The following is a 45,132-nucleotide window of genomic DNA, read 5'->3' on the forward strand; positions in this document are numbered from 1 at the left end:
ATGTACGACTTCAAACGTCCATGACTCGACCTCGAAGCGATCTCCTCCAACAAATGTTTTGACATTCATCCCGTATTGGTTGGAGTCACTGGTCTGAAGAAATGATAGTAATTCTTTCTGGGGCGACGTTGGTACTCCCCATTCTCTGAATCGCTTTTTGTATATATGTGACATTTGTTTAAAAGCACTCGATGAGTGAGAAACAAGTGCTGCATCTTCCTCGTGAATATAAATTTCTGCACCACTTTCTTTTTGAATATTTTTCGCTAATCCAATGTGATCTTGATGCCAATGAGTGAGGAATATACGTTCAATGTCTGAAAGCTCCAACCCGAACTCCGTTAGTGATCTCACTAACGTCGCTTCAACTTCCCTGGATGCGACACCTGTGTCAATTAGAGTGGGTGACTCCTCGATGTCAAAAAGATAGATGTTATTATTGCCCTCAAATTCGTCATTTTCAAGGTTGATCTGCTCCATTACCCCGTCTTTGTGTTTTGGACGCATAATCATATGGGGCGACATTATGGCCGTTGTTCGTTTAGAGAGTTCCATCAGAGAGAGAAGCTTGTGTTGGCTCTCTGACCGCATTTTCGTATAAGTTGGTTTACTGGATACAATCAATCCTACTTTACTTCATAGTACGTTCGACATTTAACCGCTGGAAGAAGTCAAGCTTAGTCTACGCGGTATTGAGCGACTGCGTCTCTGTCAAGAGTCACTCCAAGTCCGGCAGTATCGGGTACAGTAAACGTCCCGGTCTCCGGTGTCCATTGTGCCTGCTCTTGGACGAGAGTATCGGTAGCATGGACGTGGAGTGCGCCTGTGGGATAGGTGATGTTGGGACAAGAAGCAGCGAAATGTGCGTTTGCGGCAGCACCGACGCCGAGTTCGAGCATACCGCCCATGAAACAGGGAAGTCCATGGGCATCAGCTACTGTCGCAACGTCACTAGCACGACTGAACCCTCCCGCCTTCCCGAGTTTGACATTCACGATATCGCAGGCGTCCGCGCGAGCGAGGGTCGCAACACTTCGAGGACCGAAACAGGCCTCGTCGGCGAGGATTGGCGGGGAAACACTTCCCCGGAGACGGGCCATCCCGGCGATGTTATCATAGTCAATCGGCTGTTCGACCAACACGAGACCGCCAGCAGCGTCGTCGAGAATCGGAATACGGCGGAGTGCTTCGGGGACTGTCCAACCTTGATTCGCATCGATTCGGATTCGGGTGTCGGGTGCTGCCTCAGCGATCGCGGTAATCGCCTCGCGTTCAATCGCGAAATCGGGGCCGCCAACTTTTATTTTGATTGCCGAGTAGCCCGCATCAGTCGCCTTTTTAACATCGCTCCGGACTTTCCTCGGTTCTTTGATGCCGATTGTATAGTGGAGGTCTATCGAGGGTCTCTCGTTCGCTGGCCCACCAAGGAGATCATATACAGGGAGGTCACGTGCCTTTCCCAGTGCGTCCCAGAGTGCCATATCGATGCCACAGAGGGGGAACGGTTCACCAGGAAGAGCCTGCCAGCAATCGTCGATGATGCGAGGGATGTTCTCAAGTCGTCGTCCTTCGACGACTGGTGCGAGCGTCTCTTCAATGAGTGAATTGACAGCTCCTTGTGAAAGACCGTGCGGCCATGAGGAGAGTGGAGCGGATTCACCAAGTCCAGTTACACCAGCGTCGGTTTCGATCTGGACAAGAACGTGTTCGAATTTATGTTCGGCTTCGGATGCGAGTGAGAGGCTAGTCTTGTATGCCGTTTCAGCGGGAACAGAGACTGGGATGGTCTTGACAGCTGTGACTTTCATATCGACACCAATTTCTCGAACTGCGGTTTGACAATGCCGTTGGGAAAACTGTAGTGGGTTCTCGTTCGAAAACGACTTTGGGATTTCACACCTTAATGGTAGCAGGTTCAGTCTAAAAATACCCCCTCACAAGGGTGGACCTGAGACGAGGCCGATATAGATTGGAATGATCGAATTGATGGACGTCACAATGAAAAACAGGGCCTCATCGATCGGACACAATAAATAAGTGAGGAGAGATAACTGAATCGATGTAATCAGTTGGAGTACCTCGATTACATATCCCTGTTTTGTGGTAAGGTACGGTGAATCGCGTATTCTGAGCCACAAATTGGGCTGGAGTCGGATAATCAGCACAGGGTGTGCGGCGATCTGTGGACCGGGCCGAACCCGCATCGTCGACGTGGTCGAATGGCAGCACGGGACCGCGTCTGGAAGCGTGCTGCAGTTACACTCCTCCGTCGCAGAATTCCACGTACACCATCGCTGACCCTGCTCCATCGCCTGTCGCGACGGTGACGTCGAGGTTTCGTTACGGCCGATTTTGGGCTAAACGACCTAGTGGATTCATCCGTCCCGGCTCCCGCTAACGCGTGTCCTTGCGTTCTCCGTCTCTGGAACTACGCTCACAGTGTCAACGACCCGCTTTAGGATAATGTTGTATAATGTTAGTAGATATCCGGGCCAACTGTGTATCTCGATAACCAATCGACTGAACACATAACAAATAGTCTTAATATATGTAAATTTTATATTATCTAGTTAAGGGCCTCGGCGGCTGGCGGTCATCTCACCGAGTGTTTCAATCGGTTTTTGATGCTTATAGTATTGTGAAAAATATAAAAATTCTGTGTGCGCTTGTCCGACTACAATCCAAGAAAGATGGGACCACCAGATCAGAAATTTAGAGGTGAGAAGTCAATTTTCGATGAGATTGTGTCCGGGCAACCCAATTTAACTCTCAACTCCCCTAAAATGGTCTACTACGCCCTAATACCTATAATGTGGTCAAGGGAAATGCCACCTTGGAGAGACCGTTTCTCTCGGAGTTGCTGCAGGAAGGTAGCTGGTGGATCGGTGCTGTGATGGCCGAATGATTGGGCGTCCATACTCAACTTTGCACTCGAATATATTGTTGTATATCATCAATACTATTGCCGGTGATTCTGATTGCAGTCGAGCTTAAATACTCAACTAGCTATGAGCCGTTGTTCCCCTTTGAATACTTGATCAGTGGATGGAAACGGCAGCAACGGCCGCAACGGCCGCAACGGCGTCACCGTCTTTTTTCTCCAAATCTTCATCAAAACCGGTGTTGGGGATCTCCCTGAACATGTCTGCGAGCATTTGACCAAATCAACTCAACGCCCCGCCCACTCCCCAATCTGACTTATCTATACAGTGCCGGGCAATCAATGATAAATCTGATAAATAACTAAAACAGTAATATTCTATACTATATCAATCGAACTGGGTTTGGACAACCGAAACAGGGTTGCAAATCATGGTTTTATGAGGCTGATCGTCCAAATTGAATATCGCCGTCCTCAGAACCGTAGGATAAAGTATTGTCTTTGTGTAGCCACCTATAACATGGTACCACCGAACCGATCGGGATCGTCCGCTTCGGGGCGTCGATTGAAAGTCGTACGACTGATTGACGAGTACGATCTATACGGGGTGGGTGACACGCTGGAAGAACAGTGGACCGCTGAGGAAAACCGCTTGAGTCTTCGGAAGCTAGCTGACTATTTCAATGAGGAACTGATACGAAGCGAATTGGAGCGGGCTGACACCCAGCTGCTCAACGGCGAGGTCGAAAACATCTATAGGCTACTCACGGACGATACGGTGAGCAGCGCGGAGCGGACGCGGGGACGGCGACGGTTAGAACAGGCAGGCGTCGATGTCGACGAGCTAGAGAGCGACTTTGTTACCTATCAGGCGATCCGGACGTACCTCTTGGAACACAGGGAGGCAGCCTACGAACGCAGAGACGTGGATCCAATTGAACGCGAGGTGACGAACCTCCAACAACTTCGGGGTCGTGTCGTCTCAGTCGCCGATGGGAAAGTCAAGAAGCTCCGCGACAACGGAGAGCTCACGCTGGGAGAGTTCAAGACGATGGTAAACATCCAGATCCTCTGTGAGGAGTGCAACGCCCGGTTCGACGTGTTCGAACTACTCGAACGCGGTGGTTGCCGCTGTGAGGAAGAATAAGCGTCGTTGAGGCCATCTAACCAGTGAGATTCTCATAATCGGCATGGCTGCCATCGAGTAGTGCTCCGGCAATGTATTCGAACCACTTTTACTAGCAAGAGACTGTAACGATAATCGCAGCACTCGAAAAACTCTGCCGTATTCCGTTCAATTACGACCAGTGCTGTTCTATCGACGCTGGTGTCCTCGATTCGGAATTATACGTCCGCGATGTAGGAAGGCACTTCTAACCATGATGGCGCTTGCTGCCGGGGGTACAACTGCTCCCCACTCCTCGCTCGATTGAGAGGAGAGAACAGATATAACAGTATTAATTTTGTTATGGCAGTTGATCCCTGGATTAGGATAACAAAATTAATGCTGTTAGTGTACCGCGTGGCACCACAGTGTTAATGTAGGGTCTGGGAGAGAGGGGAGTATGATGACTGAACACGTCCAATCTGACGTGAAGTTAAAAATCAGAAACATTGGCGGAATCGACTCGGCGGAGTTCACTTTCGAGCCGGGTGTCACTGTACTGGCGGGACGCAACGCGACGAACCGGACTTCTCTGCTCCAGGCTATTATGGCCGCCAACGGGAGTGAAAATTTCTCGATCAAGGCAAACGCTGATCGAGCGTCCGTCGAAATGACGATAGACAGTGAAACATACGAGCGGACGCTAGTCCGGAAGAACGGAACGATTCGCACCTCTGGCAACCCTTACCTCTCGGATGCGACGCTCGCGGACCTATTCGCGTTTCTCTTGGAGTCAAATCCAGCACGGAGGGCGATCGTCACGGAGGCCGACCTCCGGGAAATCATCATGCGCCCAGTCGACACTGAGGAGATCCAACAGGAGATTGACCGTCTACTGGAGAGGCGGCGCGAGGTCTCTCAACAGCTCGATGATCTCGACGATCTCAAGAGGCGACTCCCATCACTCGAACAGGAGCGAACGGAGCTCCAAGAACAGATTGAGGAAACGAAAGCGGAGCTACAGGAGGTTGAGGCGGAGATTCAGAACCACGACGCCACTGTTGAGGAAAGTCGCGGGGAGACAAATGAAGTCGAACAGCGGTTAGAAGCTCTCCGCGAGAAGCGATCGTCGCTCGAAGACGTCCGGTACGAGCTGGAAACTGAACAGAATAGCCTCGGCTCACTCCGGCGTGAAAAGCAGGAGGTACAGCGAGAACTGGAGGAGCTCCCTGAGGCGTCATCCGAGTCGGTGACCGACCTCGAATCGAGGATTAGTGCCCTACGATCGGAAAAGCAGGATTTAGAAGCCGAACTGAACAAAGTTCAGAGTGCGATTGGCTTTAACGAGGAACGGTTGAAAGACGGGAACGAGTCCTCCTTACAGGCAGTCCTTGATGACGATGAAGACGGGGGGACCGTCACGGACGAACTGCTCCCCGACAGTACGATTACATGCTGGACCTGCGGGAGCGAGGTCGAGAAGAGCCAGATTGAGACGACCGTCGAGACGCTACAAGAAGTCAGTCAGGACCTGGTTGCACGGACCAGCGACTTCGACGATGAAATCGCCAAACTCTCTGACCGAAAGAACGAACTCCAGAAGCAGAAGCGGCGGAGAGAACGACTGACTGAACGGTTGAAGGAACTCGATACTGAAATCGACGAGACCCAAAGCCGAATCGAGACGCTCACCGAGCGGCGAGAGACGCTTCAGGAGGCAGTTGAGGCACTCGAATCGGAGGTCACAGAGCTTGAAAACGAAGCGTACGAGGAGGTGCTCGACCTTCACAAAGAGGCCAACCAGCTGGAGTACGACCTCGGACAGCTCGAGACCGACCTCGAGCGCGTAACCGACAACGTCAGCAGCATTGAGGAGCGTCTAGGACGAGAAGAAGATCTACAAAAGCAGCATGAGGAGCTAAACGGGGACATCAAAGATCTGCGAACGCGAATCGACAGGATTGAACGACAGGCGATCGAGCAGTTCAACGAACACATGGAAGAGATTCTAAAGCTCTTGGAGTACAATAACTTGGACCGCATCTGGCTCAAGCGACGTGAGACCGAGGTCCGAGAGGGCCGCCAGAAGGTAACCAAAACTGTGTTCGACCTGCACGTCGTTCGACAGACCGAAAACGGTACCAGCTACGAGGATACGGTTGAGAATCTGAGCGAGAGCGAACGGGAAGTGACTGGTCTGATATTCGCCCTCTCAGGGTACTTCGCCCACGACGTGTACGAGACGGTCCCGTTCATGTTACTGGACTCAGTCGAGGCGATCGACGCAGACCGGATCGCGACGCTCGTTGAATATCTCGACGGGTACAGTGAGTGCCTCGTCGTTGCGTTGTTGCCCGAAGACGCTGCCGCACTCGACGAGTACCCTCACCTGACCCCTGCCGACAGGTAGCGCCTTAGCGGAGAGACCCGATTGCAGTGAGGATTGGAACAGATCGTCGGGAGACTGGAACCCTTCCTCGAGGAGCCACGATTATCGCTGGTCGCTTTCGAACAGGGGGCCCTTGTCGGGATGTGCGCGGATATTGATCTCGAGTTCGTTCGCCGCTCCGAGGACCTTCTGTTTCAGATCTGTCTGGAGCCTTTCTTTGGAAAGCCGGTGTGCCGGGCCAGAGACGCTGATAGCCCCGAGTATCCTGTTTTCACCTTGGATGGGGGCACTGATTGCGTGCAGACCCTCGACTGACTCCTCTAGGTTGAACGCAACGCCGCGCTCCCGAACCTCTTCCAGTTCTGACTTTAACTCGGCCTGGTCAGTGATTGTGTATTGCGTGTATTGAGGCAGCCCTTCCGATTCGACAATCTCTTCGACCCGCCCGGCTGGCAACTGTGAAAGGATCGCCTTTCCTGCAGCGAGATGATGGAGATGGGTCCGGTGACCGATGCTCGTGTAAGTCTTGATGGATCGGTCACCCTGGGAACCGTACACGTACACTGCTTGTCTGTTCTCTTCGACGATTCCCCAAGTTTTTTCGTCGGTCTCAGCCGCTAACTCGTCAATCACACCTTTTCCGAAGGCGTACAACTCCTGCTGTCGTTGTGCCTCAGTCCCGTACTCGAGGAACTTCAACCCCAGATGATACCCATCTTGTGTTTTCCGCGCGTACCCAGCCTGTTCGAGCGTGACCAGGTGTGAATGGACCGAACTGTTTGCAAGGTCAACTTTTTCAGCTATTTCGGTGATCCGTATACCGTTGTTCTCTCGGAGGATCGCCATGATCTCGAACAGCCTTTCGTCCGATTGTACCGTTCGCCCTTCTTTTGTCATCCCTATAGGGTCTATTGTAGATGACTATATATGACAATTTCGGTGTGACCGAATGGAGTACTGGGAGTCCCGCGGGAAAATAATCGTTAAGCAAATTAATTCACGAAGAAACCACTTGTCTAAACAGAATAATGGCTTTCTCAGGGGCTCTAACCGATCTTATGGTGGTTTAAGCACTAGACTTCGTCCATGGGGAATATTAACAATCGACTAGCTCTCTCTGAGAAAAGTTTAAACACAAGTAAACATCATAGGCATTTCCTTGATTCGTGGCTGTCAGTGCAGACCATGATAGCTGTTCACATAATGCACTTCTGGGCTAATCTTCCGGATTTGTTCGGCAGTACCAACGAACTGTGGTATCTATGCTGCAGATTCGTGGTGTAATTAATCTGTTGTCTACGAGGAGAGAGGTAGTTATCCGAGCTGTTCCTTGTCTCTGCCCCCGGAAATACTCCACCTCGTATGAAGCATGATAGATGACGTGGGATTGTCTGAGGGTAGTTGTAAACCGGGTCAGACACTTGACCACGGAAACCATTATTACGTGCGGGATTAATTACCAAGTCGCATGGCAAGTGAGATTGACTACAGCGTCCTCCCGAACCAGCAGGCATACAAAGTAAAAGCGGAGGACTGCCCGGTGATCGGCGAGCCCGGATCGGTTTCGAACGAGGAGAACAGCCAAGAGATACGGGAAACAGTCATCACGAACGATTTCCACGTAACTTTCACTACCGGCGAGCCAGGAGACATCATTCCCTGGCACACGCACATGCCGAGCCTCTACCAGGTCCTATTCACGATGGAGGGAGAGTGTATCTGGCACTACAAGGATAACGAGGGGAATGAGCAGTCGATTAGAGCGGGACCGGGCGACGTTGTGTACCTCCCGGGAGGCGCGCAGAATAAGGTTGAAGTCGTCGGTGACGAGTCCCACACGCACATGGGTATCTATCCGAAGGTGCCGATCCCGCGCGTAGAACAACTCGTGGGCGAGGCTGAGAATACCTACGACCCCTGGGAACTGTCGGAGTCCCATGTCGGCTTGCGGATTGACACGGACAACGATGAGGTTCGCCACATGGACGATGATGCTGTCTCAACCGAGTAACTCCCGAAGCTGTTCGGAGTCTGCCAACCGTGCGCTCCACCTCTTGCAGGGGTCGGCGAACGGCTTGGAAACGTAGAGACACTCGAAACACGCGTAACTGCCAGCACTGTCCGCACTGCCCAACAGGCGGCCACTTAGATTCATCTAACCAATTTATTTCCGCCTCCAACCAATAGAATTATATACTTCTGAAGCAGTACGATTTATTGTAATGGCTCAAATAGACTACTCTGCGCTGCCTAAGCAGAAAGCGTATCGAATCAACGTCGATGAGGCACCGATAATCGACGAGTCAGGCGACATGGACGAGGACGACGAAGGTGCAGCCGCGATACGGACCCCGATCCTCACCAACGACAACATCATCACGTGGACGACGGGGCAACCCGGCGACGTCATCCCGTGGCACACGCACAGCCCGGAGATGTACCAGATTCTGATTAACATCGAAGGGCGCTGCGTCTGGCACTACAAGGACAACGACGGAAACGAACAGTCCATCGAGGGTGGACCTGGTGACATCATCTATCTTCCTGCCGGCGCTGAGAACAAGGTCGAAGTCGTCGGTGACGAACCTCACACCCACATCGGTGTACTCCGCCGGCCGCGGGTCCCGCGAATCGAGCAACTCCTCGGGGAGACCGAAGGCGTGTATGACCACCGTGAGTTCCCCGCGGCGTTCGTCTACGACGACATGAACGACAAGGTCGTCCGCATGGACGAAAACGCGGTCTCCGAGTAACCCGAAACAAACGCTGGCTACTGTCACCCACTCAGACTGACGGCGGCGGATACATCTGTGCGGTTCCGCCGTAGTCTCACATCCACATTCTATTGCATGTTACGGCACTTGGACGGACGTCAGCGCCGGCGAACAAAGTCCCCCGGGAGTGAGCTCAGTCGGTCACTCATGGAGGCCGCCACTCATTGATCGATAGAAGGAGGACTGCAGTCCGTCGTCGCCGAAGACATCGTGCTCGCCCTCGATGCGGACGTCCAGGACAGTCGCAACGTCGCTTGCCATGGCATCTTCCAGTGCAGGTTCGAGTTCGGACGGCTCCGTGATTGAGACGCCGTTCGCGCCGAATGATTTGACCGTCTCGGCGTACTCAATCCGGTTGAAACGCACACCATGAATGCTGCCTCGCTGGGTCTCGAAGTCACGGACCGAGCCGAGTGCGGCGTCATTGAGCACGAGGAATGTCGGCGCAACATCCAGTTCGACAGCGGTCTCGACAGCAGTCATCGTCATTGCGAATCCCCCATCACCGGAAACGCTTACCACGTCGTTTTCGGTGGTCAGTGCCAGCGCAACCGCTGCTGGTGCGGACCAGCCCATAACGCCAAGACCGCCCGGACCGAAGAAGGTCCGTGGCGACTTCGACTTGAAGTAGTTGAACAGCCACATCCGGTTATTGCCGGCATCGGAGCAAACGTACGTATCTTCGTCAACCACTGATTCAATGGCTTTTACAGCGGTCGTCGGCACGAGCTCGTCCACGTTGTCGATGTTCGGTTCGAATGATGCCTTTGCCTCTGTCGCACGCTCGCTAGCATCGTCATCTGTTCGTTCTCCAAGAGCAACGAGTTCGCGAAGGGATTCGGCGGCATCACCGATCAGCCCGACATCGGCTGGGTACACCCAGCCCGCATTCCGAGAGTCGATGTCTGCGTGAATAATCGTCTGTTCTTCCGGACGGATGAACGAAGGTGCACCCCAGTTGACGTCATTAGGGTTGAGGCGACAACCGACGACAAGAAGTACGTCAGCGTCGCTGACGAGCTGGTTCGCCCCCTCCTGTCCGAACGCGCCGATGACGCCGCCAGCAAGGTCATGAGTCTCCGCAATGGTCGATTTACCGAGAAAAGACGTCGTTACGGCGCAGTCGTAGGCCTCGGCAACGGCGGCAAGCTCCTCGTGTGCGCCGCTGGCGTGAACGCCGTTCCCCGCGATAATGACTGGTCGATCAGCAGTTTCGAGCGCGGATACAGCGGCGTCAAGGTCACTTTTGAGCGGGCGTGAGCGCCAGTTCCGCGTCTGGCTCGCTGGATCCCACAGCTGCGGTATCGAATCCTCCGGCAGATCGGCACCGACGGCGGAGCCATCGAGTATCACTGCCGTTGGTCCTGGTCGCCCGGCTGTCGCGTGTTTGTATGCAAGTTGGGTACACCGAATCGCGTCGGCCCCTGAGTTTGCGTACCACCACTCTTTCGTGAATGAATCGAAGATCTTTGGCAGGGACATTCCACCGTAATCTCCTCGCGACTGTTGGTATGGGGATAGCGGTGCGTAGTCACCTCGCTCCGACGCATCCGTGATTATCAGGAGTGGCGAGGAGCCGAAGTGCGCCTCCATCGCTCCCTGAGCACCGGTCGAACCAATCCAAGGTCCTTGCCCAGTCAGAACAGCCGGCTTTCCGTGAATGCGACCATACGCCTCCGCCATGAAACTTGCTTCGCGTTCGTCTCTTGCCCGAACGAATGTGATCTCTGAAGAAGAGAGCTCTTCTATGAATTCGATGACTCGTCCTCCAGGGAATCCGAACGCGTACTCGATTCCCATTTTTTCGAGGTCCGATACGAGCCTCTCGATAACATCGGTCATCGTTCATTCCTCCGCGGTCCAGACCTGTGAACTGCGAGACTATCACGGAGTACGGTTGGTTCTACCATCGGCTGCTGGCCGAAATTCTGCACCTTCATTTGCCATGTGTGAACATACCGTGATGTTAGAAAACTGTTTCGCAATGTCATCTGACATACCGGGCCGTAGATGGACGCGAACCTACGTTTACAAACCGCGCATTGTCTCAGAAACCGAGTAAATCCTGAGGATTCTCGTAGACGACGTTTCGGATGTCTGAATGGGAGACCCCAAGCCGGGAAAGGTCCAAGATAAGGCGCTTCATTGTGTAGGGATCGTGTTTCATCGCACCGAGCATGTCGGTGTCGACGATAATCCGCTCGGAGCCGTATTCCTCAATGACGCTGGCGACAAGGTTCGCGTCTACACCTCTGAACCAGGGGGAACCGACGCTAAATCCGAGATAGCAGTTGGTCCCTTCGAGGACGTCAGCAACAATCGTCTCGTCGGCGTGGTCTATGAGCACTCGCTCTTCAGAGATCCCGACCTCGTCGACGAGTTCGAGGTCGATCCCGAGCGCTGCGCGCTTTGCAGTCTCCGGCTCGAAGTGCGCTGCCGGAAAGTCCGCGTCAAGTTCCTCGTAGTAGTCTGTGTACTGATCGCTAACGGTGTCTTTTCCACCTGGTGTGTGAACGATGACGGGAAGTCCGGCGTCGTCGGCGATACTGAACTGTTCTCTGACGACTGCGCGTTGTTCATCTAGATCCCACTGGAGGGTGTGCTGGGAGGAATCAATCCCTGTCTCACCGACGGCGACGACAGCGTCTAGGTCACAGTAATCAGGGAGGTGAGCGAGCGCGGACTCCGGGTTGGTGACGCGTGACCAAGTGTGGATACCAATTGCGAGGTATTGCTCGTAGAAGTGCGAGTCGTTGAATCGGGCCGCCCGGCGGATTGCGTCGTCCCAGAGAAAGCGGACATCTTCGGCGGAGACGGGACGGTATGGTGACCAGTAGTAACTTGCCGCAATCATCACTGTGGCACGACAGCCGCTGATGTCGAACGCTTCCCTCTCATTCCAGGTGAGCGACTGCGTGTGCTGATGGACGTCGATCCAGGGGATTGTGGTACTTGAGCACACCGAGTCGTCCGATTCCGATACAGGATATACGCCGATAGGCTCCTTCGTTGGCGGGGTCCCGTCCATGCTAGCATATCTCGAAGTCTGTATTTAATATTATCCCGCGTTGGCGGGGCATCGGTATACAATCAAGCCGCGTTTAATCTGAGCGCACTTGATAACCGATTCAGCCAATAAACCCGCCAACCCAGGGGAAAGATTATTATAGAGTGATAGTATCTATCGTGGTATGGTCCAACAGACAACGGATCGTCGATCGTTGCTCAAGTACGGTGGACTGGTCGGCTCAGTGATGGTTGCCGGCTGTTCTGGTGGTGGCGACGACAATGGTGACGATAATGGCAACGACGATGGGAATGGTAACGGCAATGGTGACGACAATGGAAATAACGACGGCAACGGAGGGGGTCAAGAGACCTTCTACTACACCTCCGAGGCGACGCTCGAGACACTCGATCCTCGGGACATCACCCAGACGACGGGACACGCTTGGAAGTTCCTCTCGTATAATTCACTCCTGAAGGTCGCGTGGGATTCTGAAGAGGAGCAGGAGTACATCACGGGCGACCTTGCGGAGGACTGGGAGTGGCTTGAGCAGGATGGTGAGACAATTGTCCAGTTCCAAATTCGCGACGGAATCGAGTTCCAGAACGGCGACGCGGTTGACGCACAGCTCCTTGCAGACGAGGTGAACTACTGGCTGGATCCCGAAACAGAGTCTGCTCAGGGCCAACAGACGTTCGTCGCGGGCGGTTTGGAGCGAGCGTCAGTCGACAATGATTCGACGCTCAACTTCCACCTCGAGGACATATGGGCTCCTCTCGAGCAGTACGTCGCATATTACATGCCGCTTGCGAACCCTAACGTACGGGAGGAAGTCGGCCCCGACAGTTTTGGAACGGAGGGGCACCCGGGCGGCAGCGGACCCTACGAGATCGTCGAGTGGAGCGAAGGTGATCAACTGGTCCTCGAACGGTACGACAACTACCACGAGGAGGGTCTTCCCAACTTTGAGCGCGTCGAGGTCGATATCCTCCCCGAAGCGAGTACGCGGTCGGCCCGCCTCGAGACCGGTGAGCTTCACCTCGACCCGTTCATCAATGCAGCGACACTGGTCAACCTTGAGGATACCGATGGCGTCGTGACTGATACCCGCGCGTCGCCGATGTTCCTGTTCTCGGCGTTGGACCACAGCGTTGAGCCGTTGGGCGACAACCGTGTGCGGCGCGCCCTTCGGAAGGCCGTCGACGCAGAGGCGCTGATTCAGACGGCATACGAAGGATTCGGGTCGCCAACGTCGACTGTCGGACGACCGGGTTCGTGGTACTACTATGAGGATATCGACCAGATGAACCGCTACGACCCGGAAGGTGCCCAGCAGCTCCTTGAGGAGGCTGGGTACGGCGATGGGTTCGAACTCACGATGCACGCCGCGACACTCCAAACCTACGAGACCATGGCTCAGGTCGTCCAATCAATGTGGGGTGAGATCGGTGTAGACCTCTCGCTGCAAAGCACCGAGTACTCCGCCATGTATGGTGACATCGCGGAGGGTAACTTCACTTCAAACATTGGCGAGTATCGTAACGACGACGACCCAGACAACATGGCTTGGCAGTCGATCCATGAGAACGGTCGGTGGGCAAACTTCAGCCGTGGATGGGAGGAACAGGATCCGGAATCGTATAACGCCTACATCGAGAGTATGGTTGAGGGCCGGTCTGTCGCCGACCCCCAGGAGCGTCGCGAAAATTACCGCGAAGCGTACCAAATCTTCGCCGAGGAGATGCCAATGCTCGTGTACGGTGTCGTCGACAGTATGATGGCCTACCGCGCGGAGCTGGGTGATGTTTGGCACCATCCGCGCGCCCAGAACCCCGGCGAAGCGCTCAGAGAGCTCAGCTGGCAGGGATAATCGACTCTCCGAGTCGTCGGCGCGGCTTTCCGTTGGTGGGGTTTATATTGTTTCGGCATGTTCAGTGGATATGGTTGCAACTGAAGCGACGCCACTGTTTCTCGCAGGGGATGACATCGCAGAGTACCTTGAGCCGGAACGTTGCATTGAGGCCACGATCGACGCGTTCGAAGACAGGGGCCGGGGCGGTGATGCAGCACCACGACTCTCGCTTCGTCGAGACGACCCCGTCGGGAAGCTGGACAGCTATTTCGCGCTCCTTCCGCGAGAGGGCGTTATGGGTGGGTACGTGTATGCCGCCGGGTTCACCTCAGGGGGCCCCTGGTTTCTTACTCCGCTGTTTGACGCCGAGAGCGGGAAACCTCTCGCGTTGATCGACGGAGCGGCGATGAATCCACCGAAGACCGCCGCTGCTGGTGCGGTTGGCATTGATGCGCTCGCTCGCGAGGATGCGAACACGCTCGCGATATTTGGCTCCGGGGGGCAGGCTGCCGCACAGCTCAGGGCCGCCGCGCATGTCCGGGACCTCGACGCGGTGAGAGTGTACTCGCCGACGCCCGAGAACCGCGCTACGTTCGCCTCGGAGTTCGACGAGGCGTTGGACGCGGCTGTCGAGGCTGTCGAATCACCCGCAGCGGCGTTGGACGCGGCCGACATCGTCATTACGGCAACGCGTTCGCCCGACCCAGTGTTCGATGGGGCGCTCCTCGAACCTGGGACCCACGTCACGGCGATGGGTCAGTACTCCCCGTACAGTCGCGAACTCGACTCCGAGACTATCGCCCGCTCCCGGTATGTGCCCGACCTGCGTGCACGGGCATTCCAAGACGCCGGCTCTTTCCTCGCCGCAAAGGATGCTGGTGTCGTCACTGACGCGCACGTCCACGCTGAGATCGGTGAGGTCATCGCCGGGAAGGTGCCTGGCAGGACGGATTCCGAACAAATCACCGTCTTTGACAGCGGTGGCACCGGCATTGAGACCGTCGCTGTCGCGAACATGTTGTACCAGCGCGCAGAGGAGGCTGGAGCCGGCCAACGGCTCTCTTTCGAACCGCTCAGCTACTGACTACCAGGCCGCTTCGAGAATCTTGACGACGTCTGCGGTGGTCGGCTCGAACCCGGTCGGGCCATTCTGAAGACCGACGTCCTGCGTAATTGCGTTGGCGATCTCGGGTAAAGCGGCCCGTTCGACCCCCTCGACGGGTTTGAGGCCGTCGGGCAAGTCGAGCGCGTCGCGGATAGCCCTGACACGCTCGACGACGGCAGCGGCCGGATTCGTCGCGTCGGTCACGCCGAACGCTCTGGCAAGCGGCGTCACTTCGACGATGTCACGAGTGAATAGGTGCCGGAGAACATGTGGGGCGACGATTCCGTGGACGGCGCCTTGCTGGATCGGGTACCGTCGGGAGATGATGTGCCCGAACGCGTGAATAATGTTGTATTTGTTGGCATTTGCAACCGGGTCAATCAACCCGTAGGAGGTTAGGTATACGCCGACAGCGGCTGCACCCAGCGTATCGTGGTCGGCGTCCGCGAGTCGTGGTAGCGTGTTGTCGAGAATGCGTAGTCCATGAATTGCGACGGCGTCGGTAAGTGGATTCGCGTGCCTGGAGTACAACATCTCGATTCCGTGGTCCATCCCGTTCATAGCCGAGGCGGTTAGGATGCGTTCCGGCGTGCTCGCGAGGAGCTCCGGATCGTAAAATAGTGCTTGTGGAACGACTTTCGGGTCATAGATTGGTCCTTCACGAACCCCCCCGTCATCATCTGTGGCGGGGTAGTTCACCCCCGCGGCACTGGTTAGTTCGGCACCCGAGTACGTTGTCGGGACCGCGAATACGGGTGGTTTCGGTTCGTCGAGTGTGGGGAACTCAACGGTCCCGTCCGCGCCGACCTGCGCGTGGAAAGACCGCGGCTCGCCGTCTTCTGCAGCGACGACACTCATCGCGCGGGCTACGTCCATACTGCTGCCGCCGCCCAGTGTGAGGAGGCCATCGGCGTCGACTGCCTCCATCCGCTTAACGCCTGCCAGCACGGTGTCGATTGACTTCTCCGGCGTCGTCTCTGCGAAGACGCCCGCGAGACGGTCACCGGCACCTTCGGTGACGGGGTCGATCACAGCGGGCGTCTTACCGACCGTTTTCCCAGTAACGACCAGTGCCCGCTCGACGTCCGCACGAGCGAGCACGGTCTCGATACTTTCGACACAGCCAGCACCGTACCGGACAGTACTCGGTCCGTACGCGTACTCGAACTCTTTGGGTACATTAATCTCAAGAGGCGTCGTCATGTACACGAGAGAACGGGTAGGAAGTATTTATATACTGCCACGGGCCGCGACGTCGAACTACTCGGGAAAGAAGTTCGTGGGCTCGCCGGCCACTACAACGAGAATTCTCAGAGTGAAGCTTTTTGACTCATCCTGCTGAATAACACCTATGAAAGCGGTTAGGTACCACAAGTACGGAGACGAGTCGGTAATGGCGCTCGAGACTGTCGAGCGACCGACGACGGACGAGGACGATGTACTGGTCGAGATCGAAGCAATCGGGGTGAACCCGGTCGACGCGAAGCTGCGGGAGGGGGCATTACCGCAGAAGCAGCCGTTGCCACAAACGATGGGGACCGACCTGGCTGGGCGCGTCGTCAGCGTCGGCGGGAACGTCGATTCGTTCGACCTCGATGACAGGGTGTACGGCACCGGATTCGGTTGGGGTGACTCCGGTACGTACGCCGAGTTCGCTGCCGTTCCAGCGGATCGGCTGGCAGCACTCCCGGACGGTGTCACGTTTACTGATGCAGCGGCGTCGGCTCTCGTCGGTGCGACTGCCTGGCAGACACTCATCAATCAAGGGAACCTCACCGTCGGGGATGCCTGTGTGATTCACGGTGGAACCGGCGGGGTCGGACACATCGCCGTCCAGATTGCAGTCGCCGCGGGCTGTCACGTCGTCGCGACGGCTAGGGGCGGGGAGCCGATCGAAACCGTAGAGCAGTTCGGCGCGGTCGGTGTCGACTACCGGTCCAACAGCCTAGGAGAAGATCTTCAGGATGCTCTCGGCGGGCGGGCAGCCGATGTTGTGCTGGAGACGAACGCTGACGCGAACCTGGCTGCGGACCTTCGTGTCGTCGGGCGAGACAGCACGATCGCCGTCATCGGGACCGGGGGGTCGGTCGTGTTGTCGGCGACAGAGGCCCTCGATGCGATGCTCGACCGCGTCGATCTCCGCTTCTCGTCGATAATGTCCTCGTCGAATATTCACCGGCGTGCGCTCACCCGCCTCGCGACGTTGCTGGACGCTGGTGACGTGAGCCCGATCGTCGCAAAATCGTACCCGCTCGAAGACGCAGAATCTGCGCTCGCGCACGCACAGGCCGCGAATGTCATCGGGAAAGTGGTTATCGACGTGTAGACAGTCTCAAACGAGTTGAAACGCGGGACCCGGGTCGTCACTCCTCCGGCGGTCTCTGTCGGCGAAATGTATAAGTTCCCAGTGAACGCCGGTGGATGTATGCGGATCGAGACACTCTTGCAGCGACGGATAGACAAAACACCAGACGCGACGTTTCTTACCTTCTCCGACTCGGAGTACACATACCGGGAGGTCGGGGTTCGCGCACGACGATACGCCAGTGCCCTCTCGTCGTACGGCATTGAGGCCGACGACAGGATTGGCGTGTTTCTGCCCAATGGCCCGTCGTTTCTGTTCACCTTCTTCGGGGCGTGCTACCTCGATGCGGTCGTCGCACCGTCGAACCCGGAGTACACGGTGCGCGAACTCGAACATTCCATCAACTTGTCGAACCCGCGGGTGCTTGTGACGACGAGCGGCCTGTTGGATGTGGTTGAATCGGCAGCGAGCGATTCGAGCGTCGAGCGCATCCTTGTTGTCGACGACGAGAGCGAGCACGATTCCCTGCCAGCCCAGGCGTCGAGCTGCGAGCCGATCAAGTTCGATCCCGATTCTGGCGCGTCGTCGTCGGTCGCCGTCCACGTCTACACTTCCGGAACTACTGGGCCACCGAAGGCGGTTGAGGGAACCCACAACGGGTGGACCACGAGTGCCATCGACTTCCAGAAGCGGATGGGATTGACACACAAGGATACGCTGCTGACGTCACTGCCGTTGTTCCACGCAAACGCACAAGTCTACACGACCCTGGGTGCGGCCGCTGCCGGAGCTGAAGCAGTAATCCGCGAGAAATTCTCCACCTCGCGCTGGTGGAAGTGGTGTCGGGAACACGGTGCGACGGAATTCAATGCTATGGGGAGCATGCTGAAGATGCTCGACAACTTGCCCGAAGCGGAAGACGACACAAATAATCCAGTCGAGTTGGTGTTTTCAGCCGGCACCCCACCAGAGCTAATCGAGCCATTCGAGGAACGGTTCGACCTGCGTGTCGTTGAGGGGTACTCCCTGAGCGAGGACCCGCTGCTGACGTTGAACCCGACTGACCCAGCGAAGCGACGGGTCGGGAGCGTCGGATTGCCACCGGCGGAGAAAGCGATTCGCGTCGTTGATGAGGACGGCAACGAGCAATCAATCGGGGAGAAAGGGGAGATAATCATGCGCTCGCCAGGATTGATGAATGGCTATCACAGCCAGCCCGAGCGGACGGCGGAGGCGATCCGCGACGGCTGGCTTTACACGGGCGATTACGGCCGGGTCGACGAAGATGGATTCGTTTACTTCCTCGATAGGAAGAAAGACATCGTTCGTCGTGGCGGCGAGAACATCTCTTCCCACGAGGTGGAGGGTGTGATCAAGTCGCTCGACGGAGTCGATGAAGTGGCGATTATCCCGACGCCCGACGAGTTCTACGGAGAAGTGGTGAAGGCACTCGTGAGAAAGACACCGGACGCGGACCTCGCTCCGGCGGATGTCGTGGCCGCCGTTGAGGGCGAACTCTCCTCGTTCAAAGTCCCCGAGTACGTGGAATTCGTTGAGGAGTTCCCGTACACGCCGACGGGGAAGATACAGAAGGAGAAACTCCGTGAACGCGAGCAAACGAATGAGGTCTCCCACTGGGAGCGACCGTTCGATACCTCATAGTCGTCGACAGCTGAGTGTTCACCCACCAGTGCTTTTATATCGGCCTGTGTTCAGTAGTGTAGTAATGCGATCGTTAAGGGTCGAGAACATCTCCGTGAGGTATGCTACCGAACGAGGCCCGCTGCTCGCGGTGGACGACGTCTCCTTTGATATCGAGTCGGGAGAAATGTACGGTCTCGTTGGCGAATCGGGTGCAGGAAAGAGCACCGTCGGCCGCGCGATTATGCGAATGATCGAGGACCCGGGCTCGATCACGAGCGGACGGGTTGTGTACGAGGATCGTGACATCCTCTCAGTCCCCGAAAAAGAGATGCGGACGATACGTGGGAGCGAGATATCGATGATATTCCAAGACCCACAGGCCGCGCTGAACCCAGTGTTGACCGTCGGGCAACAGCTCCGTCGGGTTCTGCGGAGCCATACTGATGAGGAGTACTCAAAGGCGGAGGAGACTGAGGAGATCGTCAACGCCCTGGAGCGGGTCGATATTCCGGATCCAAAGTCCCGGCTCGACAGTTACCCAGTCGAGTTCAGCGGCGGGATGAGTCAGCGAGTGATGATTGCCATGGCGCTGATCAGCGACCCATCGGTTCTAATCGCCGACGAGCCGACATCAAATCTGGACGTCACGATCGAGGCGAACATTCTCGATTTACTCGAGGACCTACAGGAGCGCGAAGATCTAACGATTTTACTAATCACTCACAACATGGGAGTCGTTGCCCAGCACTGCGACCGGATCGGTGTCATGTACTCAGGGAAACTAGTCGAGGAAGGGGACGTAACCGACGTATTCGAGCACCCTGGACACCCCTATACGCGGGACCTTGTCGGATGTGTACCGCGACCCGATAAGGCGGGTCGTGGCCAGCTCCCGACGATTGAGGGGACAATGCCGACACCTATCGATTTGCCGGACGCGTGTTACTTCGCCCCCCGCTGTTCGTTCGCCGACGAACAATGCTGGAAGGAAGCCCCCGGAACAGAGACTGTTCTAGACGATCAGACGCATCAGAGTGCATGCCACTTTCGCGAGGAGGTGACCAATGTCGAAAACAACGCTTGAATCAGACCAGAGAGCGGTGCTGGAGGTCGAGAACCTCCAGAAGTACTTCACGAGCGGCGGTCGCATTGATCGCATCTTCGGTGAGCAAAAGACTATCCAGGCAGTCGAGGATGTGTCATTTCATCTCGGGAAGAATGAGACGCTGGCCCTTATCGGCGAGAGCGGCTGTGGCAAGAGCACCGTCGCGAAGACGCTGATTGGTATCCATGAGCCGACCGAAGGGGAAATCAGATTTAAAGGAGAACTGATGACCCCTGAGAAGGTCAGGACGAGTCCGATTCAGTTGATCTTCCAGGATGCTTCTGAGTCGCTGAATCAGAAGAAGACGGTCGGGAGTATTCTGGCGACACCGCTGAAACTGAACGGCAACAACAATACGAACGAAAGAATCAATGAACTACTGACAAAGGTCGGGCTTGATCCAAGCGTAAAGAACCGCCATCCCGGAACGTTTAGCGGAGGACAGAAACAGCGTATCGCCATCGCGCGAGCACTTGCAAGCGATCCTGAGCTACTCATCGCTGACGAACCAGTCAGCGGTCTAGACGTGAGTGTTCAAGCGAAGATCATCAATCTACTTGATAAATTGACTAGCGAGATGGGTGTCTCGCTTCTGGTTATCTCTCATAATCTAGGTGTTGTTCGCACGATCTCTGACCGAGTCCATATCATGTACATGGGAGAGATTGTTGAAAAAGGAGATACAGAAGACGTGTTCGAGCGCCCGGCACACCCATACACGAGGGCACTGCTGTCGTCGATCCATGTCCCTGATCCGAGCATCCAAATGGAACGTGTCGAACTCCCTGGAGAACTGCCTGACCCAAGTGACCCGCCTGAAGGCTGTCGGTTCAGCACTCGTTGTCCACAGTATATCGGGAGTGTCTGTGACGAGGTTAATCCGGAACTCACCGAGAGTAGTTCGAACTCGGAGTGGCCGATTCAGGGTAACGACCACTGTTCAGCGTGCCACAAACATGATGAGTAAAATGACCGAAAACTACATATCGATAGCGAGAGTCGGTATCAACGACCCCAATAAAGCAGACAACTCCACGAGGTAAAAGTATGGCACGTAGTCTCAAAGCACTCTTAATTCGGCGGCTATTGCTCACGATCCCCATACTGTTTGGGGTGTCAGTACTGGCTTTCATCTTCGTTGCGTTTGCCCCGCAGTCACCGGCAATCGCCAGGCTCCAGACGACAAATCCTGAGGCGATTGCGCAGCTGGAGGAATCTATGGGGCTGAACCGCCCGTTGCATGTACAGTACGTCGACTGGTTGACGAGCGTACTCACTGGGGACCTAGGCCAGTCCCTTGTCAAGGATCAACAGGTAAGCACCCTGCTGTATGACCGCATAGTGATTTCAGGCCAGCTCGCCATCTTTGCTGTCGTGTGGATGGTTATTTTGGCCGGGTCCCTCGGGTTTATTTCCGCATTCAACCGGAATAAAATCCAGGACCATATTGCTCGCGTGTACGCAGTGTTGGGAATCTCAGTTCCTGATTTCGTTGTAGGCATCCTCCTGCTTCTGATTTTCGCCGTCCATCTTGAGTGGCTGCCGGCCGGCGGATTCGTCCCATTGAGCGAAGGCGTTGGAACGTATCTTAAACATATGATATTGCCGTCTTATACGGTTGGATTCCTGTTCACGGCGATCGTCATGCGGATGTTCAGAGGCGATCTCCTCGAGATGATGAACAAAGAACACGTGAAAGCTGCGAAGGCGATGGGAGTCCCCAGATACAAGGTCGTGCTTCAAGATATCACGAAGCCTGCGGTAATCCCAACTCTGACCACGATCGGCATGTCGATCTCGATTCTGATCTCTGGCGTCGTCATCACTGAGATAGTGTTCGCAATCCCAGGACTGGGACGGCTTCTCGTGAATGCCGTCTTCGATGGTGACTTCACTATTATTCAGGGGGCAGTCCTAATCATCGCGCTAGTCTTCGTCACTGCGAACCTCGTAGTGGACGTCCTGTACTACTATCTCGATCCGCGCATTCGAATGAGAGGTGACTGATATGAGTACCAAAGACAACACTGAGCGAGATTTCGTCCAGAAACGGAGGGAACAGTTCGAATCCGAAACTGAGGAGTACAGGAGTGAATTACAGACGCTCCTGCACCACTTCCGGCACGATTTGCTCGGTGTGGGTGCGCTTGTATTACTGGGGGTTGTCCTATTAGTGACAATAATCGGTCCGTTTCTGCTCCCCCGGGGAGCGATTGAGCAGAATTATGGCTCAATCCGCGCACCGCCAGGGGCGGAGTTTCTTCTCGGTGCGGACCAGCTTGGACGGTCTGTGCTGTCGCGGGTAGTCGTCGGTGGCCGTTACTCGATTGCTATCGGCATCCTATCTGTGCTGTTCGCAGGGACGCTCGGGACTGCGATTGGAGGCGTCGCCGGCTACACCGATCGCGAGTGGCTGGACGAGGTGTTCATGCGCAGCATGGACGTCATCATGTCGTTTCCCGCCATCGTAATGGGAATTGCCGTAATGGGAATCTTCGGGAACGACGCAATCTCGATCGGTCCCGTAGAGTTGACGAACTTTTGGAAGCTAATCCTGATTATCGGCGTGATCTACATGCCCAGGTTCGCCCGTATTACGCGGGGTGCGGTGCTTCAGGAGAAGGGGAAGAGCTACGTTTTACTCTCCCGGATTGAAGGAGCATCCCATGCCCACGTATTCCTCCGTGAACTCTTGCCAAATGTTCTCTCCCCGCTTCTAGTGATGTTCACATATCGGATTGGGTCAGCGATGATTCTCGCAGCTGCGCTGAGCTTCCTCGGGATTGGCATACAGCCTCCGACGCCAAGTTGGGGCAATATGCTCGCCGCCAGCCGTGATCTCATCTTCATCGACGTCTGGTGGGTGACGGTCTTCCCCGCGCTCGCCCTCGCGACGACGATTATCTGTTTCAACATCCTCGGCGACTCGGTCCGTGATGCGCTTGACCCCGATGTGGACATTCCCGAAGAATAACCTGATACCACTACCACCACCGAATGGACTATTTTTCTCGGTTGGCGGTCCTGTTTGGGAAGGATTACGACATCATCGCAAATCGTGACTTTCAACTAGTTCTACTGGCGAACCTTGCAGCCCCCCTCGGGACAGCCCTGCTCTCACCGCTACTTGACTCACTTACTGCACCATTCCGTGTTTCGTCAACTGAAATCGGACTGCTCATCACCGTATTCACCGCACCGGGTATCTTCATTATCCCACTCACAGGGGCCCTCTCAGATCGATACGGACGGAAACCTATCCTGGTGTTTGGACTCGTTCTGTTTGGAGTCACCGGGTCCAGTATAGCTCTGACTGCTGATTTCCATGTCGCGCTCGCACTTCGGTTCTTCCAGGGGGCAGGTCTTGCTTGCATTACCCCGGTCCTCATCACGAGTATCGGCGACATGTACGAGGGTGGACAGGAGACCACCGGCCAGGGTCTTCGGTTTGGGGTCTCCGGTCTTACAGCAACGGTGTTCCCCGTCCTCGCAGGGGTGCTCGTGGTGATTGCGTGGCAGTATCCGTTTTTGATTTATAGCATCGCCATCCCGATCGCAGTCGTCGTATTCCTCTGGTTCGAGGAGCCATTAGCATCGAGTGACCGCCCGATTGCGGCGCGTACGAACAACTCTGACGATCAGTACTTGTGGAAGATTCTCAAACTCCTAACCCAAGTGAAGGTCGGGGCTTTCCTCCTCGCTCGCGTTATTCCTGTGTGCATCTACATCGGATTCCTCACGTACAACTCGGTTCTCACAGTCCAGCTCCGGAGTGGAACACCGCTTCAGGCAGGAATCCTGGTAGGCGTGACAAGCATGACGTACGCACTCGTAGCGACCCAAGCCGGACGAATCAGGGACGCGCTCGACGGGATGGAAATGTCGCTCATCGCTGGAAATGCCTGTCTCGGCTTCGGTCTTATTATAGTAACTCTAACGCAAGAGTTCAGGACCGGGGTACTTGGGGCTACTCTTCTTGGTACTGGATTTGGTATTACGCTCGCCCAGTATCGAAGCACAGCCACTAAAATGGCTCCTGAGGCGTACCGTGGTGGGCTGGTCAGTATCGCTGAGAGTATTGGCCGCATCGGGGCCACACTCACTCCTGTGGGGATTGGGGTAGTTGTCTCAGTGTTTAATCCCATACTTGGATTCCAGACTGCAGTTCAGTGGACCATGACGAGTCTCGGACTCGGCGGTGCAATACTCGGAATCACGAGTGTTCTCGTCATGTCCAACACAGTAGTTACAGAGGTTTGATTAATAAACAGATACACCACTGTCCAGTTAACCACCTTCGCTGTCATTTGGCAGTCAAGAGATTGACACGAGAATTGAACTTATAGTGATAAACAATCAATGCTCAAAACCCAGTCAGAGACCCGTGCTCTCGGTTACAGTCGGTTCTACGTGCCGAGTGATCTCGTAAGCGAAGGTGGCAGGCAGGATAGGTATCACTGCCGATGACGCCTGTAGGGAACGGCGGCTCACCCCGGTGAGAGCGTCGGCTGTATGACCGTTTCGAACGCGACGCTACGCGAACTCGGAAACGACTTCGTCGAGGAACAGCTCAAGCGATGTCTCGGCAGCATCGTCGGCAAGTCCGGGCCACTGAGTTCGCACAAGGAGGTGGTCGGTCCCGAACCGCTCGCGGTAGGTCTCGAGGTCGGCGATCACCTCGTCGGGGGTCCCGACGAGGAACCGGCCCTCGTGATAGGCTTCGAATCGCTCCTCGACGGAGTTGTCATCGTGTTGTCCGGATTCTTGATGCCAGCTCGAATAGCTATCGTACTTCCCAACGAGAGACTCCCTCGCACGCTCAACCGCGCGCTCATGGTCGCGGTCGATGAAGACTTCACGCCAGAGAGGACGCGTCGACGGTTCATCGTCGAATGCCTCTTCGTAGACCGCGTAACACTGTTCGAGATCATCGACCGTGTAGCTCGGAGCCGGCAACCAGGCGTCACCCAGTTGGGCAGCGCGTTTGAGAGATGCCCGACTCTTCCCGCCGAGCCAGATCGGGGGACCCCCGTCCTGGAGGGGTTTGGGGTTCACTGTAACTGACTCGAACGAAAACTCTTCGCCATCGTAGGCACTGTCGTCCTCGGACCAGCACTGCTCCAAGAGGTCGAGGGTTTCGAGTAACCTTGGGACGCGCCGTGACCTGTCGACTCCGAGCACGTCGAACTCCTGTTTGCGATAGCCGAGTCCGAGCCCTAGGATCGTTCGGCCGTCACTCTGCACGTCGAGATTCGCAACCCGTTCGGCGAGTCGAACCGGATTATAAAGGGGTGCGAGACAGACTGACGTTCCGAGAGTGACCCGCTCTGTGATGCTCGCGAGAAACGAGAGAGTCTGGAAGTTGTCGAAGTATAGATTATCGACGAAGTGGTGTTCGCCCACCCACAGCGAGTCCAGCCCCCCGGTGTCAGCGAGCTCCGCCTGTCGTTCGATTGTCTCCCAAGCAGCTGAGGCGTCGTGACTCGCGCCCCGCTCCGTCGGGAGGACGAGGCCGAATTGCATATCTCTACGTGTGGTTGAGGCGACGTATAGCTCTTCCCCTGGGTATACCTTATTGGCTAATTGAATTCTTCTTCCAGTATCTCTCTTCGAGCCAACTCTCCGGTCTTGTCTGAATTGATTCTGTCCCCAGAATGGACCGTTGTAGTCAGCGCGCGACGGAAAATAGCTCATCGTGTGAATTTTTAAATTAACTGAGCTTCGGTGCCCTACGGAGGGGCGTACGCCAATCGACAAACGTATCTAGTCGCTCATTTTGGAAAGTTGGTCCAGAACATGTACCGTGGTCTTGACCCCGTTCTCGAAACATCGTACTGAGAGGTTTTCGTCTGGACTGTGGTTATTCTCGTCGCTGTTAGCGTAGGGGACGATGAAACATGGGAGATCAAGCGCCCGAGCGAACACGTCATCAGGACCAGAGGCACCAAGAGAGGGCTTGAGAATCGGTTCTACGCCCCATCCCAACTGAACACCACGGAGGATAGGCTCGGTGAACTCCGAATCCACTGGAGTCTGGTGAGCGGCGGTAGAGCTGAGTCTCGAAACATCGACTGTAACGGCGTTCGAGCAATGCTCGTTGACGTGGTCAGTGAACTGCTGGAAGATCGTGTCGGGATCCTGATTCGGAACGAGTCGCATATCGATTTTTATCTGCGCCGTCGAAGGAATGATAGTCTTCTTTCCCTCCCCGCCATAGCCGCTCGTCAGTCCCGCAACGTTCAGCGTTGGATGGTACATCAGTTTTTCCCAGTAGGATTCGCCCGGACCAGCTGCAAATTTTCGAATACCGAGGTCTTGCTTTACTGCCTCGGAATCAAAGGGGATTTCGTTGAGGCGCCCACGATCAGCCATGGTCACGTCACGTACATCCGCGTAAAACCCGTCGATATTGACCCAACCATTAGTGTCTCTCATCGATGAGAGTAGGTGGACGGCTTCCCATGCGGGGTTCGGGACCGGCCCCCCGAAGTTACCGGAGTGGAGGTCACGATCCGGTCCACGGATATCGACTTGGAGGTAAACCATTCCTCGGGACCCGAGAAATACGTGCGGCCGATTGGACGGGTCGATTGGCCCATCAGCCATGTAAAATACGTCCGCAGCCAAGAGATCACTGGCTTGCTGGACGACCTGTTCGATGTTCGGGCTACCGCTTTCCTCTTCACCCTCGAGGAGAAGCGTGACATTGACAGGTGGTGTCCCGGTCTCAAGATACGCGAGAATGGCACAGAGATGGGTAAACCACTGTCCTTTGTTGTCCCCAGCTCCTCGAGCGTAGATTCGAGGCTTCCCATCCGGACCCTCTCTGAGCACTGGTTCGAACGGTGGCGTTGTCCATTCATCAGCCGACGCTGGCTGGACATCGTAGTGACCATACATTAGAATGGTAGGTCGAGACAGGCTACTCGTTTCGTCGGGGTGCCAGTGGGCGATGATAGACGGATGTCCGTCTGTCTCGATGATGTGTGAGGAGGTGCAACCATACTGGGAAAGAACGTCAGTGATGAGCCTGAGACACGCATCGATTCCAGTATCTGTCGTGCTAATCGATGGCTGGGACAGCAATTCGAATAGATCATCGAGGAAGCGGTCACGGTTCGCAGTGACGAATTCGAGAGCTCGTTCTAGTTGAGTGTCTTCCATACTGAGGCTGTATCAGCCCAGTGTCTTAGAAGTATTTCCTGACCGCCGGATCGTGTCCAGATTAACTGATTCCATGAGAAGGTGAATGGTTTAGCCACTGGTCAGTAGTTTCTGCACTGCAGGAACAAAATAGTTCTAGAAACCGTTAGTACTGTCTTCCTCTATAGAATATAATATTTATAGCTGGTTCGGTTCACGTGTTTCTCGTAGTGGAAATAGAGGTCGTGACGGTTACAGACGTCTTTCAGCGGCGTGGAGCCGTCGTATTTCTTGAGTAGTCCCGTGAAGAACGCGTAGGAGTGCATGTTTGTCCTGACCGACTCAAGTTTCGTATACAGTAATTCGTTGGTTTTTGGATCCGGTGATTGCTCGTCCTCGGGCGGTTCGTTCTGTCTTGTGAACCCAGTTGTGAACAGTGGGCTTGACGCGGCCAACACCAATTAGTACGAAAATAAAAAAGTATTTGAAAACGAGAGGAATTAAAATATGGACAAATAGAGGTCCTATAAACAGCTTTAGTGTTTTCTCCGCTTCACAAAACCGAACTCAATCTCATCTAAAGAGTCGTTGAGGCTGATATTTTTTGGTATTGTGACTTGAAATCCGCTCCGCCTCGCCCTTTAATCCTTATTTGAACACTGCCGCTGAGACAGTTCGGCATGTGACGGATTGCATTTCACTTCGGATTCACTCGGTATTATGCGACCGGTTGTGCAGTCCTATCGGGGTGTGGCTACTTCGCATAGGCCATGGTATCGAAGGCACCAGTGATATTGTTTGAACGTAAGTAAGTCAAGATGGACAGATAGGGGGTCTGTCCGGTTGAAGCAACCCAGACCCATTTCCAACCACAGTCGTCACCTTGGGTTGCTCCACCTTCTACTCGCGAACAGTTCCAATCTTACCGGTGGCCCTGAAGATCACGGCTTGCTTTCTCGATAGCGTCTCGTCGATACGCTTTGTCACCGTCAGTTCGGATTCGCATGGTCGTCTCGTACACACGACCCCCAGAATCCAAGTTTTTTTTCGAGTGACTGGAACCCCTATATCGGCGTGAATCGCCCGGTTCTTGTCGCCCAGTCGAACGGAGTGGCGGGTCGAGGCGACGATGGTCGGGGCTGTGTACACACGGCGATCTCCAGTTCGTGTGCATATTCGGGGAACCGGATTTGTCGAAGTGTGACTCTAGGAAGTCAGACTTAGAAGGGGGGTTGGGTTCCTTTGCAGTAAACCTAGGTAGTATCCTCATCAATTAACCGGACTGTGGTATGTCATCGCCCTAACTTTTAATATCAATGTAATCGGTTCAACAATATGGCTAGAGAACACGACACACCAACGTGTCATCGACGTCGTCTGCTCCTCGGTGCCGCGGGACTCTCTGCTCTTGCGGGATGTAGCAGAACAAATAATGAAAGCCCAGGTACCAAAACCACAGGACCAAATGAAACTTCTAACACGAACAATAATCGGGGTGGAAATGCCGAACGATCATCTTCAGACTCCGGGGCAGAGTTCGAGATCAATGATCCGAGCGTCAATGTGGACCGACCTGATATCGCCGAATCAATTCTAGTTGGAGAACCCGTTGAAATACAGTTCGAAATCACGAACAACGGCGATGAGGCTGGTTCTGAGTCTGTACAGTTGCTTGTAGACGAGCTAGTACAAGCGACAAGGGACGTCGAATTAGAACCCAGTGAAAGTGTGGAAATCTCTTTCACCTACGAATTCGACCAAGAAGGCGACAGAGAATTATCAATAAACCACGTGCCAGTTGGGCAGGTCACGGTTGTCGAATCGTTGGATCATGGTCGACTCGTTGGGGCACAGTACTATTCGTGGTACTACGGTGATGAAGGGTGGGCCGGACAAAACAATCCCGTCGAAAATGAAGGCTGGCTCTCGGATATAGCCCATTCGCCGTTGTTAGGTGCCTATGACTCTCGAGACGTCGAAATTATTAATCAACATATGAAATGGTCTTTGGAGCACGGCATCAACTGGTGGCGGCTCAACAATGGTGCACCTGATACTCGAATCGACCGAATTATAAGAAACGTTGTGTTTGACGCGGATTTGGCAGATCAGATGAACTTCACGATCCTTTTTGGATTCGCACCTAGCCAACAAAATGAAAATGGGAAATATGACTTTAATGATCCCGAAATTCGCAGCAATTTGGTTTCCCGTTTTCAGCACTGGGAAGATACCAAGGTTGGCCACGACAGCTATTTGCATATCGACAACCGTCCAACGATGTATTTCTGGGATGCGAATATTTATACTGGTGATATTTCTGGAGCGTTTGCCGAAGCAAAGGCGGCAGTCGATGTCGACCCATATATCATGTCCGGCGTGAGTTATACTAGGCAACCGGCGATACAGCGACATCAGATTGAGCCATTTGACGCAGTACTCGATTACAATTCTATATCCACGGATGAGGAGTACATGGAGCGGTTCCACGAACTTACAGTAGCAAACCAACGCCGGTGGGCGATGGCAGCAGATGCGCTTGATATAGATTTTATTCCGTCGATATCTCCTGGACGAGATGCTAGTGTTTCTCAAGGAAATAATTCTCGCGTTCCGCCAGTAGAGCGAGACTTAGGTTCGTTCGAAAACCAGTGTACCACACTGCGAAAATTCGGGGCTCGAGGTATGGCAATGGTAACCTCGTTTAATGAGTGGATGGAAAACACACAAATAGAACCGAGTGAAGAGGACGGCAAGGCGTACCTGAATTCCGTCACTGATAATTTAGCAGAACCCGACTGGGGAGAACCAGAGTTTTCCTATCAATCAATCTTAATAACATTTGATCGCGCAATCTCACTAGAAGACGGCCAACCAAGGTCCTTCCTCACCAGTGAGATACACCTCCAATCAGACACTGGGGAATTCATTGAAGATGTGGGTTCTCTTGACGAGGAGCTCGTTTATTTGAGTGGGTGCAACGGAAGAACTGAACGAGAAGGGGTCATGCTACGCTTCTTCGGGCCCCGCCGTGGAGAACAAGCTCAAACGACGCTACTCACTGAGTTTGACGAGGAGATTGAGGGAATGGTCCTTCGGGGGATTCCATTTGAAGATGGCATTGAGGTCTCTGTATCGATAGATGGCGATGAATTAGGATCAACAACTCTACATGGCGGCTTTGGACAGGGTATTCAAAACTACAGGATTTCTTAAATGTCGGATACAGTAGCGATAACTGTGTCCTCCGGTTTTATATCTCATTTTGAGTGGGTCAAAGTCCTACATACCAGTTATGCTAGTAATAGAGTTGTTGAACGACTTGAACTTCTATGAGATTGTATCGTGTTTGACCTCAATATTTATTCCCACTCACAATCGCTCCAACCCCACCGTTTCGAGTGTTTCATCTGGAACCGGCGGTGCGGAGGTGGGGCGGGGGCTGGGTAGTTTTTCTGCTTTGTGCCCTTGGGCACACTCTCAAAAGGCATCTCTTCCTCTAGTATTCGAGGCTGTGGCTGCGCGCGCAGCAGAGCGAGCACGGAGCGGAGGGTGGGGAGGGTGGGGAGGTGGCTGGTGGGTGGTGGCCTCAAGCAAATCGAGTGAGAGGATAGAATCCAACGGGAAATCCGGCCGTGTTAGTAGTGGACGTCGGCGGGCACGATCCACATCGGTTCGGAGGAATTCAGGACTCGGTCGAGATGTGACCGGTGTCGGATGCCGTCACCGTATTGGGCGTAGAGGTGCAGCGACGGGCCACGGAATGCGCCGAGATTATGGCAGGCGTGCCGGACGAGCTCGGCATCGTGCATCACGGCTTCGACGCTGAGCTCCTCGAGCCCTTTCCGGACCTTTTCGAGGTTGCGTTCGAACTCCGTGACGGTCGCATCCCACCCGCGCTTGAGCAAGCGTGCACCCTCGTGAGAGTCGACGCGAGCAGCGACCGGCTGCTCACCCCAGCGGGCTTTCCCGGCGACCGCTGCGCCCTCGTCGTCGAACGTGACGTAGTAATCGAACACGGGCCGTTCGTCGACCCGCGCGCCGACGAGTCGGTCGAACGTCACCGTCGCCTGTTCAAGAGCTTCTTCTTCGGACTCTGCATCGACGAGCGCGTAGATTATCTGGTGCATGGAATCACACTCGCCAGCGCGTCGACGGGAGCTCGGCATCGTGCTGCTCCATCTCGCACGCTGGCACCCCGTTGCCAGCGCAATAAACTGGCTTGACGCAGAGCGATCAGTCAGGGAGCGTGTGACGACCGATTGCCCGGTTCAAACGTCGCTTTTCCATCACGGTAGCAGGGCCAACACGGGACTCCATCGGGGAGTTTGGCACACTCACACTCTTGGTCACCCTCCGTTCCAGTCTTCTCTGACATGCTGACGACGCTCCCACCGTCAGTCGCGACCGTCGCATCCACAGCCGCATTGAGGACTGCGCCACGAATCGCGACGGCGACGCGGTGCTTGCAGGCGTCGTCGTAGTGCTCGTCAGCCGGGCACGTGCAGGAGGTTGGGACGCCGTCGACGACACGGATCAGGTATCGGTGCTCGCTCGGATCGCTGTGGCTGCAGTTGGTCACGAGGACGGCGTCGCCGGCGAGCTGGAACTCGAAGGCTTCGTACTCGGCGCGTTTACGGACTCGGTTCGTGAACGACAGTCGTGACAGGGGATGATTCTCGATGGGAATTCTGTCTCACCTCACCCGTTCAGGTGAGCACAAACGTTCAGTCGACGACCTCGTTGAGCGTCTGCCAGTGGTTGCGTACCGTGGCCGTCGAACAGCCCGCAACAGCAGCCACGTCTGCCTGTCCCAGCATCGTACCTTCGCCAGCTTTGTAGAGGCAGGCAGCTGCAAAGCCGGATGGCTGGACACCGACCGTCACTCCTGCTTCCTGTGCCTGACTGGCGAACGCCCGTGCCTCGTTACGAAGCCGGTCAGGGACACCGAGCTCTGAGGCGAACTGCGGAACGAACTCGCGAGGTGTAATCGGCTTCGCGGGCAATCCGAGCTCCGAATTGAGCGACTTGTAGCAGGCCTTCACCCGGGGCTGACACACCTGCGCGAGCGCTGCCACCTCATCGAGCGTTCGGGGAAGGCCGTTGCACCGGATGGCCGCGTAGACACAGGCCGCGGCGATGCCTTCGATGGATCTGCCTCGAAGCAGTGACTCGGACTGAGCCGTCCGGAACAGGGAACAGGCCTGGTCACGGAGCGAGTTGCCGAGGCTCAATGCCCCGACGATGCGCCGGATTTCGGTGAACCCGTGCATGAGGTTGCGGTCGGCTTTGGACTCGTACTGGCCACGGGAGTGTTCGCGACGCATCCGCGCGAGCTGTCGGCGCTTCCGTCTGGAGAGCTGATTGCCCCGAGAGTCGGTTCCGTGCCCGATCGTGGTCGAGAGGCCGCGGTCGTGTCTGGCGACCGTGCGTGGTCCGCCAGTACGCCTGCGCTCGTCCTCGTCGTAGCCGCCCCACTCGGGCCCACGGTCGAGTCGCCGTTCGTCGACGACTAGCCCGCAGTCCTCACAGACTGATTCGTCCCCGCTCGGCGTGACGCGGCCGTCGCACTCCGGGCAGTGGTTGGTGGTCTTCTCAGTCGGTACGTCCTCGTCGAACGTCGTCGGATAGATGTCACTAACAGGCATCTGAATACGCTCCGAGGCGCTCGCCTGCTCGACGAACCCCTCACCCGGCAGGGGTCAATAAACCTCCGGGGGTGGTCTCACCTTAACCAACTCGGAGAAATTAACCAACACACGGCTGCCGCTGTTCTGGCAGCACAACTCTTAGGTACTACACCACGTAGTACTAGACATGAGTACCGAGAATGAGACCGAGAGCGAAACAACGCGAATCACCCGGAAGGGGCAAGTAACCATCCCGAAGGACCTCCGTGCCGAGTTCGGACTCGAGGAGGGAGATGAGGTCAGGTGGGAGAAAGCGGAGGATGGCATCAGGGTACGGAAAGCAACCCAATCGTCGGGCCGGGGAATGCTCGTCGACAACGATGTCTCCGAAGAAAAACGGGAGGAGATGGCCGAGGAGATGGAAGCCGAGATTCGGAAGAAGCGACGTGAGGAGTGGCAACCGTGACCCGGTACACCGTCGACGGTGTCGCAATGGCGCGGTATCTCGTTGACCAACTTCCGTCAGCAGCGGACGAGGTTTTCGAGCGAGCTGAACAGGGTGTCGACGTTCTCGAAGCGCCGTCTGTCGCGGTGAGCGAGGCAATCTGGACGGCAGTCAACAAGGGAACGATCGCCAGCGTCGAAGTCGACACCACACCGAACGCGGTGCTCCGAGGGCTGGTGAACGACGGTCCAGTACAAATCTCCCCAAGTGATGAGCAGGACCTCGCAGTGTTCGGGAGCCTCGTTGATCACCACACCATGCACGATGCGCTTTTGATTGCGAACCACCGGGTGCGTGGCACCGAGGCGATCGTCACGAACGACGAGGAATTCGCAGGCGAAAACACCGTCTGGGACTGAATCACGAGAAACGTACGCTTCGTCGGGGAAACGAGATTCGTCACTGGCAGTCGACACGACGGTGTCTATCTCGAAACAAACGTATACAAACGACTCCCCAGATGAATCAAGGTGAGAAGGACTGTTGCCGTTGATTCGGGCTAACTAGACATTCGATTCGTCGGAGTCGACGATGGGTTCGACGAGCGGCAGATTGATGACGATTGCATCGTACCAGACCACGGGCCGTTTCGCACCGCCTTCCTCGACTAAATCGATCAGGTGGAGTTCCTCCAACTCGATCAGGTTCCGATGGACCTGGCTGACATCCCGGTCGACAAGCCGAGCAGTTTCACAGATACTCGTCGGTTCGTGCTGAACGATTGCTCGCAGTAGTTCCAGCGACTTCGGGCGGGTGACTTTGTGGACGTCAGTCGGGTTGTGGTAGACGACTTCGAACTGGGGTTACGGCGTCTCGCCACGGTCCCGGGCTGCAAGTGTCGCCTCGAGGTCGCCATCACGCCTTCTCTGAAGCGGACGTGAAGCGTGAGGTCCTGGTCGCCGTTGGAATTACTCAATCGGAAGCTGACGAGGGATTACACACTGACATCCTCCCACGGCTAAAGCCGTGGGGTTCCCCCACTGGGGGTTGAACCCACGGAAACGGAGAGGTTCGCAGGTTCGTCGTCACGGTGGACGATGACCTGCGTTTCGGGCCGTGCCAGTACAGCCCCCGCCTCGGACAGCGGTTTCGAAAACTTGCCCAAGGCTCGTTTACCGATATTCAACGCACCGTTCTTGTCCGCGTTGTCGTCCAGCCCACACTCAGGACATTCGAACCGTCCCTGCGTTGTTCGGACGCCCTCGCACGCACAGCGGTTGCACCTCTGCGACGTCTCGTATTCTCCGACCAACTGCACGTCAATGCCTGCGTCGTGGGCTTTGTACTCGATGTAGTTCAGCAGACGGGCGAACGGCATCTTGTGGGTCTTGTCGTTGACGTACCGTCCCTTGTCGTTGTCCTTGCGAATCCCACCGAGGTCGCCCACAACGATGACCGCGTTCCGTTCCTCAGCGTCCTCTACGATGGAGTGGGCAATCTTGTGGAGACGGTCGTCCACCTTCCGCGCTTCCGCATCACCGATGCGCTCGACCACCTGCTGTCCCTGGCGGGGTTTGGCCTTCCCGATAGACTTCCGTAGTTGCTTGTAGTGTTCGCGGACACGGCGGACTTCTTCGCCGTAGAACGTGGTCTTGCGGTCAGAGAGGAACGCGCAGGTAGCGACCCACCGTGCACCCATGTCGATCGCCAGTACGTTGTCGTACTCATCTTGAACGGTCACAGACCGCTTCACGACGAGATGGACGTACCAGTCACCGTCACGGCGCACCAGTTCGCTGTCCCGTCTGTCGCCCTCTCGGACGAGTTGTTCGTCCTTGCGCGGGACGTGGGCGGGACACCAGATGGAGTTTCCCCGTCCACGCTCAGGGTCGTAGACGGGGACTTTCACCCACCACGACGAGAGAACGGTGTCCTCGTCGTGGGCCACGTCGAACACGTCGTTGCGGAGAACGACAGGTTGTTCGGTGTCAGGGTTCGGGTCTTTCTGTCGTTGCACCTTGGACGCCTGCTGGGCGGTCGCGGAGTAGAGGTCGGCGTCCCCGCCGTGAACAGTCTTCTGGAACGCCTCGTACTCACGGGCGAGTAGGTCGGCTTTCCTGTTGGTTAGCGAATGGAGTTTGACCTGCACCGTGGTTGAGACGTTCCGGTGGATGACTACTCACCTGCTTGGGCGTCGATGTACTCCTCGATAACCTCGCTGGACACGTCGCCCGCACTTGAGACGAAGTACGAACGCGTCCACAGAGACGGCAGGCCGAAGTCGAACTCGTCGCGGAGATGGCGCGATGAGTAGCCTTTTACCTGTTGCATTATCTTGTTCGGAGCGAGCGTCGGGTCGCCCGTGATGAACAAGTGTACGTGGTCGGGCCGAATCGCCAACTCCAGTATCTCTAACCCGAGTTCGTCGGCTTTCTCCTCGATGAGTTCTTCGAGACGGTCGCGTACCTCGCCTTCAAGCACCGATTTACGGTATTTCGGACACCAGATGAAATGGTACTGGAGTTTGTGGACGGTGGTACGTTCCCTGTCGAACCCACGAGGCATTGTCAGTATATAGAAGCTATCCACCTAAAGATGTTATGCAACCATCCAACCCCGACCGTGGCTACGGTCGTAGAAAGATTCCCAGTTGTCGGCTTCATTCCACCCGTGAACGGGTGGGCTTTCGCCTCGCTACCGCTGTAAGTATTCGCCGATTGAGGGATCTCGTCGTCGAAAACCCGGAATTCCGCTCAGTCTGTAATCCTGAGCTCGTCTTCAACCCGGTAGAGATAGCCACGCATCTCGAGAATTTCGAGCGCTTCTTCAGCATCGGCCGTTGTGAACCCCTCTCCTTCGAGGGTCTGAAGTGCGGTACGCTTATCGAGACCTGCAGAGTCGTCTAAAGTCGCTTCAAGAACGGCAAGTGCGTCTTCCGCGAACGGGGGAATTGGTGTGGAGTCACCGGCCATGTGGCTGCTTGGGTCGATGTTCTACCTCGAATGTAGTAGGGATTTTGCTACTGGTACTCGCTACGGAGGGTTTGGACGGAGAGAACGGTCCAATTCAAGACGTCAGATGTCCTCTACGCTGCGAGTTCGTCTGCGTAGTGCTCTTGCCAGTCGTTCCGGTCTTCGATCTCACGTCGACCACGTCGGGTCAGGGTATAGAAGTTTGTCCGGCGGTCTAACGAACCCTTCTCCACGAGACCTTTGTCGACGAGGGTATCGAGGTTCGGATAAAGTCGGCCGTGGTGGATTTCTTTCTGGTAGTAGTCTTCGAGCTCGTCTTTGACGGCAAGGCCTTTGGGGTCGTCGAGGCCAGCGATGACATACAGCAGATCGCGCTGGAAGCCAGTCAGGTCATGCATAGTGCTACAAATTAGCATTCACTGACAAGTAAAGCTGTCGAGGTTGGACGACTGGTGTGCAAGTCAGGACCCAATCTGGCCAGCGACTTTCGAATCGGGCTATTCGTTCTGAAAAAGCCGTTTAGCGCGTCTGTAGATGGGTGCGCCGAGCCAGCTTCGTCGCCGTACGAGGTCTTCGAGTTTCTTTTCGGCTATGTCGTGGTTCAGTACACCTCGTTTAACGAATGCTTTGAGGAGAATGGGTGAGATGGCCACTCGTGCGTCGACGATGGTCTGCAGTTCTGGGAGAGCGCGGAGATCGTCGGTGATGAGGAAGTCCGCCTCGAGTTCGTTGGTGAGGGCAGCTGTGGTTCCCTCTCCAGAGTCGATACGGGAGGTTGTTAGCTCTGTTTCGACCGCATGGATTTCGATCTGGTCAATCTTGTTGAGTACGGTCTGGGCGGCAATCCCATGTACATCTTCGTACTGGGCAGTGGCCTCCAGTTCTTCGTGAACGGTTTCGGTGGTGTGGACGTCGTATTCGGTGAGCAGGGATTCGAGGAGGTCGACTGATGCGACTGAGATAAGAGCGCTTGTGTCTACGACGATCATATTCTCACGCTACAGTTCCGCGAGGTCCTCGGCGATGTCGTCGCCCTGGTCGAGGATGGTTTTCGATGCCCGGACGGATTCTGCGTCCTGCCTGCCAATGAACTCTTTCAGGACTTCGAAGCTGATCCGATCGTCGAGATAGAGCTCGACGACCGCTTCCTTGAACTGGTCGTCATCTTCGACCTCGTCAAGATACTCTTGGAGTGCTTCGATGATGATCTCAGTCCTGTTCTTGTGGGTAACCTCTGCCGCGACATCGGCTTTCTCTACAAGGTTCTCGGGGAGCCGGAAGTTGACTCGTGTGCTTCCCATGTTTAGGCACCTCTTGTATGTACATTGTACGTACGGGATTATAAATATTGAGTCGAATTATTCAATCAGACCGAGTGAACGCTCAGGACAGCTGAACTCCCGAAAGCCGGTCTGGTGTTACTGAAGGGTGTCATAGAAATCCTCTCACACCTAGTGGTCGTGTTTCCTGGATCGGTTCCGTCGGGTCGAACGCGTTGAATCATTCGAGAAATTCGACGAAGAGATGCTCAATCCTCTTGTAGCGTCGCTGAAAACATACCACCTCAACGTTCATCCTGCTCTTTGGTGTGCGGACTGTTATCTGGTACCCTCAGTTACTTTATATTCTGTATCGATATCGAAGTTGTGACGAGAGAGGTAATCAATCCCGACGGACTCATCGACTCGACAGGCATCGGTTACAACCAGGCCGTCGTCGCCGACGGTACCTTCTATATGTCCGGCCAGGTCGGCTGGGATGAGAAATTTCAACTGGCGGGTGACGACATCCAGTCTCAGACGAAGAAGGCGTTCGAGAACGTCGAGACGTTGCTGGCGGAGGTCGACCGATCACTCGACGACGTCGCCAAGGTCACCGCCCACATCGTCGACTCCCACAAGAACAGGGATGGGTTCTTTGAAGTTTGGAACGAGGTGTACGATGGAGAGTCCTACCCGTGTCTGACGGTTCTCGGTCCCGAACAACTTGCTCAGGAGGATTTTCTCGTCGAGATCGAGGTAGAGGTTCCACTGTAGGGAGAACCCAGGAACGCCCCACTCGACAAGACCGAGAGCCCGGCGAGAGCACGACCAGTCAGTGGCTACTGAATTCTAGAGAACTTTGCGATACGACCTAAGAATTTGTCTCTGCAATGAAGCACTCCCCTGCTGACACGCTATGACCTCTTACTTACTGTGTTAGTTCGACCGCGTTGAGGATTTCCTGTGCGGTGTCCACGATACGCTGCAAGCGGCCCCGGATAGTCTCGGCGGGGTCACCGTCCCAGGCGGCCACGTAGAACGCACTGTTCGAGGCATCGAGCCCGATGTACTGGGAGACAACGTAGGCCGTACTCTCGGCTTCGACTTCGCGCTTCTCGCGTTCATCCTTGTCGTCGACATCGAAGTGCAGCAGGGCGTGAGCGTACTCGTGGGCGAGCACACTGGCCACCTGCGCGTCGTTTTCGAGGTCCTTGACTTCGACGAGCAACGAGCAGTCGTACGTGCTGCGCTCGGTACAGACGCCAGCAGCTTCCCCGTGGGTCCACTCTTCGGGTGGGACGAGGTTCACACGGACTCCCAGCTCCGGTGCAGCCTCGAGCAGCGCGTTGAGGATGTCGTCCTCACTGCCTTCGCCCTTGGCGGTCGTATCGAGTTCCGGAAGTGGCTCACCCTCGGTCTGGGAGACATCGAACACCGGGACAGGTTTGAATCCGACCAGCCCCTCGTTCCATTCTTCAGGTGGAGTCTCATCGTACTCGCAATCGGTATTCTCGTGGTAGGAGGGAGAGTTCCCACACTCCGGGCACTTCGTGGTGATGATCGGCGCCCAGATCCAGATGGCCGACTCGCCTTCCTGGACGTGTCTGTCGAACTCGTTGCACCAGGTGTTGTAGCCAGCTACTTTCGTCGCCTCGGGGCACTGGTGCTTGATCAGGAGCGTGTTCCGGTAGGAGTAGTCGTGGAAGCGCGACTGGACGTCCAGCCACTCCTGGAGTTCTGCACTCGCGCTGGCTTCCTCCGAGAGCTCGGCAAACTGTTCGACCCACGCTTCGAGCGAGTTGTGCATCTCGTCACGACGGCTGTCGGAATCGTCGAACTCGACTCTTGATTGGAATTCGTTATTCTCGGTGCTATCGGTCTGAGGTGTCTCGCAGGACATCGAGAATCTCCGAGGGAGTATTTCCGTCTCCCTCACCCAACAGGGGAGTAATAAATGATGTCAATGGGAGGGGCTCGTGTCGTGCACACGTCCACCGGAATCCTATTTTTTCGAGGGGCTGGAACCCCTATTTCGGCGTCAATAAATGGGCTCTCGATGGCGGACTACTGGAACCAGTCGGCTACTGCTGATCTTCCAAGAATTCGAGGAGCACCTCGACGTCTTCCGACGAAGCCGCCGATTTGCCAAACACACTCTTGAACCGGTGGTCAAGACCGCCTTCTTCGATGAAGGTTTGAGCGTCATTCAGTTGGGCCTGCAGTGCTTCTGGGTCTCCTCGGTGCAGATGTGACTCGACTGTATCGAGATCGATGGAGGGAACCGCGGCAAGTACATCGGCGAGGTCTGTCTTCCGACCGCTGTGGAGTTTGGCGGCGACGAGGATTTCGCCATTCGCGGTCGGTGCCGTGGTCGAGCGAGTTCCACCCGTGATGGTCGTCTCCGTACTGTGGTCTCGCAGGTAGTCGAACGACCATTCCGCATCTGTCTGGCGACAGCCGAGGCCGTTGACGAGAATATCCACGCCGACTGGGTGCGGTAGTCCTTCGCTCCGTTCGTAGAGTTCGATTTCACGGTTGTAGATGGTGTCCTCTGGTGGGACCTCGAACTCAGCAGTTCGCTCAAAGTTCCGTTCTTCGAGGAACACGACGATAGACTCGTAGTCATCCGGAGCGATGACCAGGTCCAGATCGGTCGAAAACCGGGTTTCGAATTGGCTGATCGCGTACCCGCCGACGAGAACGAATCCGATGTCGGCTGCGGTCAGTTCGTCCAGTACCTCGATGAGGGCTTCGCTTCTGGCTTCTTGGCTCATGGTCAGGCTGGCTCCATCCGATAGTTCGCGTCAGTCTCGACGTCGTCGTACATCCGGTCGAGCATGTCGAGTGCAGATTCGAAGGTGGCGTAGTGTTCGGTGGCGAATTCGACCGTCTCTTCCAGTGGGATGACGGGCCGGCCATCGACCATGTCAGTCATGAAGTTGGCCCGTGGCTCGAGGACGATCTGTATCGCCCCGTCAACCTCCTCTGCCGGAAGGCGTTCCTGTGTTGCTGGGAGTCCGAACTGTGCGAAGAAGGTCGTCCACGCGTGGAGTTCGGATTCCGCAACCGCCATGAACAGTGGATAGTCGTCGGGAGTGCGGGCGACCTGGTAGCCACCACGAGTCCAGACGTAGACTGCGTCAATCGCCGTGAATGCATAGTCCATCCCGGCGAACTGGGGCAGCACGTACGCCTCTGAAATCGTTGGTGGAGATGTACCAGCTGCTATTGCGAGGAAGGTGAGTCCGGCCTCGCGAATCGAATCGTCGACGAGCTGAAGTCCGTTCTCGTATGCGACATACCCCGCATCTTCGAGACGGTTCACGACACGTCGAATCGTCTCCCGATTCTCGTCGATTTTCCGCGCGACCGCTGATATCGAATCGCCGGCATCGAGGCCGAGGAGAACTTTGAACTCCTTTTCCCCGCAAGCTTCGTACATCCTATATATACACAATATTGTGCAACAGACAAAAATATTACTGTTGTTGCGCCGTTCAATCGTCTAGCCCAGCGAACCAGCCGCGGTGGAAGTAGGCGAGGCAGATCACCGACCGGAACGTTCGCTCCGCCGGGCGGTGGAGGAACCGCTCGGTTTCGGGGAGTGGTTCGACGATACCGGCGTCGATAAACTGGCTCGGTAGCGACGGATCACGGGGGTACTGAGAGACGTCGTGGAAGGAGACACGTTATTCCTCAAGCTGCCGGACCTCCGGGCCGTAGTCCCACTCGTACCGGTACTCCCTAGGATAGACGATCTCTGGCGCGGATTCCCAGAGTGCTGCTCGCCGGTCGTCAAGAAACCGGAACGAGCACTCGATCAGGTCGTTCGGCTCAACTGAGAGGGTTGCATCGACGGGTGTGGTCTCGTCGATATCTGGCGGCGGATGGAAGTGCTCACGGTCGTTGTGGGAGTTGTCGTGTCGGTCCCACCGGCATTCCCAGACGGAACCATCCCATCGCTCCTGGTAGTACAGGTTGTAGTCACCCGACAGCAGGAGTCGTAGTTCGAGTCGAACCGCCGAGATGGGGTCGGGATAATGTGATGCGTAAAAGTGAGCGATCACACGGTCCGGCTTCTCTGGTGGGAAGGTGTCGACCCGTTGGACAAAGGATTGTTGCCCGAACTGTCGAGCGAGCAGTCGCATCCGCTCCTCGTTGAGGTCGTCTGACCGACCCATGCTCAGGCGGGTTGCCAGTGGTTGCCAGCGGTATCGTCCTGCTGAAGCTGGAGGAGCGCCCGTCGAATGTCGCGTGTGCGACGGCGAAGCGCCCGGATTTCACTGAGCTTCTCGTAGGTGTCTTCGAGTTCGTCGTACGGCACCTCCGAAAGCAACCCCGCATCAACGTCGGTTCCGTCGAGTTCGTCAGTCAGTTCCGCAAGGCGAGCTTCGTACTCGTCAAGCCGCGAGTCGAGCTCCGCCTCGCTGTACTCTTTCGTGAGTCGGTCGACACGAAGGAAGTCGAAGTACGCCTCGTTTCGCTCGTACAGCACGGGATCACTGCCCGTCTGATCGACGACACCCATCGAAGCCAACCACTCGAGGTTCGTCCTGGCTCCGCCAGGCGAGCAGTCCGCGCGGTCAGCGATTTCTGAAACGGGAGCCGGCTCGGTCAGTCCCGTGACGACCTCGTACACCCGCTCCTTCGTCGAGCGGTCTGCGAGGCTCTCCGTCCACGAGTCAGCGAATGACTCCGGGATGTCCGAGGATTCCTCCGAGGCGTCGTGTTCCGCCATCGTGTCCTCTATTTGGAGCTGTGCTCATAATATTCTTGTGGTAGTTAAATATATACTCTCAGTTGGTGCGTTCTCAGCACCTGCCGTACGATTCGCGGCCGTCCATTCCGTCGAGCCAGCCGCGGTGGAAATACGCGATACAACCCCCAACCGAAAGGTTCGGTCGGTCTGACAGTGGACGAACCGCTCTGTTTCGGAGGGTGTTTCGACGATGCGGACTTCCTGCTTCGCACGGAAGCCGTTCGCGTCCATCGGTAAGACAGCAAGAGTGACCCGAACGCTGGGAGCGACGATACAGAGCGTCGCAAAGCAGTACGCTCGGTTCGTCCCGACGTCAGGATAGGTGATGAGGACGTGGTCTGTGTCGGCTGACCCGTAGAACCGCCACTCCTAGAGTTCTGCGCTTGCTCTCGCTTCGTCCGAGAGCCCAGCAAACTGTTCGACCCACGCTTCGAGGGACTCGTGCATCTCGTCGCGCCGGCTGTCGGAATCGTCGAACTCGATTTTTGACTGGGATCTTAGCATCGGTACTATCGGTTTGAATTGTCTCGCAGGACATCGAGAATCTCCGAGGGAGATATTGCTCTCCCTTACCTGGTTAGGGAGCAATAAATTGGCTCTCGATGGACGCTCGGATGCGTTCCAGGAAGGTCGTCAGGTTGCGCCGTCCTGCGGTCGAACAACTGGAATCAACTGTGCGTTTGATGGCGGCGAACGAGGCTTTGATGACGAGGGTGTAGTAGCCTGCATCACGGAATCACCATTTGTGCGACCGAGGGCTTGCGCGATACCGAGTCGACGATCGACAAAGTAAGCGAGTTGCGACACGTCGAGTTGCGTTAGGGAGCCGCGACGGTCATTCCATCTGGATCACAATTACGCCGACGAGCACGAGCACACTGCCCACGATAGTTGCCATGGCTAGCGGTTCGTCGAGGAGGACTACGCCCAGCACGACCGTCGTCGCTGGTTCGAGGCTCGAGATAATACTCGCACGGCTCGCTCCGATGTAGGCCACACCGGCAAACAGCGCACCGATGGGGATAGCCGTCGCGAGCAGGGCGATTGCCGTTAGTATCGTTACCTCGGAAGCGGTCGTTGGGAGCGTCAGCGAACGGGTCGCTACTCCGTAGATGATAAAGCTCGCGCCTGCCGACGGTAGGACGTACGCCGTCAGCGTCTGGGCGTCGACGTCCTCCAGCGCGACCTGACTCGTGACGTAGTAACCCGAATAGACTAGGGCCGCCCCGAGAACCACAGCAATTCCACGAGGGTCGGCCCCTGCGGGGTTGACTCCAGAGACGACGGCTACTCCCCCCACGGCGAGGCCGAGCCCAACGACTGTGTAGCGAGTAATCGGTTCATCTAGAAACAAGTACGAGAGTACGACGACGAGAACGGGGTACGTATAGATGACTAAGCCGACCAACCCGGCAGTCATGTATTCAAGCCCAAGGAAGTATAGCCCGCTCTGGGCAGCGTAAAATCCGGCACCGAGGAGGACAGCGGTGGCGAGCGCTCTCCCGCGAAGGCGCTCTACTTGGCCGCTGTAAGCCAAGAATGCGAGAAAGAAAATTGACGCCCCAAGGAACCGGTAGGTCAGAACCGTCGGAATGGAAAGCCCGGCGGCGGCGGCGTACTTCCCAAGGACGCCCAACGTCCCAAATGACGTCCCGGAGAGTACCACCAGAAGGATGCCCTTGGTATCGTTATTCATGCCGATGACTGCGGCGGGTATCAATTAAAAAGTGGGTATGCCGGATGGGGTGTTCAGACCAAGCCTGAGTGACATCCTCCCCGTCGTGAACGACGGGGCTTCCCCTGCACGAGGAAACCCGACCTGTTGCCGAGCAGGTTTCAGGACCGTCTCTCCCGAGGTCTGTGGGACGGGGGTTTCGTCCCTCGCTCGGGAGCGTCCTGTGGCGCTGTCACGGGCACTCCCATCCGCAAGCGAGTCATCAACGCCCGGTTTCTCGGGGCGTCTCTCTCCCAAGCGGTCATGCCTCACGGCACGGTCGGTTCGGTCACACTTCCCCGGCCCGTAGGCCGGGTTCCCGTGCTGACGAACGACGCGAACCCCGCAGTCGGTTGCAGAACCGACCCGTGGGAACCACTGCCCCGAAATATTCGGGACGCTGGTTTCAGCGCGTCTCGTACTCCCGTGCAAGTGCCGAAAGCCGACGTAACCCTTGTTAACGAGTACGAGATGGCGTGTACTAAGCGTTCGGGTTTCGGTGGCCAACGTCGGCGGTTGCTCAGTCGCATGTCGGATTCACGCCCGCCGTGAACGGCGGGATTCTCTCCTTGAATCAAGATCAGGAGCGTGTTCCGGGACGAGTAGTCGTGGAAGCGCGACTGGACGTCCAGCCACTTCTGGAGTTCTGTGCTAGCTCTCGCTTCGTCGGAGAGCTCAGCAAACTGTTCGACCCACGCTTCGAGGGACTCGTGCATCTCGTCGCGACAAGTATCCGAGTCGTCGAACTCGATTCTTGATTTTGATTCGTCAGTCTCGGTGCTATCGGTCTGAGTTGTCTCGCAGAACATCGAGGATCTCCGAGGGATATCTTGCTCTCCCTCACCCAACAGGGGAGCCACAAACTGGCCCGCCAAAGAAGATTCAGGGAGTACGTCGCCACTAGTTCGGGCTAAATGTAGGATTGTCGAATGAGCAGGTCCTGGTGAGGAGTGTCCATGCAACTCACTGACCTGCTTGGAGAATCGTTAGATATAGAGAATCAGGATGTTTTGGATTTGCAGGACAAACGTTCGCAGACT

At 55.9% G+C, this 45,132-nt stretch carries 43 protein-coding genes and 1 pseudogene (1 of these 44 only partly in view); 18 read left to right on the plus strand and 26 right to left on the minus strand.

What is annotated here, in order from left to right; translation table 11 throughout:
* Positions 1–480, minus strand: the start of a protein-coding gene (locus NO345_RS18475; protein WP_256301724.1) for an MBL fold metallo-hydrolase. Its footprint begins 552 nt before the window's first position; 480 of the gene's 1,032 nt are visible here — the first part of the coding sequence; the start codon lies at positions 478–480; its stop codon lies beyond the left edge, outside the window.
* Positions 481–677: 197 nt separating this feature from the next.
* Positions 678–1,808 carry a mandelate racemase/muconate lactonizing enzyme family protein gene (locus tag NO345_RS18480; RefSeq protein ID WP_256301725.1) on the minus strand — a complete coding sequence of 377 codons (1,131 nt, stop codon included), beginning with the start codon at positions 1,806–1,808 and terminating at the stop codon, positions 678–680.
* Positions 1,809–3,401: 1,593 nt separating this feature from the next.
* Between NO345_RS18480 and rdfA the strand changes: the two genes are divergently transcribed.
* The gene (gene rdfA, locus NO345_RS18485) at positions 3,402–4,028 is read left to right on the plus strand and encodes a rod-determining factor RdfA (RefSeq protein ID WP_303647097.1); all 627 of its coding nucleotides are present in this window, start codon (positions 3,402–3,404) and stop codon (positions 4,026–4,028) included.
* Positions 4,029–4,446: 418 nt separating this feature from the next.
* Entirely contained in the window at positions 4,447–6,396 is a 1,950-nt protein-coding gene (locus tag NO345_RS18490) for an archaea-specific SMC-related protein (protein ID WP_256301727.1), read from the plus strand.
* A gap of 81 nt (positions 6,397–6,477) precedes the next feature.
* On the opposite strand, the gene NO345_RS18495 is transcribed toward NO345_RS18490, so the two are convergent.
* On the minus strand, positions 6,478–7,272 hold the full coding sequence (locus NO345_RS18495; protein ID WP_256301729.1) for an IclR family transcriptional regulator: 795 nt from the start codon (positions 7,270–7,272) through the stop codon (positions 6,478–6,480).
* A 571-nt stretch (positions 7,273–7,843) separates the two neighbouring features.
* On the opposite strand from NO345_RS18495, the gene NO345_RS18500 reads away from it, so the two are divergent.
* Positions 7,844–8,386 carry a cupin domain-containing protein gene (locus NO345_RS18500; protein ID WP_256301731.1) on the plus strand — a complete coding sequence of 181 codons (543 nt, stop codon included), beginning with the start codon at positions 7,844–7,846 and terminating at the stop codon, positions 8,384–8,386.
* A gap of 211 nt (positions 8,387–8,597) precedes the next feature.
* On the plus strand, positions 8,598–9,128 hold the full coding sequence (locus NO345_RS18505; protein WP_256301733.1) for a cupin domain-containing protein: 531 nt from the start codon (positions 8,598–8,600) through the stop codon (positions 9,126–9,128).
* A gap of 162 nt (positions 9,129–9,290) precedes the next feature.
* Here NO345_RS18505 and NO345_RS18510 read toward each other — a convergent pair whose 3' ends face one another.
* Positions 9,291–10,991, minus strand: a complete 1,701-nt coding sequence (locus tag NO345_RS18510; RefSeq protein ID WP_256301735.1) for a thiamine pyrophosphate-binding protein — start codon at positions 10,989–10,991, stop codon at positions 9,291–9,293.
* Between the two features lie 205 nt (positions 10,992–11,196).
* A complete protein-coding gene (locus tag NO345_RS18515; RefSeq protein WP_256301737.1) occupies positions 11,197–12,177 on the minus strand; it encodes a TatD family hydrolase in 981 nt (326 codons plus the stop codon).
* A 163-nt stretch (positions 12,178–12,340) separates the two neighbouring features.
* On the opposite strand from NO345_RS18515, the gene NO345_RS18520 reads away from it, so the two are divergent.
* Both NO345_RS18520 and NO345_RS18525 read left to right on the plus strand, forming a co-directional pair.
* Positions 12,341–14,026: an ABC transporter substrate-binding protein gene (locus NO345_RS18520; protein ID WP_256301739.1), complete on the plus strand. Its 1,686-nt coding sequence runs from the start codon at positions 12,341–12,343 to the stop codon at positions 14,024–14,026.
* Positions 14,027–14,096: 70 nt separating this feature from the next.
* Positions 14,097–15,092: an ornithine cyclodeaminase family protein gene (locus NO345_RS18525; protein WP_256301741.1), complete on the plus strand. Its 996-nt coding sequence runs from the start codon at positions 14,097–14,099 to the stop codon at positions 15,090–15,092.
* Here the strand turns inward: NO345_RS18525 and NO345_RS18530 are convergent, their stop codons facing one another.
* Entirely contained in the window at positions 15,093–16,316 is a 1,224-nt protein-coding gene (locus NO345_RS18530; RefSeq protein ID WP_256301743.1) for an iron-containing alcohol dehydrogenase family protein, read from the minus strand.
* 148 nt (positions 16,317–16,464) lie between these two features.
* On the opposite strand from NO345_RS18530, the gene NO345_RS18535 reads away from it, so the two are divergent.
* The 7 genes from NO345_RS18535 (at position 16,465) to NO345_RS18565 (ending at position 24,427) form a co-directional block, all read left to right on the plus strand.
* Positions 16,465–17,439, plus strand: a complete 975-nt coding sequence (locus NO345_RS18535; protein ID WP_256301745.1) for a quinone oxidoreductase family protein — start codon at positions 16,465–16,467, stop codon at positions 17,437–17,439.
* A 99-nt stretch (positions 17,440–17,538) separates the two neighbouring features.
* Positions 17,539–19,080, plus strand: a complete 1,542-nt coding sequence (locus tag NO345_RS18540) for a class I adenylate-forming enzyme family protein (RefSeq protein ID WP_256301746.1) — start codon at positions 17,539–17,541, stop codon at positions 19,078–19,080.
* A gap of 64 nt (positions 19,081–19,144) precedes the next feature.
* Positions 19,145–20,146 carry an ABC transporter ATP-binding protein gene (locus tag NO345_RS18545; protein ID WP_256301748.1) on the plus strand — a complete coding sequence of 334 codons (1,002 nt, stop codon included), beginning with the start codon at positions 19,145–19,147 and terminating at the stop codon, positions 20,144–20,146.
* Entirely contained in the window at positions 20,127–21,134 is a 1,008-nt protein-coding gene (locus tag NO345_RS18550; protein WP_256301750.1) for an ABC transporter ATP-binding protein, read from the plus strand. The genes NO345_RS18545 and NO345_RS18550 overlap by 20 nt, the downstream gene beginning before the upstream one ends.
* Positions 21,135–21,214: 80 nt before the next feature.
* Positions 21,215–22,174: an ABC transporter permease gene (locus NO345_RS18555; protein ID WP_256301752.1), complete on the plus strand. Its 960-nt coding sequence runs from the start codon at positions 21,215–21,217 to the stop codon at positions 22,172–22,174.
* A 1-nt stretch (position 22,175) separates the two neighbouring features.
* On the plus strand, positions 22,176–23,141 hold the full coding sequence (locus NO345_RS18560; RefSeq protein ID WP_256301754.1) for an ABC transporter permease: 966 nt from the start codon (positions 22,176–22,178) through the stop codon (positions 23,139–23,141).
* Positions 23,142–23,182: 41 nt separating this feature from the next.
* Complete coding sequence (locus NO345_RS18565; protein ID WP_256301755.1) at positions 23,183–24,427, plus strand: MFS transporter; 1,245 nt, start codon at positions 23,183–23,185, stop codon at positions 24,425–24,427.
* 273 nt (positions 24,428–24,700) lie between these two features.
* Here the strand turns inward: NO345_RS18565 and NO345_RS18570 are convergent, their stop codons facing one another.
* From NO345_RS18570 to NO345_RS20005, 3 genes are all read right to left on the minus strand, one after another.
* Complete coding sequence (locus NO345_RS18570; protein ID WP_256301756.1) at positions 24,701–25,690, minus strand: LLM class flavin-dependent oxidoreductase; 990 nt, start codon at positions 25,688–25,690, stop codon at positions 24,701–24,703.
* Positions 25,691–25,930: 240 nt separating this feature from the next.
* On the minus strand, positions 25,931–27,331 hold the full coding sequence (locus NO345_RS18575) for a M20/M25/M40 family metallo-hydrolase (RefSeq protein ID WP_256301757.1): 1,401 nt from the start codon (positions 27,329–27,331) through the stop codon (positions 25,931–25,933).
* 901 nt (positions 27,332–28,232) lie between these two features.
* A complete protein-coding gene (locus NO345_RS20005; RefSeq protein ID WP_438266779.1) occupies positions 28,233–28,580 on the minus strand; it encodes a DUF7692 domain-containing protein in 348 nt (115 codons plus the stop codon).
* 65 nt (positions 28,581–28,645) lie between these two features.
* Between NO345_RS20005 and NO345_RS18580 the strand changes: the two genes are divergently transcribed.
* Entirely contained in the window at positions 28,646–30,526 is a 1,881-nt protein-coding gene (locus NO345_RS18580) for a CARDB domain-containing protein (RefSeq protein ID WP_256301758.1), read from the plus strand.
* A gap of 422 nt (positions 30,527–30,948) precedes the next feature.
* Here NO345_RS18580 and NO345_RS18585 read toward each other — a convergent pair whose 3' ends face one another.
* Together NO345_RS18585 and NO345_RS18590 are read right to left on the minus strand one after the other, a co-directional pair.
* Positions 30,949–31,440: a DUF7995 family protein gene (locus NO345_RS18585; RefSeq protein WP_256301759.1), complete on the minus strand. Its 492-nt coding sequence runs from the start codon at positions 31,438–31,440 to the stop codon at positions 30,949–30,951.
* 110 nt (positions 31,441–31,550) lie between these two features.
* Positions 31,551–31,850, minus strand: coding sequence for an SWIM zinc finger family protein (locus NO345_RS18590; protein ID WP_256301790.1), 300 nt, complete (start codon positions 31,848–31,850; stop codon positions 31,551–31,553).
* Here NO345_RS18590 and NO345_RS18595 point away from each other — a divergent pair.
* The gene (locus tag NO345_RS18595; protein WP_256301792.1) at positions 31,773–31,976 is read left to right on the plus strand and encodes a hypothetical protein; all 204 of its coding nucleotides are present in this window, start codon (positions 31,773–31,775) and stop codon (positions 31,974–31,976) included. The two genes, NO345_RS18590 and NO345_RS18595, sit on opposite strands and share 78 nt — an antisense overlap.
* Before the next feature lie 61 nt (positions 31,977–32,037).
* Here NO345_RS18595 and NO345_RS18600 read toward each other — a convergent pair whose 3' ends face one another.
* The gene (locus NO345_RS18600; protein ID WP_256301760.1) at positions 32,038–32,958 is read right to left on the minus strand and encodes a transcription initiation factor IIB; all 921 of its coding nucleotides are present in this window, start codon (positions 32,956–32,958) and stop codon (positions 32,038–32,040) included.
* 169 nt (positions 32,959–33,127) lie between these two features.
* Between NO345_RS18600 and NO345_RS18605 the strand changes: the two genes are divergently transcribed.
* Both NO345_RS18605 and NO345_RS18610 read left to right on the plus strand, forming a co-directional pair.
* Entirely contained in the window at positions 33,128–33,406 is a 279-nt protein-coding gene (locus NO345_RS18605) for an AbrB/MazE/SpoVT family DNA-binding domain-containing protein (RefSeq protein ID WP_256301761.1), read from the plus strand.
* On the plus strand, positions 33,403–33,804 hold the full coding sequence (locus tag NO345_RS18610) for a hypothetical protein (protein ID WP_256301762.1): 402 nt from the start codon (positions 33,403–33,405) through the stop codon (positions 33,802–33,804). Before NO345_RS18605 ends, NO345_RS18610 begins: the two co-directional genes overlap by 4 nt.
* A gap of 144 nt (positions 33,805–33,948) precedes the next feature.
* On the opposite strand, the gene NO345_RS20010 is transcribed toward NO345_RS18610, so the two are convergent.
* The 7 genes from NO345_RS20010 to NO345_RS18640 form a co-directional block, all read right to left on the minus strand.
* Entirely contained in the window at positions 33,949–34,185 is a 237-nt protein-coding gene (locus NO345_RS20010; RefSeq protein ID WP_438266780.1) for an HVO_A0114 family putative DNA-binding protein, read from the minus strand.
* A 218-nt stretch (positions 34,186–34,403) separates the two neighbouring features.
* Positions 34,404–35,558 (minus strand): RNA-guided endonuclease InsQ/TnpB family protein, encoded by a 1,155-nt coding sequence (locus NO345_RS18615; RefSeq protein ID WP_368407899.1) that lies wholly within the window; start codon positions 35,556–35,558, stop codon positions 34,404–34,406.
* A 2-nt stretch (positions 35,559–35,560) separates the two neighbouring features.
* Positions 35,561–35,950: an IS200/IS605 family transposase gene (gene tnpA / locus NO345_RS18620; protein ID WP_256301766.1), complete on the minus strand. Its 390-nt coding sequence runs from the start codon at positions 35,948–35,950 to the stop codon at positions 35,561–35,563.
* Between the two features lie 188 nt (positions 35,951–36,138).
* Positions 36,139–36,357, minus strand: coding sequence for a hypothetical protein (locus tag NO345_RS18625; protein ID WP_256301767.1), 219 nt, complete (start codon positions 36,355–36,357; stop codon positions 36,139–36,141).
* A 113-nt stretch (positions 36,358–36,470) separates the two neighbouring features.
* Positions 36,471–36,755 (minus strand): helix-turn-helix transcriptional regulator, encoded by a 285-nt coding sequence (locus NO345_RS18630; protein ID WP_256301769.1) that lies wholly within the window; start codon positions 36,753–36,755, stop codon positions 36,471–36,473.
* 99 nt (positions 36,756–36,854) lie between these two features.
* On the minus strand, positions 36,855–37,346 hold the full coding sequence (locus tag NO345_RS18635) for a PIN domain-containing protein (RefSeq protein WP_256301770.1): 492 nt from the start codon (positions 37,344–37,346) through the stop codon (positions 36,855–36,857).
* A gap of 9 nt (positions 37,347–37,355) precedes the next feature.
* Positions 37,356–37,658: a ribbon-helix-helix domain-containing protein gene (locus tag NO345_RS18640; protein WP_256301772.1), complete on the minus strand. Its 303-nt coding sequence runs from the start codon at positions 37,656–37,658 to the stop codon at positions 37,356–37,358.
* Positions 37,659–38,003: 345 nt separating this feature from the next.
* Between NO345_RS18640 and NO345_RS18645 the strand changes: the two genes are divergently transcribed.
* A complete protein-coding gene (locus tag NO345_RS18645) occupies positions 38,004–38,393 on the plus strand; it encodes a RidA family protein (RefSeq protein WP_256301774.1) in 390 nt (129 codons plus the stop codon).
* Between the two features lie 154 nt (positions 38,394–38,547).
* Here NO345_RS18645 and NO345_RS18650 read toward each other — a convergent pair whose 3' ends face one another.
* The 7 genes and pseudogenes from NO345_RS18650 to NO345_RS18675 all read right to left on the minus strand — a co-directional run bounded on the left by NO345_RS18650 (position 38,548) and on the right by NO345_RS18675 (position 44,074).
* Positions 38,548–39,519, minus strand: a complete 972-nt coding sequence (locus NO345_RS18650) for an ArdC-like ssDNA-binding domain-containing protein (protein WP_256301776.1) — start codon at positions 39,517–39,519, stop codon at positions 38,548–38,550.
* A gap of 181 nt (positions 39,520–39,700) precedes the next feature.
* Entirely contained in the window at positions 39,701–40,393 is a 693-nt protein-coding gene (locus NO345_RS18655) for a nucleotidyltransferase family protein (RefSeq protein ID WP_256301778.1), read from the minus strand.
* 2 nt (positions 40,394–40,395) lie between these two features.
* A complete protein-coding gene (locus tag NO345_RS18660) occupies positions 40,396–41,061 on the minus strand; it encodes a helix-turn-helix domain-containing protein (protein WP_256301780.1) in 666 nt (221 codons plus the stop codon).
* 55 nt (positions 41,062–41,116) lie between these two features.
* Positions 41,117–41,254 (minus strand): annotated as a pseudogene (locus tag NO345_RS20060) (DUF8069 family protein); the annotation flags it as partial.
* Between the two features lie 54 nt (positions 41,255–41,308).
* On the minus strand, positions 41,309–41,767 hold the full coding sequence (locus tag NO345_RS18665) for a toxin-antitoxin system TumE family protein (RefSeq protein WP_256301782.1): 459 nt from the start codon (positions 41,765–41,767) through the stop codon (positions 41,309–41,311).
* A 35-nt stretch (positions 41,768–41,802) separates the two neighbouring features.
* The gene (locus NO345_RS18670; protein WP_256301784.1) at positions 41,803–42,357 is read right to left on the minus strand and encodes a DUF7342 family protein; all 555 of its coding nucleotides are present in this window, start codon (positions 42,355–42,357) and stop codon (positions 41,803–41,805) included.
* Between the two features lie 856 nt (positions 42,358–43,213).
* On the minus strand, positions 43,214–44,074 hold the full coding sequence (locus tag NO345_RS18675; protein ID WP_256301786.1) for a DMT family transporter: 861 nt from the start codon (positions 44,072–44,074) through the stop codon (positions 43,214–43,216).
* Between the last annotated feature and the right edge of the window lie 1,058 nt (positions 44,075–45,132).

The organism is Haloarchaeobius salinus (assembly GCF_024464185.1).
GTDB classification, from domain to species: Archaea; Halobacteriota; Halobacteria; order Halobacteriales; family Natrialbaceae; genus Haloarchaeobius; species Haloarchaeobius salinus.

Excerpts from the sequence above, each read along its gene's own strand:
- NO345_RS18480 (WP_256301725.1), bottom strand. The coding sequence starts at position 1,808 with ATGAAAGTCACAGCTGTCAAGACCATCCCAGTCTCTGTTCCCGCTGAA.
- rdfA (WP_303647097.1), top strand. The coding sequence starts at position 3,402 with ATGGTACCACCGAACCGATCGGGATCGTCCGCTTCGGGGCGTCGATTG.
- NO345_RS18490 (WP_256301727.1), top strand. The coding sequence starts at position 4,447 with ATGATGACTGAACACGTCCAATCTGACGTGAAGTTAAAAATCAGAAAC.
- NO345_RS18495 (WP_256301729.1), bottom strand. The coding sequence starts at position 7,272 with ATGACAAAAGAAGGGCGAACGGTACAATCGGACGAAAGGCTGTTCGAG.
- NO345_RS18500 (WP_256301731.1), top strand. The coding sequence starts at position 7,844 with ATGGCAAGTGAGATTGACTACAGCGTCCTCCCGAACCAGCAGGCATAC.
- NO345_RS18505 (WP_256301733.1), top strand. The coding sequence starts at position 8,598 with ATGGCTCAAATAGACTACTCTGCGCTGCCTAAGCAGAAAGCGTATCGA.
- NO345_RS18510 (WP_256301735.1), bottom strand. The coding sequence starts at position 10,991 with ATGACCGATGTTATCGAGAGGCTCGTATCGGACCTCGAAAAAATGGGA.
- NO345_RS18515 (WP_256301737.1), bottom strand. The coding sequence starts at position 12,177 with ATGGACGGGACCCCGCCAACGAAGGAGCCTATCGGCGTATATCCTGTA.
- NO345_RS18520 (WP_256301739.1), top strand. The coding sequence starts at position 12,341 with ATGGTCCAACAGACAACGGATCGTCGATCGTTGCTCAAGTACGGTGGA.
- NO345_RS18525 (WP_256301741.1), top strand. The coding sequence starts at position 14,097 with ATGGTTGCAACTGAAGCGACGCCACTGTTTCTCGCAGGGGATGACATC.
- NO345_RS18530 (WP_256301743.1), bottom strand. The coding sequence starts at position 16,316 with ATGACGACGCCTCTTGAGATTAATGTACCCAAAGAGTTCGAGTACGCG.
- NO345_RS18535 (WP_256301745.1), top strand. The coding sequence starts at position 16,465 with ATGAAAGCGGTTAGGTACCACAAGTACGGAGACGAGTCGGTAATGGCG.
- NO345_RS18540 (WP_256301746.1), top strand. The coding sequence starts at position 17,539 with ATGCGGATCGAGACACTCTTGCAGCGACGGATAGACAAAACACCAGAC.
- NO345_RS18545 (WP_256301748.1), top strand. The coding sequence starts at position 19,145 with ATGCGATCGTTAAGGGTCGAGAACATCTCCGTGAGGTATGCTACCGAA.
- NO345_RS18550 (WP_256301750.1), top strand. The coding sequence starts at position 20,127 with ATGTCGAAAACAACGCTTGAATCAGACCAGAGAGCGGTGCTGGAGGTC.
- NO345_RS18555 (WP_256301752.1), top strand. The coding sequence starts at position 21,215 with ATGGCACGTAGTCTCAAAGCACTCTTAATTCGGCGGCTATTGCTCACG.
- NO345_RS18560 (WP_256301754.1), top strand. The coding sequence starts at position 22,176 with ATGAGTACCAAAGACAACACTGAGCGAGATTTCGTCCAGAAACGGAGG.
- NO345_RS18570 (WP_256301756.1), bottom strand. The coding sequence starts at position 25,690 with ATGCAATTCGGCCTCGTCCTCCCGACGGAGCGGGGCGCGAGTCACGAC.
- NO345_RS18575 (WP_256301757.1), bottom strand. The coding sequence starts at position 27,331 with ATGGAAGACACTCAACTAGAACGAGCTCTCGAATTCGTCACTGCGAAC.
- NO345_RS20005 (WP_438266779.1), bottom strand. The coding sequence starts at position 28,580 with ATGAGGATACTACCTAGGTTTACTGCAAAGGAACCCAACCCCCCTTCT.
- NO345_RS18580 (WP_256301758.1), top strand. The coding sequence starts at position 28,646 with ATGGCTAGAGAACACGACACACCAACGTGTCATCGACGTCGTCTGCTC.
- NO345_RS18585 (WP_256301759.1), bottom strand. The coding sequence starts at position 31,440 with ATGCACCAGATAATCTACGCGCTCGTCGATGCAGAGTCCGAAGAAGAA.
- NO345_RS18600 (WP_256301760.1), bottom strand. The coding sequence starts at position 32,958 with ATGCCTGTTAGTGACATCTATCCGACGACGTTCGACGAGGACGTACCG.
- NO345_RS18605 (WP_256301761.1), top strand. The coding sequence starts at position 33,128 with ATGAGTACCGAGAATGAGACCGAGAGCGAAACAACGCGAATCACCCGG.
- tnpA (WP_256301766.1), bottom strand. The coding sequence starts at position 35,950 with ATGCCTCGTGGGTTCGACAGGGAACGTACCACCGTCCACAAACTCCAG.
- NO345_RS18625 (WP_256301767.1), bottom strand. The coding sequence starts at position 36,357 with ATGGCCGGTGACTCCACACCAATTCCCCCGTTCGCGGAAGACGCACTT.
- NO345_RS18630 (WP_256301769.1), bottom strand. The coding sequence starts at position 36,755 with ATGCATGACCTGACTGGCTTCCAGCGCGATCTGCTGTATGTCATCGCT.
- NO345_RS18635 (WP_256301770.1), bottom strand. The coding sequence starts at position 37,346 with ATGATCGTCGTAGACACAAGCGCTCTTATCTCAGTCGCATCAGTCGAC.
- NO345_RS18640 (WP_256301772.1), bottom strand. The coding sequence starts at position 37,658 with ATGGGAAGCACACGAGTCAACTTCCGGCTCCCCGAGAACCTTGTAGAG.
- NO345_RS18650 (WP_256301776.1), bottom strand. The coding sequence starts at position 39,519 with ATGTCCTGCGAGACACCTCAGACCGATAGCACCGAGAATAACGAATTC.
- NO345_RS18655 (WP_256301778.1), bottom strand. The coding sequence starts at position 40,393 with ATGAGCCAAGAAGCCAGAAGCGAAGCCCTCATCGAGGTACTGGACGAA.
- NO345_RS18660 (WP_256301780.1), bottom strand. The coding sequence starts at position 41,061 with ATGTACGAAGCTTGCGGGGAAAAGGAGTTCAAAGTTCTCCTCGGCCTC.
- NO345_RS18665 (WP_256301782.1), bottom strand. The coding sequence starts at position 41,767 with ATGCGACTGCTCGCTCGACAGTTCGGGCAACAATCCTTTGTCCAACGG.
- NO345_RS18670 (WP_256301784.1), bottom strand. The coding sequence starts at position 42,357 with ATGGCGGAACACGACGCCTCGGAGGAATCCTCGGACATCCCGGAGTCA.
- NO345_RS18675 (WP_256301786.1), bottom strand. The coding sequence starts at position 44,074 with ATGAATAACGATACCAAGGGCATCCTTCTGGTGGTACTCTCCGGGACG.